Below are 56,702 nucleotides of genomic sequence, written 5' to 3'. Positions count from 1 at the left end.
GCCCCACGATCCGGTTCCAGTAAGCTTCGGAGCCGTGCGCGGTCCGCCATTCATGCAGGCGGCGCGTCAGCAGCTGCAGGTCGTATTCCTCGGTGACGCCGATGGCCCCGTGTACTGCATGGGAAATCGATGCAACCAGTACGGCAGCCTCGCTGGTGCGGGACTTTGCGATGGCGCTTGCAAGCGCCGCGGGCATGCGGGTGTCGCCTTGAAACGCCGCCTCGGCGGAGATCAAGGCTGCAGCGACGTGCTCGGCCATCACGCTGATCTGATGCTGTATCGCCTGGAACTTGCCGATCGACTTGCCGAACTGGGACCGGTCATTCGCATACTGCAGCGTCATGTCGAAGACGCGCCGCATGGCTCCCGCAAGCAGCGCGGCATGCAGTGCCGCACCCCATTCTTCGAGGCTGCCTGCAGCCGCGGTTGTTCGAGGGGTCTCCGGCGTCGCCTGCCATGCCATGGTCGCTACCAGGCTGCCGTGCACGCCGGTCGATGTGCGCAGTGCGTCTTTTGCCGGCAGCACCAGGATCTGGTCCCCATCCTGGGCGACCACGTGATCGGCGATGACGCCGAAAGGCACGAACGGACATGTCAGGCGGCCGTCTTCGGTGCGGCGCAATGCCGGTGCGAGCGTAAGCATCCCCGCCGGGATATCGGCACGTCCGGCAAGGAGCGCACGCGCCGCAATGCTTTGCGCCAGCGGCACGGGCATTGCGTAAGCGCCCAGCGTGGTCAGGACGGGAAACAGTTCATCCAGCGGCAGCATCGCGCCGCCCTGGTCTTCGGGCGTGAGCAACTCGAGAAAGCCCGCATCCGCCACGGCATTCCACAACGCGGCAGGAGAGCCGCCGGCCTCGATGGCGCGTACGGCTGCGGGCGTGCATTTGTCCTTCAGGATTTCTTCTATGGCTTCTGCAAACATCACGGTTTCCTTTAACGCAGGCCGAGTCCGCGGGCGATCATGCCGCGCAGGATTTCGCGGGTGCCGCCCCGCAGGGAATAGGTTGGCGCCACCTGGCTGACATAGGCCAGCGTCCGGTACAGATCGGGATCAGCAAGCTCATTCGGGTCGGCCGAAATCGCGGCTTCGATCACGGCAGGAATGGCCTGTTCGAATTCCGTGCCGATATCCTTGACCAGCGCGGCTTCGACTATCGGGCTCGCCCCCTTCACCAGCTGACTGGTAACAGTCACCGACATGTTGCGCAGCGTCGCCAGGTGAGTGGCGAAACGGCCGATGGCGGCGGCATGTTCCGTTGCCTTGCCGCTTTTCCGCAGGCAGGCGATCCAGTGATCGAGCAGCACGATGCTCGAGTACAGGCGTTCAGGACCGCTGCGCTCGAAGGCGAGTTCGGCGGTGACCTGCTCCCATCCGCTGCCTTCCTGGCCGATCAGTGCGTCGCCGGCCAGCTCGACGTCATCGAAGAACACCTCGGAAAAATGCGCATCGCCTGCCAGATCGCGTATTGGGCGCACTGTCACGCCGGGCAGCGAAAGGTCGACGATGAACTGCGACAGTCCGCGCTGGCGATCTTCAGGATTACCCGAGGTTCTTACCAGCGCAATCATGTACTGGCAGTGCGGCGCGTTGGTCGTCCAGATCTTGCGGCCGCTGAGCCGCCAGCCTCGTTCCGTCCGGGTTGCGCGCGTGCCGACACTGGCAAGGTCGGAACCGGAGTTCGGTTCGCTCATCCCGATGCAGAAGAAGGCTTCGGCCGCGCAGATCTTCGGCAGGTAGAAGCGGCGTTGCGCTTCGGTGCCGTATTTCAGGATCAGCGGCCCGCTCTGCCTGTCCGCAATCCAGTGTGCTGAAACCGGAGCGCCGGCGATCAGCAATTCCTCCACCAGCACGAAGCGCGAGAATGCATCCAGGTTGGCGCCGCCGTATTCCCCCGGCAATGTCATGCCGACCCAGCCGCGCTTGGCCAGCTTGCGGCTGAACTCGGCGGAGAATCCCATCCAGGAACGCGCCCTGATATCCGGCGGCGACGCCGGCATGCTGGATTGCAGGAATTCCTTGACCTCGGCGCGGAAGGCTTCCGCCTCGGCGGGAAGGCGGGCAAGACGGAAATGGTTGAGCAGCGCGGTCATTGACGCACGTCCTTGTGTTGGGCGGCAAATTGCATGGAATCTCCTTGTTCGCGGCGGCGTGTCATACGATGCCTCGTGCTTTCAGTGCAGCGATCTGATCCGCCGGCATGCCGAGGCGTCCGCTCAGCACTTCATCCGTGTGTTCCCCCAGCGTCGGGGCGGCGTGCCGGTAGCGGATCGGCGTATCGGAAAACCGGATCGGATTGGCCAGGCTCGGAATGTCTCCGCCGACGGAATGCGGCAGCGACAGTTTCATTTGGCGGTGCCGCACCTGCGGGTCTTCGAATACCTGCTGCATGTTGTTGATCGGCCCGCATGGAACATTGGCTGCTTCCATCCTTTGAACCCATTCCTTCATGGTGCAGGTCAGCATGGTCTCGGCGATCTGCGGAATCAGGGCGTCGCGGTTGACATTGCGCAGCCCGACTGTCAGGAAGCGCGGATCGCCGGCGAGATCGCGGCGTCCGATCACTTCGCAGAACGAGGCATATTGCGAATCGTTGCCGACGGCGACGATGACTTCGCCTTCCTTGCAGCGGAAGACCTGGTACGGGACCATGTTGGGATGCATGTTGCCCATCCGCTGCGGGATCTTGCCGGACATGAAGTGATTCATGGCCTGATAGCCATTGATCGCCACAATGCAGTCGAGCAGGGCCATGTCGATGTACTGCCCTTCTCCGCTCACGTGGCGATGCTCGAGGGCGGCGAGTATCGCCGTCGTCGCGTACATGCCGGTCAGCAGATCGGAGATGGCGACACCGCTCTTGATCGGTCCGCCGCCGGGTTCGCCGTCCGCATTCCCGGTAATGCTCATCAGGCCGCCCATTCCCTGAAACACGAAATCGTAGCCGGGCAGCGATGCATAAGGCCCATCCTGTCCGAATCCGGTGATGGAGCAGTAGACCAGCCGCGGGTTCAAGGAACGCAAATCTTCATAGGCAAGGCCATAGCGCGCGAGCGTTCCGACCTTGTAATTCTCGACGAGCACATCCGCATCGCGCGCCAGCTCGCGAACGATCTGCTGGCCTTCTTCCGAAGCCAGATCGATGGTGATCGATTTCTTTCCCCGGTTCGTGCTCAGGTAATAGGCGGCGTCGGTGGTGTCGCGGCCTTCCGCATCCTTAAGGAATGGCGGTCCCCACCCCCTGGTGTCGTCGCCGGCCCCCGGCCGCTCGACCTTGATCACATCCGCGCCCATGTCGGCAAGGTTCTGTGTTGCCCATGGACCGGCAAGAACGCGTGTCAGGTCGAGAACTTTCAAATGCCCCAAAGCCGTCTTCATTCATCTTTCCCGTGTAGTTGCAGTGCCGCTTGCTGTTTCGGCATGGGTCAAAGCATAGTTCGCAGCCGAATCAGACGTCCAATATTAATTTTTGCGTTTTCGATACTCATCGAGTATCAGCCCTTACCTTATATTGCGGTGCAATATAAGGTAAGCGCGGAATAACGATGTTTTCTCCATACGAAATTCGTATCGCATCATTGGTTTTCGATATTGGACATCACTTGCGGGAATGAATAGGCTTGATGCTTATTCACGCAAGGCGACACGACTGGAGGAGCACATGGCGGACTTTCTGCTTTATGAACAAGAGGGACATATCGTCACATTGACCATGAATGAACCGGAGCGGCGCAATCCCCTGACGGGAAACAGCGCGGTTCCCGAATTCATTGCGGCAATACAGCGCATCGAAAATGACCGCAGCGTGCGCGCCGTCATCCTGACCGGCGCTGGCAATGCCTTTTCCTCGGGCGGCAATATCAAGGACATGGAGCGTCAGGCAGGCGGCGATGTAACGGGCATGCAGATCCGGCAGGAATACCGCCAAGGCATCCAGAAGCTCCCGCTAGCCCTGTTCAATCTGGAAGTGCCGGTCATCGCCGCGGTTAACGGCGCAGCCATCGGCGCCGGCCTGGATCTGACTTGCATGTGCGACATACGGATTGCCTCGAGGCACGCGAAGTTCGCCGAGAGCTTCGTCAAGCTGGGTATCATCCCGGGCGACGGCGGCGCATGGCTGCTGCCCCGGATCATCGGTCTCTCGCGTGCAGCGGAAATGACCTTCACGGGCCAGATGCTCGACGCCGAGCAGGCGCTTGCCTGGAATCTGGTCTCGCGAGTGGTCGCGCCGGAAGAGCTGATGCCGACCGCGCGCGCATTGGCGGAACAGATCGCCGCCAATCCCCCGCATGCGGTACGCCTGGCCAAGCGCCTCCTGCGCGAGGGCATGCATTCGCGTCTGGATACGCTGCTCGAGATGTCGGCTGCCTACCAGGCGCTTTCGCATCAGACCGCCGACCACAGCGAAGCCGTATCGGCCTTTCTTGAAAAACGCGATCCGGCATTCAAGGGCTGATTGCAACATGCCCGGGGCAGCGATGCGGGGCAAAGCAGGTATACTGCGGGCCTACGAAAATGTTCCCACCATGGATCTGCGCCGCATCCGTCACTTTGTCGTCCTTGCCGAGACGCTGAACTTTCGCCGTGCGGCGGAACGTCTGCATATGGCGCAGCCGCCGCTGTCGGTATCGATCCAGAAGCTCGAAGCGGAACTGGGCACGAAGCTCTTCGTCCGCTTGCCCAATGGCGTGAGCCTGACCCCGAGCGGAGAAGCCGCACTGGCCGAAGCGAAGCGTCTGCTGTTCCATGGCGGCCAGTTCGCACAAATCGCCCAAAGCGCCTCCGACGGAACCGGCGGTACGCTGCAGGTAGGGTTTGTCGGCTCGACGACCTTCGGCATGCTGCAGAAACTCGTTCCCCTGTTCCGCGCCGAATATCCCGGCGTTGAATTGATCCTGCGCGAGGCAACGTCAGCACGAATCGTTCAGATGGTCGAGGAGGATTCACTGGACGTGGGGCTCGTACGCACTCCTTTGCTCAGGAGCTCAACGGCGGCGCTGGTGCCGCTGGAGCGCGACCAGTTCATCGCTGCCCTGCCTCGCGGCAACCGTCTTGTAACGAAGGGACTGCTGTCGCTCGCCGACCTGGCCGATGAATCGTTCATCATGTATGCCCGCAATGAAGCCGCAGGCTTGCACAGTGCGGCGATGCTCGCATGCCAGCATGCCGGTTTCCTCCCGCGCATCACGCAGGAAGCGGTACAGGTGCAGACCGTTCTCGCACTTGTGGAAAGCGGATTGGGGGTTGCGCTCGTACCCTCGGTGATGCAGCGGTTTGTCAATGACAAGATCGTCTACCGCGAGCTGACGGATTTCCCGGCCTCGGCGGAGATCGGCTTTGCCCTGGTTTATTCGCCTCTGCGCGAGAGCGCCGCCGCACGGAACTTCCGCACCCTTGCGAGCAGCGTGTTTCCAATGCCTGTGTAAACCTGCCGGCACAGTCGTCTCGCACTTGATTCATTCTTTTCACGTTCCGCAGGAGCGCCCCCTCCGTCACGACGAATCCTGGCTTCAAGACTGCTTGGTTCGTTTTTTCCTGATGCACTGCTCTGCAAATCGCAGTTTTCAATCCAGCTGGAATCCCTATACTTTTGCCTATCGTGAATTTACAAGCAGTACGGCCTGCAGGCTGAACTGGAGATCAACGAATGGCCCGCTTATCAATTTGCTTTGCGTCATGACAGGCTAATGGTGAATGGCCGGTACTCAGGACATCCTGTTCTCGAATCCAGCGCCGGATTCACAGTTTGAGCCGGCACAGTTTGCGCTTCAACTACCTTAAAGGACACTTATGAATGACTTTGCAGTCATCATCAGCATCATCGCCTTATGTTTTTTCTGGTGTGCATTCAGGGAGCGCTCAGAAGGAAATCGAACCGACAGCCTTGCCTTGGCGGGGCTGGGAACCCTTAGCGGCGTCAGCGGCCTCGGTCTGTTCATTGCCACTGCCTGACATGGTTTGGAGACGCACTGCGCTGTACGGGGCCGGTGCTGCGGCGCACCGCGTAACCCACACTGGCGTGCAGTCAAACCGGATGCAATCCGATCGCCCGGTTTTCAGGCGTGCTTCCGGACGTCTCGCCATGACACGCTGACGGCACATCGCCATACATGACTTCGAGCATGGATCTCAAACACTGAGCGAATAGCACTCGCAACATGTTTGGCATTCTGGCAAACCAGAACCGGCGCGTTCAGGTGCCGCGCTCGCCCTCTCTCACCATCACTAATCCAAAGTCAGCGGCTGTCATGCACTGCCGCCGATCTGTCGTATTCCTCCATACACTCGGCGGCGATCCAACCGGGCATTGTCAGCGCCAATCCGCCATTCTGGCGGCGGCGAGACTCGCCATCCTGAAAGCCGATGAGCCGCATCTGAAAATTCACCGACGAATCAAAGGCTTACAGCATCTCCGCAGCGCCTTTCAGGCGCTGGCACACCCCCTGCTATATCTCCTTCAAGCGCGATGCAGCGCCCATCACCCAACCAAGCCATCACCCTTCTAGGAGAATCACCATGAAAGCACTGACCATCAAAGACCTGTCCGTTTCCAAAGACCTCGGCGCCAAAGACATGAGCTCTGTGCGCGGCGGCCACGGTTTCCACCGGATGCCTGCCCTGTTCGCCAGCCCGCTGTTCAGCGTGGCCAAGAGCGAGATCAATTTCGATGCTGCCCAGTCGCTCGGACAAAGCCAGAACACCCAGGTCAACAACGGCAACAACGTCGCGTTCGCATCGGGCATCACGTCGAATGTCAACCCGACACAGACCGGCAAGAACACGATCAACTTCATGTCGTAAGCGTTGCCGGCTGCGATGATCAACGCCATTTACCCAATCACGTTTTTTGCCAGTCTATATGTAAGGTTCCTCATCATGAAAGCACTCATCGTCAAAGACCTGTCCGCCTCCAAAGACCTCGACGCCAAGGACATGGCAAGCGTATCCGGCGGCACCGGCATGTTCAGAATGCCTGCCTTGTTTGGCGGCCCGGTGGCCAGCTTCTCCAAGCGCGAGATCAACTTCGGCGCCGAGCAGGCACTGGGCCAGGAGCAGAACACGCTGGTCAACAACGGCAACAACGTCGCCTTTGCCTCGGGCATCAAGTCCGATGTCAATCCGACTCAGACCGGAAAAAACACGATCAATTTCATGTCTTGAGCCCGGTGTGGCGGAGGTCATTCCTCCGCCATTCCACTTGCGCCGAGAGTTAGCGCGGCTGCCTTGATGAGAATTGCCGAGCTCAGGAATCCTGCCGCAATGAAGGAGAATGGAAATGTGTACTTCAAAGATGAAAGACCTGGTCATACAGTTATTCATTGCTGCTGCCCTGCTATTCAGTTCCTATTGCGCGCTGGCGCAAAATTCCCTGAGCATCGTCACCAACAATTCCAGTCTCACCTACCACAGGACAGACAACGGGCTTCCCCTCGTGCTTCAATGGAATGTCGATGGACAGGACATATGGGTCTTCCCGGCCAGCAGGGATCTCACCTTCAAGTTCAGAAATACCCACTTCCATACCGGAGCCCATGTCCTGCCCTATCAGATGCATATACAAGGCATCCTCGCCGCTCCCACCCTTCCCGTGGATTCAACAAAAGGACAGGTATATGCAGGTGTCATCTATTCGGTCATCGGGTCCGGCACCGGCAGCGGCCAGTCGGTGATTTCGGAAAAGATAGACGTCTTCAACGGGACTTCCAGCGCCGTCACTCTCGATCTCATCGGCATGGGGTTCAAGGCTACCGAGGATGAGTATGCAGGCCCTGCGCTCACCGATCTGGCAGCATCAGGAAAACTCTCGGGCTCGACGGTGACCTTCGTCGACAATGGTTATGTTGCGGTACCACCTTTCGGCCCATTGACGCTGTACCAGTTTGCCTCCTTCAAGGGATTCAATCCCGAATCTTCGGTCCAGCGCGTTACCGTCGCTCCCGGCGAGCACGTCACCATGATCACCGAATTGAAGTACGGTTACTGAAGCCTTTGCTGATCGGAGGTTCGTCATGAGCATCAACCATATCCGGCAATCGATGGAAGGCGTCATCAAGTTCTACCGTGAGCATCCTGAGAAAGCGGTATCCACTGACAAGGCTGCAGTCGCCGTGATGCAGGAAGGATTGCTCTGCAGGGCGGAGGGCGCAAATGGTGCGGTACTGGTGAGCGACATGCCGGCCGGAGTAGGCGGCGGCGGGACGGCGCCGACGCCGGGATGGTTCATGCGTGCCGCTCTTGCCAACTGCGATGCGACCCTGATTGCCATGCGTGCGGCACAGCTCGGAATCATTCTGGAAGCCTTGGAGGTTACCGTGGACAGCGAGTCGGATGACCGCGGGCTGCTTGGCGTCGTGGACGACGTTCCTGCTGGTCCGCTTGCCATGCGCATCCGTGTTCGGATCAGCGCCCGTGGCGTCGCGCCGGAACGGCTCCATGAAATTGTTCAGTGGGCGGAAGCCCACTCGCCCGTTGGCGACGCCTTGCGCAGAGCGATACCTTGCAATACCGAGATTGAATTGGGCTAAGGCCGGTACGCTCATGCCCCACGACGCGGGCACATTTCAGCTTTCCGTCGTTACGGCAACGCGCTTGCGTGCGACTGCTTTCTGTATGTCCTCCAGCCGCTGCCCGCGGGTGTCAATGCCGCTTTTTAACAGCAGGACTGCCGATATCAGCATGGGGACGGCAATCAGCAATGCCGCCAGGCTCAAGTTGCCGAAGACGCCCAGTACGCCGAAGGCCGCACCCAGGATACCGCCCAGCTTGGAACTGGCGGCAATGATGCCGGAGCCTGTCGCACGCAGATGCACGGGATAGATCTCGGCGGCGTAAGGGATCAGCATTGCAATCACGCCGCTGGCACTGACCAGCAGCAGAGCCGTGGCGGCCACCATGGCGGGCACGGACTGCATGTGGAAGTGCCCCAGGATAAAGAACAGCAGCAGCGACGAGGCGGTCAGGGCGATGAACAGCACCAGCGCCTTGATACTGCTCCAGCGATGGTACAGCCATATCACGACGAGAGTGCCCGGCAAGGCGACAAAGGCCGACTTGGCCAGCAGGGCATTGGCCGCTCCCGCATCCATGCCCATGCCGCGCAAGTTGGTCGGCAACCACAACAGGAAGCCGAAGTTTGCCATTCCCCATGCGATACCGGAGACCACCAGGCCGATCGTCAATGGTGCATAGCCGCCGCGCATCATTTGCCTGACGCTTGCATCACTGCTTGTCTCTGCCGCTCCCGCTGACGAGGCCGATGCAGCGACGGCGGCCTGCTGGTCGACGATGCCGGCAAATTTTGCCAGCACGAACCTCGCTTCATTCCCGAGTCCGACGTTGGCAAGAAAGCGCGGCGACTCCGGAAGCATGCGGCTCAGGAAGATGATGATGGCTCCGGTCGGCAGGCCCAGCAGCCACAATGCACGCCAGCTGAATAACGGCTCCAGCACGCTGGCGGCGCCTGCCGCAACCAGATAGCCGGCCGAGGTACCCACGCCGCCCAGCGCAACCAGCAGCCAGCCGCGGTGCGCCGCGGGCACCATCTCAGCCATCAGCGTGAAGGTGATAGGCAAGAGTCCGCCGGCCGACGCGCCCATCAGGAAACACATCACCAGGTTCCATTCGAACTCCGGCATGGCACCGCAGATTGCGGTACCGATGAACATCAGAGCCGAAAGCAGGATCGCCGCGCGACGCCCGAATATATCCGCCATGCGTCCCCAGATGACGGAGCCGACCGTCGTTCCTGTCAGGGCGACCAATGCCAGCAGACCAGCCGTCTCCTTGTTGATCTGGTATTCCTTTGTGATCCCCGGCATGACGAAGCCAAGGGATGCCGGCTTCATGACGTCGATGGTCAGCGCGATCACCAGGACCAGCACCAGCTTCCAATGCTCGCGGTTCAGCGGAATACCGTCTGCGACGTGGAATTGAAGACCGGCCCCGCTCGCGCCACGCTGGCGGATCTGCTCTATGCGAGGCATCAGTCCGTAAGTCGCCAGAAGCAGACCCGCAGGAATCAGCGCCATTCCGATCAGCATCGACGTATCCATCGGCATGCCTACCATCTCGTAGCCCATGTGGGATGCGCAGGCAAACATCGGCATATGCGCAAGCACTCCCGCAATGATGGCAGTGCAACCCAACCAGAAGGCGATTGGATGATGAAATGTCAGGCCGGTAGATTTCATGGAAGGTTAAGTTCGAGATGGAATCCGAGGCGATGGAAATTTGCACTTCCATACTGACGCCATCCAGGATTCGCACTAAAGAAGTAATGCATTAAGGTTTTTCAAATTCTCAGAGCCTGTTTGATAACTGTCGTGAGCGGCTTGCGCCCGGTACGAGATACGCACGCCTACGAAAGGTACGTAGAGCACCGCAGTGCCGGGATCACGCCGCGCAGCAAGTTTTCAAGCAGGCTCTCAGCACAGTTTCGATCACGCCGGAGTATAAAGCACCCTAAACGCGTTTGATACCTTCGTTTCGCAGACATGCAGCGCGACACCGCACGACGGAATCGATGAGTCTCATGACGCTGCGCGCACGCACCAATTCGAACATCGGTGAATGATGATAATGTCAGCAAGCTTGCAGGATAGCTTGCTAAAGCGATATCACTATTGGAGGCATGTTCCCGGGAGCGCTTTTCCGGCCAGGAATTCTTCCCATATTTGTAGCCAGGGCAGCCATTCGTGCCCACCTTCCGTCATCACGACTCGACTTGCCGGCAATATGTCGGCAAATAAGCGATTGCTGACTGCAAATCTGTCGCTTACGCCAACGCCAAGATATACGCGAGGGGCGGCGTCAGGCTGTGTGGCGATTCTGGCGCCGTAATCCTTGATCCACGCCCATAAGCTGCGCTCGTAGTCTTCAGGCTGAATTTGGCCTGCCCGCCAAGCACGCACGCCATTGGCGTTTGCAATCTCACGGTGTATTTCTTCACTTCCCAGGAATGGAGCAATCAACATCATGTCGTCGACCATGCCGGGTTTATCCCGGTTGTACAAAAGCGCACCCAAGCCTCCCAGGGAAATCCCCGCAAGCCAAGTCTGTGCATATCGTTCCTGTTTTGCGGGCATGACGATATCTTCATGCAGCCTGTCGACGACCGTCCGCGCCAGGTAATAACCGAAATTCAAGTCGGGAATCACGATATCGGCATTGATGCCTTGTCTCTTTACGGCATCAACAAATCCGTGCTTTTCCAGGTCTTTGGGGGAATCAAGGCGGCCGGGCAATATCACAATCAAAATCTTTGACGTCTCGTTGCACGATCCGGCGAACTTGGAAACATCAAGCTTCGATTTCGGCAGAGGGAGGATGCTGCAGGATACCAACGCCGTCACTGCCAAGATGCTTGCTGCAAGGGCTATGCGTTTTCCTGTTCTCATTATTGACGTTTCCAATTCAGACACGGCTCGATCAAAAGCGAAAGTCTTAAGTTTTCCGTCATGGCGTCTCGCTGCATCAGTGAACGCCAACGGTCCAAGCATGTAAAACAGAAGCTGAAGCAATCACGCTTCAGTACAGGGCCGAATACGAACTTTAAATCTCAACAGAACCCCATTACCAGCGGTAGCGCCGGAATCTTTGCGAAAGCCGCAAACGGCACTCGCGAAAGTTGATATATTATAAATGGCAAGTTGATTAAAAACGGCAGCGGAACTCGCTGAGGCCGCTGGCAGCAAGGCCATTCGAAATCAAAAAATAGTGACCGCTTGAGGATGCTTGACGAAGCTGGCATGGCAGGACAGGTTATCACCGGTTCGTCGCCGAGAAGCAATTCCAGGACATGAAGCACGCCGCGGCTGTCAACAGGACCAGAGCCGCGAGTTCTGTTGTCTCCCATCCTGCGAATCACAATCGGCTTTCATCTTCTCGTTGATGTAATTGAAGGCAGGTAGTGGCCTTTTGAGGAAAATTAATGAAAAATTCATGCAATGCGTTTTTCGGAACCGGGCAGGTCGATGCCGGAACACCGGCATCGGTGCAGGTTCCCGGCTTCAGCCTTGGAGCATCCTTCGTGCTGCTCGCCGGACTGGCCTTCAGTGCGGCATGCGTAGCCCAGCCATTGCCATTGTGGGAGGCCGGTATCGGCGTCGCCGGAATCACCTTGCCCGATTATCGCGGATCCGATCAAAGGACCGATTACATACTTCCCGCCCCCTATTTCGTGTATCGCGGCGAGTTCCTGAAAGCCGACCGGAATGGCTTGCGCGCCGAACTGTTCGACAACGACAAGGTCGAGGTCAATTTCAGTGCGAACGCGACCCTGCCGGTGCGCAGCAAGGACAACGAAGCCCGCCGCGGCATGCCGGATCTGAAACCGACGGTCGAAGTCGGGGGCAATATCGGCATCGGTTTATGGAATTCGTCGAACGGGAAAATGAAACTGGATTTCCGTGCTCCGCTGCGAACCGCGATCACGATTGAATCCTCGCCAAAAAGCATAGGCTGGCTGTTTTCCCCGAACCTTAATCTCGATATCCGGGATCCGGCGGGATTCTCGGGATGGAATCTCGGGATGCTGGCGGGACCGCTGTTTCAGAGCCAAAAATACAATGCCTACTTCTATTCCGTGAACGATACGCAGGTGCTTCCCGACCGCAGGCGTTACGATGCCTCGGGCGGTTACTCCGGCGCCCAGTTCACGATGGCGCTGTCCAAGCGCTTTCCCCGTTACTGGGTCGGCAGCTTCCTGCGCTACGATTCGCTGGCGGGCGCCACCTTCGAGGACAGCCCTCTCGTACGCAAACGCAGTGCACTCTCGGCCGGCATTGCGATCAGCTGGGTGTTCGGCGAGTCGTCACGGATGGTTGACCGGCCTGACTGAACAAACCGGCCGAACTGGCCAAATGGTCCGAGGGCACTTGCAACACCTGTCGTGAACTTCTCTACTGGAGTCTTTCAGGATGTCTACAAAGCGAATAAATGATGCTAAAGTGTTGCAATTCATAAATACTACGCTCTATTCTGATGATTGTTCACGCAGACCCCTCGAGCCCCACACAGCAATGTGACGTTCTTGTCATCGGCGGCGGCCCGGCGGGTTCCACTGCCGCCGCTTTGCTCGCCGAGAAAGGTCATCGTGTCACGCTGATCGAAAAAGCGAGGCATCCGCGCTTTCATATCGGTGAATCCCTGCTGCCGGCAAACCTGCCCCTCCTTGAAAAACTCGGCGTGGCCGATGAAGTTCGCGCCATCGGCATGGAGAAATGGGCTGCCGAATTCGTCTCGCCCTGGCATGATCACAAGCAGGTCTTCAACTTCGGCGATGCCATCGACAAATCCATGCCCTATGCCTATCAGGTGGAGCGGGCAGGCTTCGATCACATCCTGATCCGCAATGCGCAGCGCAAGGGTGCGCATGTCATCGAAGGCTGCAAGGTCAATGACGTCGAATTCCTGCCCGATGATCAGGGTTGCATCGTGCATACGCGCGCAGACGACGGCAAGCTCCAGACATGGCACGCTCGCTTCCTGCTCGATGCGTCCGGCCGGGATACCTTTCTCGGCAACCGGTTCAAGGCAAAGGAACGCAACGAGAAGCACAACAGTACCGCGCTCTACGCCCATTTCGAGAACGTTCAGCGCAATGACGGCAAGGCCGAGGGAAACATCACGATCTACTGGTTCGAGCATGGCTGGTTCTGGTTCATCCCGCTGATGAACGGCCGGACCAGCATCGGCGCTGTAACCTGGCCTTACTATCTGAAAACGCGGAAAAAGCCCCTCGAAGACTTCCTGCTCGATACCATCGCGCTATGCCCGAAACTGGCGGAACGCCTGAAAGGTGCGCGTATCATCGCCAACGTGGAGGCAACCGGCAACTACTCCTACATCTGCAACCACACGCACGGATCGAATTACCTGCTGCTCGGCGATGCCTACACGTTCATCGATCCGGTGTTCTCTTCAGGCGTTATGCTGGCGATGAACAGCGCGTTCATTGGTTCCGAGACCGTCGATACCTGCCTGCGCCGGCCGGAGCAGGCAGCCGCGGCGCTCAAGCATTTTGACCGCACCATGCGGATCGGGCCGAAGCGGTTTTCGTGGTTCATCTACCGCGTCACCAACCCGACGATGCGCAACCTGTTCATGGGCCCGCGCAATCTGTTCCGGATGCAGGAAGCCTTGCTTTCGGTACTGGCCGGCGACGTATTCGGCAAGACGCCGATCGGCATGCCGCTGCTGGCATTCAAGAGCCTGTATTACGGCATTTCGCTATTGAATCTCAAACGCACGCTGACGGCCTGGCGCAATCGCAAGAACAATATCCGCCCTGTGGAAGCTGCCGAAGGGAGCGCCAATTGATTGCCGTCGCATCCGACTTCAGGTCCGCCTATCTGTCGCTGGAGGCATTCGGCAAGCAGTCGGCGCAATGGCGCGGCAGCATGCTTGGCACGGTCTGCTTTACCCCGCTCACGCACGATGCCCTGCCCGACGCGCTCGACGCACCGTTCGCGCCCGTGTCCATGCCAGCTCTTGATATCGACGGGACCGCTGAAACATCCTGCGAAGCATGGTTCACGGCAGGCCCCGTCGTCTATGGACGCAGGGACAGCTTGTACTTCGGTCATGACGCCGATTTGCTGTTCGGTTCCATCCAGCTCGATGAAGCCACGTTTGCGAGCCCTGAAGCTGCGGCAGATGGCAAGACGCCGCTGCAGCGGGCTGCGGAGAGCGCCTACACCGCCATTTTCGCGCTGATGGACGAACTGCGGTTTCCGCACGTATTGCGCTTCTGGAACTACATCTCGGATATCAACGCCGAATGCCACGGCCTGGAGCGTTACAGGCAGTTCAACATGGGACGCCAGGATGGTTTCATCCGGCGCGGACGCCAGACCGCAGGCAGCGTGGTACCTGCGGCTTCAGCGGTTGGCTGCGATGCAGGTCCGCTGACGGTCTACTTCCTTGCCGGTCGCGGCGCCAAACCGATTGCCATCGAAAATCCTCGCCAGGTCAGTGCTTATCACTATCCTGCGCAATATGGCCCGCGCGCCCCGACATTTTCGCGCGCCAGCGTGGCACGCATCGGCGACGCAGATATGCTGCTGATTTCCGGCACGGCCAGCATTGTCGGCCACCAGTCCGTTCATGTCGGAGACGTCCCCGGTCAGGTGCGCGAGACGGTGGAAAACCTGAAGGCTATCGTACACCAGGCCAATCTGGCCGCTCCGCAGGCGCAGTTCGTACTGGAAGACCTATGCTTCAAGGCATATGTGCGCAATGCAAGCGACGTGACTGTCATTGACCGCGAACTGCGTCAGCGGCTTGGCGCCTCGGCACGGATCCTGTACCTGCGCGCCGATATCTGCCGGCAGGACCTGCTGGTGGAAATCGAGGCCACGGGCGGCCATCCGCTGGATCTCCTGTAATCCGACGGCGTCCATACGCAAAGATAAATGGCGTCACATTTTGATACCGACTTAAAACTTCAACAGCGCCAAACGCAAGCAGATCATTTATGATGGTTTCGGTGTTTGCGTGGAACCGTCAGGCACAAACGGGCGGCAAGCGTCTTTGCTGCCTGGCCCTTGTCGCTTGCAGTTGTTCGGACTGAAAGCGCAATGAGATGCGGCCGGACGGACTGTTCGTTGAAGGGAACTTCAAGCCCCAAGTTGCCGGTAGACCTTTGCTGTGCATGTCGGCCCGATGACGGAGCTGCGAGACGGCGATGATGAAAACCATGAGAATCACGTGAAAAAACCATGAAATTCCTTCTGCGTGCCTTCATGGCAATTTACGATCGCATCGTATTCTATATGGGCGTATCGGGCTTCGGACTGGTCTGCCTGGTTTGGACGGCGTTCGCGGTCGTGCTGTATCCGGTGATACCCAGGGAGCCCGGACGCCGGATGGGCCGCTTTGTCATCATGGCAGTGTTTCGCGGTCTTCTCGGATTTCTGCAGCTTTCCGGCCGCTACAAATTCGACCTTGAGTCGCTGGACGCGCTGCGGCAGCAGGATGGCATCATCATTGCGCCCAACCATCCATCGCTCTGGGATGCCGTACTGGTGGTCTCCCGGCTGCCGAACGTGGCGTGCATCATGAAAACCGCCATCATCAACAACATTTTTCTCGGCGCCGGTGCGCGCCTAGCCCGTTATATTCGTAACGAATCATTGCGTAAAATGATCTCACGTGCGGTGGCGGAGCTCAAGCAAGGCAACAGCATCCTTCTCTTCCCCGAGGGCACCCGAACCGTGACCTATCCGCTCAACCCGCTCAAGGGCAGTATCGGAGTCATTGCCGGCCGCGCCAAGGCACCTGTACAAACAGTCTTCATCGAAACCGACTCGCCATTCCTGACCAAGGGCTGGCCGGTGTACAAGATGCCCCAATTGCCTATCGCCTATCGGATCCGCCTCGGGCGCCGGTTCGAGGCGCCGGCCGATACAGGGGCTTTCGTTGAAGAACTGGAACAATATTTTGCCGACGAGATCGTTGCAGGCAGAGGGCATGCGCTTCCCCCCGCAGTTCGCCCCGTCGATCCCGCCAACCATCCCGTTGACGTGTTACCTACTCCCCGACAGAATTAATGAACGCCTCTTCCACCCATCTTGTCCTGATCCCCAGCTACAATCCCGGCCCGAAAGTGTACGAAACCGTGCGGGCTGCACGGCGCCACTGGAATCCCGTATGGGTCGTCGTCGACGGCAGTACCGACGGCACCGCCGAGGGCTTGCAGCAGATGGCCGAGGACGACCAGGGTTTGCGAGTCGTCATACTGCCGCACAATGTCGGCAAGGGAGCCGCCGTGCTGCACGGCCTCGACGAGGCGGCCAGGCAGGGATTCACTCATGCGTTGACCATGGACTCCGATGGCCAGCATCCGGCCGACCTGATCCCCGTATTCATGGCGCAGTCCCAGTCCCATCCTGGCGCGATGGTGCTTGGCAAGCCGGTGTTCGACGCGAGTGCTCCTGCACTGCGCGTCAAGGGTAGGGAAGTTTCAAACTGGTGGGCGAACCTGGAAACCCTGTGGGCCGGCATAGGAGATTCGCTGTTTGGATTCCGCGTATACCCGATTGAACCCTTGCGGTCGGTGATGCGGGGCCAGCGCTGGATGCGCCGCTTCGACTTCGATCCGGAAGCGGTGGTACGACTGTGCTGGCGCGGTGTCAGGCCACTTAACGTTCCGGCGCCGGTACGCTATTTCACTCCTGACGAAGGCGGTGTTTCGCATTTCCGATATCTTCGCGACAATACGTTGCTGACATGGATGCATACGCGCCTGTTTATCGGCTTTGCGCTGCGTTTGCCCCTTCTCGCGCTTCGCAGGCTGCGTCCAGGGACGCGCCAGGAAAGCGTCGGGAAGCTGTCTGGCGACGGCCCCTTCTCGCCAAATACCTAGAACCAAGGCGATCAGATCAGGCCGCCGTTGATGGAGATTACCTGACCTGTGATGTACGCCGCGCGCGGCGACGCGAGAAAGCCCACCAGGTCAGCCACTTCCTCGGGTGTGCCCGCCCTTTTCATCGGTACCATGCGTTCGATCGCGCTCTTGTCGAAGCTGCCCTGAATCATTTCGCTGTCGATGATGCCGGGCGCAACGGCATTGACGGTGATTCCGCGGCTGGCCACTTCCAGCGCCAGCGATTTCGTGGCCGCGTTCAGCGCACCCTTTGCCGCCGAGTAGTTGACCTGTCCGCGGTTCCCGGTCAGCGAGGCAACGGATGACATATTGACGATGCGTCCCCACCGGCTGCGGATCATCGGCATCATCAGCGTATGCGTCACATGGAAAAAGCCGTTGAGCGAGACGTCGATGACCTGGTGCCACTGCTTTTCCTGCATGCCGGGAAAAACCGCATCGTCATGAATTCCCGCATTATTGACGAGAACCTGGATCGGCTGACTGTCAACCAGCGGTTGAAGCGCGGACTCCACCGCCTGCGCATTGGTCACATCGAACACCAGCACGCCGGCACTGCCGCCGGCCGAGCGGATGCTCTCGGCCACCGCTTCCGCGCCTTCGGGCCGGCTATTGGCATGGACGAAGACATGGTAGCCTTCCGTCGCGAGGGTGCGGCAGATAGCGGCGCCGAGCACCCCGCTGCCGCCAGTAACGAGCGCATGTTTCATCTTCAGTTTGTCCTGTTTGGTTTCTTCGCCGGCCGGTTCCTGTTGACTGCTAAAGGCGGCCCAGTCCACCTGCGTCGAGCACGACAGCCGCGCGCCCTTCAACTAGGGGACGGCCATTGGCGTGCACAAGGAATTCGTAAAGTACCGTATTGTCATCGCCGCTGAAACGCCTGACTTCGATTGCCAGGTCGCTGTCGACATCATCGAGCCGATCGACGTGCAGCGTGGTGGACCGTATGCTGGCAAGGTATCCGCCGCCTGAGCGCGCGCCCTGCCTTGCCGTCAATGCGCCATGGATGGCCATTGCCTGCGCAGCATATTCGATGCCGCACGCTGCTCCCAAGCGACCATGCGCACGCAGCGGATTATCGCCGCTGAGATGGCTGGTCGCGACACAGCACAGGCTGTCGCCATTCCAGCTGACAACGCCGTCGAGAAGGCACATGCTGCCCTGATGCGGGATACGGGCAGCTATCCAGTCGCGATCTAGGCGCACGGCGACAATTCCACGGCCAGGAGACTGCTATCCAGATAATCCAGCACAAGGCGCGCTTTCTCGCGGGCGGCCATTGCCTGCAGCATCGGAAGGCTGCGCGCCGCGGGAATTGCTTTGCGCAGTTGTTCGAGCGCGGCATCGGTCATCGGCGTGGCCGTTCCTGCGGCGAGCGATACATCGATTCTTGCCTGAGACCGTTCGGTTTGCTGCGGGGCCAGTACCAATGCCACACCAAATTCATTCGGAATCGGTCGAGTGGTGCGCAGCGGCTCAGGGTAAGGCGTATCGCAGGCGATCAGCAGCGTTGGGATGGAGTCTGCGGCTACGCACGCCAATGCCTCCAGGAGACCTGCGCCGAAACTGCCGTCATAGGCGCAGAGAACCGACGATGGCGCCATTGCACCGGTCGCGATGCCCCAATAGCCAGCAGCGGCATTATGGACGGAGTTGTGGAACCGGGTCGGCGAGATCTGCCTGTCATCCGATGCAAGCATCTGGCAGATTTCATGGCAATTGACGCCATCCCCGCCGGAAGCCGCAAAGACGGTGGATAGCGCGGCCACGTCGGCGCCGGCATGCGCCGCGGCCTGATAACCGACCGCCAGCGACAGTTTGACGATCGCGCCGCAGCGCCGGCGCTCTGCCGCCGGCAGAGCGGTCGGTGCCGGGATGACCGTGGCCTGATTCTCGTAGCCGAGTTCGCCGGTCAGCACGCGTATCGCATGCGGCCAGTCCGTCAGGCCGGGACCGATCAGGCCGATGCCTTCTATATATCCGGTTAGCTTGCTCATGTTAATTTGCCCGCGTGAAAACGAGGCTGCAGTTGGTGCCGCCGAAACCGAAGGAATTGCTGAGTACGGCATCCAGATGCCCGTCGCGGTTTTCGAGCAGATAATTGATTGCAAGCTCAGGGTCGCGCTGCAGCGTATTCACGCCGCCGGGCATGAACCCATGCCTGAGCGCCAACGCACAGATGATGGCTTCAATGCCGCCGGCGGCACCGAGGGTATGGCCGGTGGCGCCTTTGGTCGAACTGCACGGGGTAGTCGCACCGAATACGGACGCAACCGCCCTGCCCTCGGCCGCATCATTGGTCTGCGTGGCCGTGCCGTGGAGATTGATATACGAAATCTGTTCCGGCCGCAGCCCTGCGCTGTCCAGCGCCTGCTGCATTGCCAGTTTCGCCCCCAGGCCTTCCGGGTGCGGAGACGACATGTGGTACGCATCGCTCGACTCGCCTATGCCGGCAAGAAGCACTTCGTTCGCATCGAGATTTTCCGGAACACGCTCCAGCAGTGCCAGAGCAGCGCCCTCGCCGATCGAGATGCCGTTGCGGTCGGCTGCAAACGGCCTGCAAGGCAGGTTCGAGGTGAGTCCGAGCGAATTGAAGCCGTAAAGGGTGGTCAGGCACAGCGAATCCACGCCGCCGACCACAGCTGCATCGATCAAGCCGGCGTCGATCATCCTGCGCGCCGACGCGAACACCTTGGCACTCGAGGAGCACGCAGAGGAGACGACGGCTGCGGGTCCCGCCAAGCCGAAAAAGCGGCGCGCAAAGTCGGCCGCGGAATAGGTGCTATGCGAGTTGCGATACTGGAATGATGCAGGCAGCGCGCCGGTTGCCGGATCGCGCTGGCGGTATGCCAGTTCCGTCTCCAGTATGCCGGAGGTGCTGGTGCCAAGAAAAAGGCCGATACGGTCTGGTCCATACTTGCCGGCTGCGGCCGCCACGGCGGCCGCAAAGTCGTCCTGCGCCGCAGCGAACTGCAGCAGGCGGTTGTTCCGGCAGGCGTACTCGCTCAGGTCTGCGCGCATGACTACTTCGTCGACACCCGGCACGACACCGATATGGGTATCAAGATCGACCGTATCGAAATCGCAATGCGCCAGGCCGCTCCTGCGGCTTCGTAACGCTTCCAGTGTCTGCGCCAGCCCCAGGCCGATGCAGCTGGTCGCCGTGTAATGCGAAAGATGAAGCGGTTTCAATTCGGCATACTCGCAACAAAAATTAAGCGCACGATTCTAGCAAATTAACTCCTTGAATTCGTTGGCGGTTCGCCAAGCTCCGCCACCAGCAGTATATTGGCGAACGGTGTGCCTTTATTCATCGGCAAGGTCTTCACCGCAAATCCAAGCGATTCAAGCGTTTCTTTCCATTGTGACAAGGGGCGGCAATACATGCGGCTGTTGCGATGTCCGCGGATAAACGTCACGATATGGTCGACCCATACGCTACAGAGAAACGGCAGTCCTGCGCTTGCATCGCCGACCCGCAGGATCAGCTTGCCGCGCGGCGCCAGCGCGTCGCGTACACGGCGCAATACGTCGTTTTGGGCCTCGATGCTCACGTAATGGAGCACGTCAAGGATCACGACCGTATCCGCCTTGCCGAATTCGGTACGGCACATGTCTCCCACCGTGAATCGAGCAGCACTGCCCAGCGCCCGCTGAGCCCGCTCCACGTCCTTCGGCATCAGTTCGATGCCGTGAATCGACGCCGGATTCGGCGCTTCAGGCCAATGTGACGGCCAGGTCCCCTTGGCATGTGCCTGCTTTGCGCTTGCCAGCCATGCGGCGAGCAAGCCTTGGCCGCAGCCGATATCGAGCACGTGCTGTTGCCCTGCCAGCAGCCCGTGCTCCAGCAGACCGACGAACACCGGATCGCCGCCGAGCTTGCCGCGTGCAAAATGCCAGGCGAATTTGCCGGCGGAACGGTATGGCGCCGAGGCGCTGTCGATCAGGCTGTTGACGAAATGAGTGCTCATCCTTTGAAGGCTTCAGATAAGGTAACGAAACGAAGACCGGCCTTCTCGGCGCCGTCGAAAAGTATCGGCAACACATCGAGAATGACCGGCACGCCGGCGCTGGTCAGTGCACAATTCCCGTCATGCACCAATAAAATCGATCCCGGCCGCAGGCCCTTCAGCAGGCGCGCGGCAACGGTGCCAGCATCTCCCGTGCGGGTATCAAATCCGCGGCGCGTCCAGGCCGCAAGCCGCAGGCCGCATTTTGCCAGCACCGGATCGAGGAAGGGATTGCGCAATCCCGCCGGCGCACGAAAAAAACGCGGCAGGCTGCCGGTAATCGAAGCCAGCGTTGTTTGTCCCGCTTCAATCTCGCGCTTCAGCCCACGAGCGCCCATTAGTGAAAAATAGTGACGATGATGCTGGCTGTGGTTTTCGACCGCATGGCCGCGCCGGACGATTTCACGGCACAATGCCGGATATCGCGCCGCATGTTCGCCGATGCAAAAGAAGGTCGCCTTCACGCCATGGCGGTCCAGCAGATCCAGCACTTTCGGCGTCACGTCCGGATTGGGACCGTCATCAATGGTCAAGGCAATTTCGTTGCGCCGTGCCGCTTCGGCCGGCAAGACAGTCCAGTTAGGTCCGAGCCAGGTGCTTCGCGGCCACAAACCGCTGAGCGTCAGCACCAGGTGATTGGCGATGATTGCCGCAAGCGCAATGCCCCAAAAGCGAGGAGCAAGCACAACACCGATCAGTGCCGCAACGTGCAGCATGATGCTCAGACGGATAAGGTTCGGCATGCGCCACGGGAGCGGTTGGTGTTGATTCATGCGCGCTCCGTATTCGGGTCCAGGGCCGGTGCCCACCGGTTGAGAAACGTTTCCCACAGCCGCTGCCATGCAGGCAGATCATGGCCGCCGGGGATGGTTGCCAGGCAGTTTGCGTCGACGGCTTCCGCCATCAGAGCAAGACCCGGAGTGAAACGATCCTGCAAACCATAGCCGAGATACAGGCGAGGACCGGTGTTGCGGTAATGTTTCAGCCAGCGCCACAGTCGAAAAGCACTATCGTCCATATCGGCGGATTGTTCCGGCGACCAATGAGCAAGCCCGCCTGCCTCCCGAATGGCCTTGATAATCATGCGACTGCCAGGATACGGCGCAAGCAGGCAAAGGCCGCGGATACGGCTTGAGGCTTCGGCAGCATAGGTGTCGGCATAGGCGGCTGCAATGGCGCCACCTATGGAAATTCCGGCTATCCAGATGTGTTGATAGGCGTGCAGTGCAATTTGTTGCTGGAGCATTTCATGCAGCTGGCGGACTATGGTTCCATTACCCGTTTCGCCAATGAATTGCGGTCCCAAATCGACCAGGGCCAGATCAATCGGCAAGCCGCGCGCGCGCACCGCCGCCGCAAAACCGGCCGAAAGCAGATCTTCCGGTTGTTGCATCGCGCCTGGCAGAAGCACCAGGAGGGCGGGCGCTGCCGATCTGTCCGAGTAGCGGTCATGAATAACGCGCATGGCTCACCCTTTCGGCTTCGCCGCTCGTGCTGCAAACGCCGCCGAAAACACCAGCGCCAGCACCGCCCCGGGACCAACCGTACTTCCGATGGCTTGCAGCACCGGCACGTCCGAAAAACCGAGCATGCCGAACCCGGCCACCGTGGTCATGTTGGCAAAAAACAGGGATGTCAGCGTCTGCGGTGAAAGACTCTCCTCTTTTGCATTCACGCTGGTGGTGAAGAAAAGCACATAATTGGAACCGACCGCGACGATCAGCAGCATTCCGACCAGATGCAGCAAAATCAGTTTCTGTCCAGTCAATACGAGCAGCGCCACCACCACGAGCACGACCATCGCCAGGGGCAATACGACTTGCGCAACTTTGACGACCGAACGCAGTGTCCACAGCAGCAGCAGCAATACCGCCGCCACGCCGCCCAGCGACAGCATGATTGCCTGGTGCAGGTAGCCGCCATAGAGGCGATCGGATTCCAGCTTCAGGTCGACGTATAGCGCATTCGGCACCTTCGCCTCGGCAATTGCCGCACGCACCGCGTCCGCATCGATCGCACCGACATCCGAGGGCGCGGTCAGCGGCAATATCGCAAGCCAGCGGTCGCCGCGCTGGAAAAGCAGAGAATCGACCGCCAGCGCAAACGAAGTGCCGTCGAGGTCGGCCCGCTCAAGTGGCGCGTGCGATTTTGCCTGCGCAAGATCTTCCAGAAAAGGCTGCAGAACCTCCAGCCTCACCGGCAATCCATCGATTGCAGCACGCAAGAGTGTCGCAGCCTGGGAGCCCGGCAGGCTTTCCTGGCGGGCACGCTGGGTCGCCACGCTGGGCAGATAGCGGCTTGGACTCTCGTATGCGGCAATGGTCTTCTTGTCGATCAGCGTATCCAGCCTTGAAGAGACGGCTTCGGATGCCTGCAGGGCGGCCTCCCGGTTCGCTGCCGTGACAACGACCATGCTGCGCACATCGGGCGCGCCCATATCGGCGCGCAGCTTGGCGTCGACTTCCTGATCAGCCTTGGATACCGGACTCAATGCCGACAGTTCGGAATTCCACATCGTATTGCGATGCTGGAATACGATGACGCAGGCAGCGATGACCAGCGCGATGATTGGCAGCCGCAACGCAGGAGCATGGCTTACCACCACGCCGAGCCGGCGTCCGATCGCAGAGACGTCCCTGACACGAAAACCCGCGGGAAGCAGATATGGCAGGACGAAGCGCGTCACCCCTGCGGCAGTGACAAGTCCGGCAATGGAATACAGCCCAAGCTGTGCAAGTCCCGGAAAGTCGGATAGCAGCAGCGACGCAAATCCCGCTATCGAGGTCAGCACGCCGAGACGGATCGTCGGCCAGAATTTCTTGACCCAATCTTCCTGGCCGGCAGTGCCCGGCTGCCGCGACTGCACGAACAGGTAGATGGAATAGTCGACCGCTTCACCGATGAGCGTGGTACCGAAACCAAGGGTGATGCCATGTACCACGCCGAATCCCAGACTGACGGCCACCACGCCGACCAATGCTCCCGACAAGACCGGCAGCAAGCCCAGCGCCAGTGCCGTCAGTGACCGGTACACCAGCAGAAGCAGGGTGACGATGATGACTGTGCTGAGTATTGAAAACCGGGTGACCTCGCTTTCGATGGTCTGGCGCGAAACTACAGAGAACACGCCGGGTCCGGTCATGGCAAGCTTGACCTCGGATGCCCGGGAGCCTTCCTGCCTGACGGCATCGTCGAAAGCCGCACGGAGCAGTCGCATTGCTTCTGCCTGACCGTCGGTGTCGGAACCGCTCGCACGAGTCTGCGCCAGCAGCAGTGCACGCATGCCGTCGCGTGAGGCCCAGGCTCCATCCTGGAGTACGGGCCGGCTGCTGCCGTTCATCTGTTCAAACAGCTGCACGATTTCCCCGGTAGGATCGCGCGGTACCATCTGCTTTATCATCATCCCCGCCGGGGAAGACAGCAAATCGATCGTGTCCCCGATGGCAGCCTGCATGCCCGCTACCGTGAAACGTTCCGGGGTGACCGCCGAACTGAGAAGATAGCGATTCCCGAACAGATAAGCCTGGTCCTTCTGCGCATGCACCGGCTCGCCGTTGTTGACCGTGACAAACGCGGGTTCGTTGCGCAGGCGCTGCGCCATTCGCTTCGACAATGCAGCACGAGTAGCGGCATCGCCTCCCTCGAGGCCGACGAGAATCAGGCGGGATACGATGCCGTCGGTGAGCTGGTCGAGCAGCACCTGCTGCTCTTTTGTCGGCGACTTGGGAAGGAACGCCGAAAGGTCGGCCGTGAAACTGGTGCGGAGCACGACCAGGCAGCACAGCAGGATGCCGACCAGCCAACCGCCGAGCGCGATGTTCCGGTTGCGGGATGCGGATGACTTCATCGCGTCGCAATGCGCTCGATTGTCATTTGCGACCGATCGCCGTCGGTCTGGATGATTTCGATGCTGCGCACATCGTCCTGACCGCCTTCGATTCGGATCATGTGCACATTCCGGCCGATCGATGCATCCGCTGGCGTCAGCTGCAGCTTCCAGCGCTCCTTGCTGCCTTCAAGCTTGAGCTTGAAGGTGCGCTCCAGGGCGCTGCGATTGCCGGCCAGGGTACCGCGAATGCTGTCGATGAAGGCTGCCAGTTCGGGGTATTCCTGCATCTGGATCACATGCTGCTGCTTGCCGCGTTCAATGGTAAGCGTATTACCCTCCACCATCATGCTTTCGGCTTTCGGCTTGAGCGTACGCTTTTCGAGACGGTCAGGCGCGGTATAACGCAGCTCGCCGGACGATTCCACCGGTCGGTCGAGCATGGACAGATATTTTTTTTCGACGAACCTGGCGCGCTCAGGCTTGGCGCCTGCGAGCAGCTGCATCAATTGATCGATGTTCCAGTCGGCAGCCATTGCCCCTGCGGGAATGAGTACCGCACAGGCCATGGCGACCATTGCTGCAAGCCGGCCGATCGCTTTTGCCGAAAACACGCGCGCTATTTTATTCATTGTTGATCTTCCCGCGTTTTAAGCGTATCAGGCGTAGCCGATGAATCGGAAGCCGGCTCCGGCCAGAAATTGAAGAAGTTGAACCAGTTGTAAGGCGCCAGCCTGCAATGCCGCTCCAGCAGTTCGGCATACCGTGCTACCGCCCTTCTCACTTCCTGCTGGCGCTGCCCGGAGGCGAGCTGGGAAAAATCGGCCAGCTTCTCGAAATGGATTTCGTACCGATTGCCGCCCATATACAAGCCGACCATGAACAGGACAGGCCTGCGCATGATAGCCGCCATCCTGAATGGGCCTGTCGGCAGTCTCGCTTCGGCGCCGAGCAGCTTGACCGGCACCGTGCTGTCGTCGGCAAGCGTACGGTCGGCAAGCATGCCTACCATTGCCCCGTCCTGCAAGGCTTCATTGATCTTCAACATCGAATCGACGTGGCCGAGGCTGATCACATCCTGCGTTGCCTGAGGATTGATTGCGCTGAGCATGTCGGAAATCTTGCGCGCGTTCTCCTCATACATGACCATCGCAACCTTCATGTTCGTCCGGCTGCGCCCGAGGGCACGGGCGACCTCGAAGCTGCCCATGTGGGCACCGACGAGAAACACGCCTTCGCCCCTGGCGATTACGCGATCGATCTCTTCCTTGCCATGCACGGTGATGTCGAACAGATCGAATCTCTGGTTCAACAGGTACACGCGGTCATGGATGGTGGAGGCAAACCAGAAGAAGTGCCGATAAATGTCGGTCCAGCGCACTGGCCGCCCGAGAACGCGGTGCAGGTACTGGCGGGAGCCCGCGCGGCTGGCAGGCGCCAGCAGCAGAAAATAGATGGCAATGAGATGCAGCACGACACGCCCGGCCGGCCGCCCGAGGCGAAGCGATATCCATGTCATCAAGCGCAACATGAACATGTTGCTGCGTTCAGGACGTTTTGCCCATTCGGCAGTGACGTTCTTGGATGCGTCCATATGATTACTGTACCGTTGCGCCTGCAGTCACCGTGCCGGTGGCGACTTTTTGATCGCCGCTCAGGATATCGAAACGAATGCTGCCGCTATCCGTTCGCTCAAGGCAGACTTCGAGCGGCTGAGCCGGCCTGACTGGAACGAGAAATTTCACGGAGCCGATGCGCCAGCCTCCAGGAACGTGTCCGAAGGTATTGCCGGCTGCATGCAGCGCCTCGTCGAGCAGCACCACGCCGGGCAGCACAGGCATGCCCGGGAAGTGGCCTTCGTATGCCGGATGGTTTGCGGGCACGGGCAGTTCGACGCGCGCCTTGTTCATGCAGCGCTCTCGGTATCTTGCTTTGCCCTTTCCTGCAGCAGCGCCTTGAGCGCCTCCCGCGGCAGCTTGCCGGTCGCGTTGCGTGGCAATGCATCGACGAAATGCAAGGGACGCGGCAGGAAGACCGGATCGATCCGCTCCCGCAACGCTCTAATGATGGATGCCGGCTCCACGCCGGGCGAGACCACAAATGCAGTCAGCCGCGTGACGCCGTCGGCTTCGGTTTCGTCAGGCATGAAGAAGGCGCCGTCAGCCACCCCCGGAATCGCCGTCAGTTGCAGATTCAGATAAGCCAGCGAATTCCGCTTGCCTGCAATGTTGACCAGATCGGCGGTGCGTCCGTGCAGCCGGAAACGGTCGTCGGAGACCATTTCGATGACGTCATTCATCGGCATCGCCTTTTCGACATGACCGCCCGATGCCCAGGTAACGCCGCCTTCCTGATGAAACCGTACGTCGGGGAAGAGACTCCACTGATCGGTCCTGGTCGACCTGCGCACGGCAATTTGCCCGGTCTCCGTGCTGCCGTAAATTTCCAGCAGCGGGGCGCCGAATGCAGCCTCGACATCTTCGGCGAGCGCAATCGACAACGGAGCCGTTGCGGAAACGACGAGATCGACTGAAGGGATGTCCAGCGCAGCGCCGAGGACGGAGCGCAGATGCACGGGCGTCGACACCAGCGTGCGCGGACGCGGCGCCTGAGCGACGGCATTGCAGATATCCGCCGGGTAGAACGAATTGCCCGCCACCATCGCATTGGCGCTTTGCATGACGATCAGCACGGTCGATTCGAAGCCATACATATGCTGCGACGGAACGGTGCCTATCACCGCATGAGACCGCTCGTCGTTCATGTCCCAGAGACGGGCTTCGGCTTGCACGTTGCGAACGAGCGCCCCCCATGTTTTTGCATGCGGGACCGGAGTGCCGGTCGAGCCGGACGTGAAGACATAGGCGACCAGCTGCGCCGCATCGATCTGCGGCACGACATACGGCAGGCCATCGGAACACGCCCGCCCGGCGGCATCGCTATCCGGAAAGCCAATTTGCGGCAGGTCGATCTCGCAGTCCCGGGCATCGGTCAAGCAAAATACATCGGGTGCGAAGCGGACCATCTGCCGGATCATTTCCGGCGTCTGCGTCGATGGCAGCAGGCTGACCTTGTTGCTTGAGAGTGCTGCAGCAAGGCCCACCATGAAGCGGTAACGGTCGGCACAGGCATTGAGCATGTGACGGCCCTGCGGCAGCCTGGTGCGCAAGTGCGCCACATCGGACAGAAAACGCGCCGAGGTGATTGACTGTCCATCGCGCCAGGCGATGACGCTGTCTGCGTGCGGATGGGTAATGAGCGGGAATGTCGGCATGATCGATGTGTTCTGCTTGTTCTGCTATTGGCTGCGGCCGGATGATGCCTTCACGGGGGCATTCCAGTAAGCCTTGATGCCGTCAGCAATGTTTGCGTGATTCATCTGCGGGTGAAGGCGGCGACGCACAACATACTCGGCGATGAACATCAGTCCGATCAGCGGCGCGGTAAGGAAGTTCGCAAATGCAGACCATACTTCAAGGGAAGCGGCATGAAACAGTACAGTGGAAACACCGGCCATGGCGCAGAAGAAGCACACCCATGCCTTCGTTACCTGCCTCGTATAGTCCTGCAGCGCAGGGGTCAGCGAACCGTGCACCAGGCGTGCAAAGTACGTCACCATCGGCTCACGGTCGGCACGCAGGGTACGGGCAAACGCCAGGCACAATACCAGTTCGGTACCTGCATGTTCAAGCCAGTAAATGATGCTGTAGAACTGTTGAATTTTCCCCCACGCCAGGCCGAGGCCCAGGCAACCGAGCGCGAACAATGCCAGCATCGTTTTGCGATACGTTGCCTGCCATGCCATTGTTACAAACATCAGTATCAATGGCGCAAGCGCAATCAGGGTTCCCAGTCCTGCGAGGCGGGCGGTATTGGTGTGATGGGCGAGCAGCGCATAAGCCAGCGGAAACGCAATGATAAGCGTCCAGCGCCCTACCCGCCCCAAGGCCGACCTCAAGATGCCTTGTGCGCGCTGATATAGTCGGTCAAGCTACGCAATGAACTGAAGATGCGGTGATTTTCGTCATTATCCGCACGCAGCTGCAAGCCGTAACGCTTGGACACGACAAGAGCGATTTCGAGCACGTCGATGGAATCGAGCCCGAGACCGTCACCGTACAGGGGATCATCAGGATTGATCTGTTCCGGCGCGACTTCCAAACCAAGTGCTTGCACAATCAGTTCGGCAACTTCACGCTGGAGTGATGGGGCGATGGTGGAGGCACTTTCAGTAGTCATGATATTTCTTTGCTTGCAAATACGCGGAATTTGGTCGATTCCGCATTGTTTTTTTTGCAAAACCGGCCAATATGTTCGGAATACCTAATGGTAACAGCGACGAATGCCTGTACTCAAGGAATTTGGCTATGCCATGTTGGATTCGGAATGCAGTTCCATTCCGAATACGCCGCTTCTTGCCAAGCCCGAAAGATCGTGCCGGCCGTCGCCAATGCAGCTCGCTCCAATTTGCATTTATTGTGTTTTTGTCGCCCGATACTCCGAGAAGATGCCCAGTTCGACGTAGCGGTCCACCTGCCCGAAGCCGGCATTTTCCAAGGTGGCAATGACGTTAGCCGGCTTGGCGCACGCCTCGATCGTATCCCAGTAATAACGCCAGAGCAGAGAGGTGTCCGTGCTTTTGGATGCCAGCTTCGCCAGGCCCGGAACAACGCCTTTGAGATAAGCCTTCAGCAGGAGCTTGGGCAAGGTCCTTTCCGGACAGGTAATCTCGAGAATGCAAAGACGCCCGCCCGGTTTCAGCACGCGATGAAATTCCGCGAAGGCGACTGACAAGTCGCTGATGTGCCGCAGCGCATAGCCCATGCTCAGGAAATCGAAGCTCTGATCGGGGAAAGGAATATGCTCGGCACTGCCGGTCACCAGTTGCACGCCGTCCGGCACCTGTGCGTTTTGCAGCATGCCGGAACTCGGGTCGACGCCGGTCACGTCAGCGGGATTGCCGACCAGGAGCGCAGCCTGTCGTGCCACCAGCCCGGTACCGACGCCGACATCGACCACTTTCATTCCCGGAACCAGCCCCGCACGGCTCAATGCCTGCCTGCGATACCACGATCCCGAGCCAAGGCCGAGGATGGACTCGATACGATCGTAGTCGACCGCCGTGCGGTTGAAGATATTCCCGACCCAGCTGCGTCGCTCTTCTTCGTTGCGGTAATAGTCGGTGAGAGGCGAATGCGGTGCTCGTACTGACGGATATTGTGTGGAATCGGGTCTCGGCATGATGTTTTCTGAAAGGTGCAGCACCTGAACATGTGGATTGTGCCCTTCGAATTTGCCGCCGGCGGCCTCCTTTGAGAACACAATCCACGCTTTCCGCAGAACTACGCGAATGTTGCCACAGTAACCCAAGCAAGGACTCTCATCAATATTCCTCTTGCAGGAAAACCATGTCCGCCCGATCAACTTCGCGATTGATCGCTACCCTCGTGCAGGCGGAAACGGCCTGCGCGAGGGTAGCGCGTAAAGCTCTTTTTGATGCGGCGACATCAGTCCTGCATTATCAGGTTCCTGGTCTGCGGATCGGCCGTCACTTCCTTGACCGTTCCGTTCGGATTGAAAACGACCTGGAATTCGGAAAAGCTTGAGAGCCAGTAGCGCCATACCTTGGCGTCCAGCTGCGGGTTCTCGCTGGTGACCGGGTAACCGACTGCCATGAGCACCTGCTCGCGGGTCATTCCCGGGATCAGGCGCGCGTTCGTGATGGCTGACCGCATCTTGGCGGGGTAGCTGGCCAGTTTGGCTTTCGGATCCTCGCTTACGATGTAGCGCTGAGCGAAGCTCTCCATGTTCATATCCCGGCTGTAGTCATTGCCGATCGCCTGCCTGGCGCCGTTGATGTCGACATGTACACGATAGCGTCCATACCCTGTCGCCTTTACCGGCGTACCCGCGGGGATGATGCGCTTGCCGTTCTCCGCATAATTGATGTCGCTGATCCAGCTGCCGTCGGTGCGCATGTTGCAGCACAAGTAACCTTCAGGCAGCGATTGCGCATTGACCAATACAGGAGCGAGCGCAAGGATTGCACAGCCGAACGTGCGGCGAATAGACATGAAGACCCCCCAAGTAGATTTTTTACTTTTGGTTACTGACAAAATCGCAATTATATTGATGGAGGCACCTTCGGTAAACCGCCGGCATTCGGCGTTGCATGAGCATCAAGGGCCCCACGTCGCCGACAAACGCTGACATGCAGGCTTGCCCGGTTTATTGTTGTGAGTCGCCGTGAGAAGGAGCGTCGCACCTGATTTTGCAACTGGCGTCGGATATGGCGCTATGATCGACCCTGAATTCCATTTTCGACATGTTCGATCCTAACGCTTCATCAGTAGCGTCCTCCGCAATGCAAAGCAGCACATGACCCAGTTTGACCAGTATATAAAAGCCGCCACGCGCGACAACACGAGAAAGGCTTATCAGGGGGCGATCCGCCACTTCGAAGTCGAATGGGGCGGCTTCCTGCCCGCCACCAGCGAAAGCATCGCCCGTTACCTGGTGGATCATGCCGAATCCCTGTCGGTCAACACGCTGCGCCAGAGACTGGCCGCCCTCGCCCAATGGCACATCGAGCAGGGCTTTCCCGATCCGACCAAGGCGCCGATCGTCAAAAAGGTATTCAAGGGCATTCAGGTGCTGCACCCGGCCCGGGAGAAACGGGCCAAACCGCTGCTGATCGAACAGTTGTCTCAGGTCGATCGCTGGATCGCATCTTCCATAGCGGCAGCGCGGGCCGACAATAACCGGGGTGCGGAGCTGCGGCACCTGCGAAACCGGTCCCTGCTGCTGCTCGGTTTCTGGCGCGGCTTTCGCGGCGACGAATTGACCCGGCTGCGCGCCGAACATGTCGAGGTGATGCCTGGCCAGGGCATGACCTGCTATTTCACCCTGACCAAGACCGACCGGCGGCTCCGCGGCACGACATTCAAGGCGCCGGCTCTGGCCCGGCTCTGTCCGGTGGAGGCCTATCTGGCGTGGGTGGATGCGGCAAAGATCGGCGAGGGCGCGGTTTTCCGCGCAATCGATCGCTGGGGTCATGTCGGCGGCGAAGGCCTCCACATCGACAGCCTGGTGCCGCTGCTGCGTTCGATTCTGAAGGAAGCCGGGGTCGAATCCCCGGAACTGTACAGCGGCCATTCATTGCGGCGGGGTTTTGCCACCTGGGCCAGCGCCAATGGCTGGGATGTCAAGACGTTAATGGAATACGTCGGTTGGAAGGACGTCCATTCCGCCATGCGATATGTCGACAGTGCCGATCCGTTTGCGCGACAGCGCATCAATCAAATGCTGGACCGGGAGGATCTGCCGCCGCGCATTGGCTGAGCCGGTGCCTCCGCTGCATCATGCATTGATAGATTTTCAATTTTGAATCTGCCGGCCAGGGATTTTCGGCTGATGTCTGTTGTGACGGCGTCGCGAAGCGGGCTTGAGGTTCTTTCTAGCTCGCCGGGAAACCAGTATGATGTTTCCCGGCAAAAATAGATAGAGACAAGGTCTACGAACCGTGCGCAGAGACAATAACGGACAGACGAATACAGCGTCAGGCCAATACCATGGCTCAGCAAGAGATCTGGCAGAGCATGCGACCACCGTGGTCTGGACTTCCGACTTGCAGGGTGTCTGTACCTGCATTCATTCGGACGTACCCGACAAATTTCCGGAGCAAGGCCAATTTGCGCAATCCGAATGGCTGGAAGTAATCTGCCCGGAAGACCGCATTCGTCTCAAGCCGGCCTTCCAGGAGGCCAGGGACAAGCGGACAGGCTATCAGTTTGAATACCGGGTCATCAAGAGCGATGGTTCCACTCGCTGGCTGCGAAGTTCGGCCGTTCCGCGCTTCAAGGAAAACGGCGAGTTTCTCGGATATGCCGGTGCAATTACCGAATCCACCGAATTGCGCGAGGCAGTACTTGAGTTGGCGAAAAGCGAACTCGCGCTTCGCCTGGTCATGGAACACAGTACCGACCTGATCAGCCACCACGCGCCCGACACCGGCGACTACCTCTATGTCTCCCCATCCTCCGAAGTCCTGCTGGGATTCCTGCCCGAGGAATTGCGCGGCGTCAGCGCGTATTCCCGCATCCACCGGGACGATGCGCCTCTTGTCCGGGCCGAGGTGGCAAGACAGGCAGCCGGCGAAACCGGCAGCAAGCTGGTTGAATTCCGCATCAGGCACAAGAACGGCCACTACGTTTGGCTGGGCGCGAAGATTCGGGTGCTGCGCGACCCGATTACTGAGGAAAAGCTCGGTGCAGTCGTCGTGGCGAGGGATATCGGAAGTGAACGTCGCGAACGCGAGTCCTTGATGCGCAGTGAAGAGCGGTTCCGCAGTCTGGCCAATCTGTCCTCCGACTGGTACTGGGAGACCGATGCCGAAGGCCGCTTCACCCATGTCTCCGACGGGCTGTACAGACTATTCGGAGCATCTCCCGATGAAGTCATCGGCCGCACGCGTGTCGAGCGTGCTGCAGACACCGATCAACCCGGATTGCGCGAGTATCTGAACGTATTCGCGCAGCGCAAGGTGTTCAGGGACATCCGGTATTGCGTCTATGTTCAAAGCAAAGGCACGGTACGGCATTCCGCGATTTCCGGAGAACCGATTTTCGAGGATGGGCAATTCAAGGGATACCGCGGCGTCGGCAGGGACATCACCGAACAGATCCTCGCTGAAAAAAGGCTGGAACGGCTCGCCACGCATGATTCGCTTACCGGCTTGGCGAACCGGTCTCATATGCAGGAACGTCTGGAGCAGCTGCTGGAAGACTCGAAGGCAAAGGCTCAGGTTGCCGTGCTGTTCATCGACCTCGACCGGTTCAAGGAAGTCAACGATACCCTCGGCCATGCGCCGGGCGATGTCCTGTTGACGGAAGTGGCCCGCCGGCTCCGCAAGAACCTTCGGCCGGACGACCTGGTCGCCCGCCTCGGCGGGGACGAGTTTGTTGTCGCGGCACCTTGCGTGCGCGGCGTCGAGTCGGCACAGAAACTGGTTGAAAAGCTCAGTTCGGCGCTCTCGGAACCGATGCTCATTGCAGGACATGAAGTTTTCGTCCGCGCCTCCGTCGGCATCAGCATGTACCCCGACGATGCCACGACCAAGGAGGCGCTGCTGCAGGCGGCGGACATTGCGATGTACCGCGCGAAGGAAGCCGGGCGCAACAGTTACCGCTTCTTCAACCAGGAAATGAGCGAACAGATGAAGGGGCGGATGACCATAGAGAACTCCTTGCACCGCGCCCTGGAGCGGAAGGAATTCGAACTTCACTATCAACCCAGGGTCAGCCTGGCGACGATGCAAGTCACCGGTTTCGAAGCGCTGATTCGCTGGAATCATCCGCAGCTTGGACGTATCCCTCCCCTGGATTTCATTCCGATCGCGGAGGAGCGGGGTTTCATTGAAGAGATCGGGCGATGGGTCCTGGAAGAAGCCTGCACCGAAGCGCAGCGAATCAATGAAGCCACCAGCAAACCCATTCGCATCTCGGTCAACCTGTCTGCGCGGCAACTGGCTCATGACCGGCTGATTGCCGACGTTCGCAGTGCCCTGGCAAAATCGGGACTGCAAGCCGATCAGCTGGAACTGGAGCTCACGGAGACGTCGCTCGTCAACGACATAGAGGCATCGGCAGAAATCTTCCAGGCACTCAAGGGGCTTGGCGTTTCCCTTGCCGTGGACGACTTCGGGACAGGCTATTCGGGCCTGGCTTACCTGGGCCAATTCCCGATCGATGTTCTGAAACTCGACCGTTCGTTTGTGAACCAGAAGAATCGCGACAAGAGCGGAAACAGGCGAGTCATTGAGGCGTTTATCGATATGGCGCACCGGCTGGGCCTCCCGGTCGTCGCCGAAGGCGTCGAAACGGCCGACACCTTGGCCTTCCTCAGGACGTGCGGATGCGACGAAGCGCAAGGATATTATTTCGCTGCGCCACTTCCGGCAGATGAAGTCGCTCCATTCCTGACACGCGTCTCCTGCAGCACCGGTACATTCACATAATCTTTTTGCGTATGAAGTCCTGCACTCCTTTTCGGGATAAGCGTGCTTTCAATCCTCGAGTTTTAACTGCAGAAAACATTCCGTTGAGCGACGAAACTGTGAACAAAAGACTGAAAGTTTCTAGCCGTAGTTTCAACCAGGCTACTTTGTCAAGAAATCTTGATGAACTCTGGGCACAATAGGTATCAAACTCATGGACAGCGGTAACATTGATGCGAAGCCCCACTCGCCTTAACTTCCTCAACCAAGTCGAGCTTGATCCGGAACATGAAGAGAAATCTGTTTTTTGCGTTCCTGCTTGCCATCTTCCTTCTCCAGGGAACCGTGGCCGCGCTCGGCATTGACGCGTCTCTCTTTCCACAGCAAAGCAACGGAGTAGTCCAGGTGTCAGCTGCTCAGGACGATAGCGAAAACGCCGTTGACGTTGAGATTGCCGACGGTGCGACGGTGTCATCAACAATCGAAGAGCTTTCCGACTATGCCATCCCCGGGCAGCCGAATCCAACCACGCTGACACGTTCGACACGCTCCGCAAACTCACCTCTATTCTTCCTGTCGATTGTTCCTCTGACAGCGAAGCCGCCACCACGGGCATGATCTTCCCGTCTGCATCCTGACGAGTACGACGAACGTCGTCTGCTCGTCGTGTTCCCATTGCGCATGTTGACATGACAGGTTCGAAGCGAGCCTGAATCGTACGTTCATGTCGGAAGAAATTGAGGATAAGTCATGTTTCATTCAATCTTGATACCAGTCGACGGGTCGCCAATGTCTCTGCGGCCGATCCAACCCGCAATCGATCTCGCGAAAATGTCACGCGCCGGGATGGTCGTGCTCTCCGTGGCGGAACCTCGCCTGTACCGGGCATCGGACTACGATGCGATTCAGAGCGGCCGGGATGTCGAGCACATGCATCTTGAAGCAGCCAGGCAGACTGTCGAAAAGGTGCGCGTCCTGGCTGAAGAAGCCGGGGTCAGATGCAAGAGCGTGGTCTCGATGTCGGCATTGCCCTGCGATGAAATCCTCAGCACCGTCGAAAAGGAAAACTGCGATCTCATTGTCATGGCCACCCGAGGAAACATGGGCATCATCGACACGATCTTCAGCGAAAGCACGACGCAGGAAGTGCTGCAGAAAGCATCGGTGCCGGTATTGGTTTTTCCCTGATTGTCGATCCTGCCGAGTCATCAACCAAGGGGGCTGGAGCCGGATCGTGCAGTATGGTTTGGCTGGACCCTCATGCTGCGCGCGTTGCGTACCTCATGCATGCAAGCTCTGCAGCCCGCCGGCCGTCCAGTCTTCCCCTTGTATAAACCTGGCCTCGTTCAGGTTCGGCGAATGCCATTGCTTTAGCTGAGCCTCGGTCATGCTTTTTCTGATTGAACTTAAGCCTGGCCTAAGACTGCCGTGAGAGCATGTGCTGGAGTTCTCAACGCCTTGCGTATTCATTGCGATTCCTTACTTCTTGCGAATTGGAGAAATGCCTCATGCTGCCCGTACCTGAATTCCATGCTTGCCTGGACCGCAAAATTAACGAAGAGAATGCTTCGAAGTCCGATGCAAGTACGCTTGGTGTCAAGCGAATGCAAATGACCAGGCAAGACCGAAGCGAACAGGAGCGCAATGACCGTTATGGCCGGTTCGGAAACCGGCAGGCACGGCTCGTCGCCATGCAGATGGACTTTGGTGAAGAGGGTTGAATACCCCTTCAAACTTGCACACGCTCCACGTCTGTTACAACAAGCCCCAGCCCCAATTGCCTGCTGCAGAGCCAGGCATGAAGGGCGCGTTCAGAACGCAGACATCACCGCAGCCCGGCCAGCGTTCATGCGCTTCGCCTATCGCATGTAGCCCCAGCCAAGCCATGATCGGGGATACATGCGGGGCGATCATCTGAATCCCGGCAACGCTGACGCGCACTTGATTGTTCGGCCCCCTGCTCGTCTTCTCTTTACGCGTGCCGTACGGTGATTCCCTGTCGCTGGAAGAACCTCTTCGTTCGTTGCTCGAAGACCAGAAGCTGGCCGGACTGATCATGTGGATTCCCGGCGGTCGTTGCTGCCTTTTCGCAGCCATCACCTGCGCAGCAGCTTGGTTTCATCTCGTGGAGATGCGAGCCCTCAGATCAACCCTGACGGTAGCCAACGAACGCGTACGAGGCGCTTGCATTGTCCTTGCGCTGCTAGCGAAAGCGATGGCCAAGCACCAGATAATGAAGATAGCGCCAGACTTCATTCCACAGGAACCTTGCCTGCTTGGGCAGCGACTGGAATCGGCTGGAAGCCGTGGGCCCGGGCAGCGCATCCAGGTCGAGATCTTTGGCCATCGCCACGGCGCGCCGCAGATGCAAGGGGTCGCTGATCACCAGCACCCGGTTTGCGCCAAGGGTCTCCAGAAGTGTCTTCGCATTGACTAGGTTCTGCCACGTCGTGCGCGATGTCGTTTCCATCAGGATGGCCTCGGGCGGAACGCCGTGCCTGATGGCGAATGCACGCCCGACTTCGCCTTCGGAGAGGTAGTTCGCCTTGGGAGTGCCGCCGGTGAAAACAAGATACTTGACCTGCTTGTTTCGATATCGGTTGATCGCTTCCCGAATTCTCTCCCGGTAAACGGGCGAAGGCTTATCGCCCCACACGGCCGCACCTAGCACCACCGCAGCATCCACGGGTGCGTCGAACGAACGGCCGCCATAGCTTGCGATGTGCCATGCCAGAACGAGCAATCCGAGAAACGCTGCAAGCATGAGGTTAACCGGCAGGATGAATGGCGCATATCGCATGGTCGTGGTTCAGTCTTGGCTCGCGATGTCGAACCGGATCAAAAACCTCAGGGAGCGGCTTGAATCTGGCAAGAGGAACGCGTGCGAACGTGAGGTTCGCCCAGTACCGCAGTGCCGGCGTCTCACCGCACATCAAGTCTTTAAGGAGGCTCTTGACGAAATGGAGTCTTGGGCTGCCTTCTATGCCGCCATCTTCGACGGTGAAAACATGCCTCCGGCATACGTGGTGAGAATGGCCTCCACTGCGGGATGCCTGATCTTCCTTTCGTTGAGGATCGCGTAAAACTGCTCCTTCACCGGCCCGAGAGAACCGACCGGAACTGCGCCGCACTCCGCTTGCACTTCATGCTCGAGAACCGACAGCGCAGGAAACAAGCCGAGACCATTTCGACCGAATGTATTGAGCAAGGCGTTGTCGTCGAACTCGCCCACGACCTCCGCATGCAGATCATGCGACTCCAGCCAGTAATCGATGCGGCTTCGGATCATGTTGTTGCGGGTAGGCAGCAGCAGCGGCGCGCTATTCAGACTCTTGGGGAAGCCCGGCTTGTAACGGGCGGCAAGCGTCGGCGCGCCGTACAGGGTGACTTCGCTCTCTCCCAGCAAGTGACTAAATAGTCTCACGCTGGAATTCGCGGATGCCGGACGATCTGAGAGTACGATGTCGAGCTTGTTCAATGCCAGATCGGCAAGAAGAATATCCAGGCCATACTCATAGCAGATCGGCTTCACACGCTGCGGCATCAATATCGCCGCTTCCAGAAAACGCGAGGAAATCGACTTCGGCACGGAATCGGCGATCCCTACCGTCAGGCGCATCATGCCTTCGGTTTCCGATTCGGCAAACGCACCCATCATCTGTTCGCTGAGCGGGAAAATCTGGTCGGCATATTTCAGGGCCATCCGTCCCGCCTCGGTGATGGCCAGCCGCCGGCCCTGCGGAACGAAGAGTGCCTTGCCGAGAGACTGCTCGAGCAGGCTCAGCTGGGCACTGATGGTTTGCGCAGCGACATCCAGGCGTTCGGCAGCGCGCGTGATGCTGCCTTCCTTCGCTACGACCCAGAAGTAGTAGAAATGCCGAAAGTTCAGTGCGAGTCCGGTTGCTTTCATGATCTATATGAGGGATGAGGCATGCACCTTCCTTCGCAAAGGCAAATTCATGATTTCGTGCCCGGATCGGCATGCGCTCGTTCTGGGCGATTTGAAGAACAGAGAAGAACGCGCCACCGCCGAAGGCCTCATATCAATGGTGTTCAGTGCAGGGGCCGTACGCCGACTGCAATCCGCCTGAACCAGGAAGATCGTGCGGCGCTGTGGGCTACGCATTGTTTCTCTCAATGCCATTGATCGCATCATAAAGGAAGGAGCTTACGTTAAGCTTAAGTCAAACTTGCATCTGTCTGAATCCGCCGCACCGTCGCATTGCATGCACGACGACAAATCGCCTCGCAGACTCCAGACTGCCTTGAACACCGACCCAGGCTTGCACCGAACTTTCATCTACCTTGCATCTTTCTGAATGCAGACTGACAGAAGGCTTGCAGGCAAGCTTTATAGCGCACAAGCCGGTACATTTCGCATACCATTGCGGCATCTGGCGTAGAGTCCTGCCGGGGCTGCCGATGGCAACACAGCCCGGGGAATTACATGCACGTAATGAGAGTACGGGACGGACAGTCAACATGCAGGTATTACTAGTCGAAGACGATCGGGTACTGGCCGATGCCATTTCCCGCATCCTTACCAACAACGGCATGACCGTGACGGTAGCGACCAACGGCAACGACGGCGACGCGCTGCTGCGTCACCATGATGTGACAGTCGCGGTGCTTGACATCGGCCTGCCGGGAGCGGACGGCTTTGAAATCGTCAGGCGCATGCGCGCGCGCAACAGCGAAGTGCCGGTGCTGTTCCTGACTGCGCGCGACGGAATCGAAGACCGGGTACGCGGACTGGAACTCGGCGGCGATGATTATCTCGTCAAGCCGTTTGCCATACCGGAACTGGTCGCCCGCATTCGCGCCCTCGCGCGAAGGGTGACAAGCAAGGGCAGCGAGCTCAGCTTCAAGGGCGTGTCGCTCGATCTTGCCACCATGCGCGCTCGCGTCAACGGCGAGATCATCGAATTGTCCGCTCGGGAATGGTCGATCCTGCAGTACCTGATACAGCAGTCGGGCCGCATCGCTTCCAAGGAGCAGATACTCAACGCCATCCTTCCGCGCGGCGGCGAACTTTCGTCGAATGCGATCGAAGTCTATGTATCGCGCATCCGGCTCAAGATCGAAGGCTCCGGCGTTGCGATCCGCACCATACGCGGCTTCGGCTACATCCTGGAAGAAGCGCCGTGAACAGAAGCATCCGCGCTGGCCTGCTGATGTGGCTCATCGGACCGCTGATGGTCATCAACTTCGTCGGTGCCGTCGCCATGTACAAGCTTGCCTGGGGACCGGCCGAGGATACGCTGGACCACAATCTCGCGGAAATTGCCTACGATCTGCGCGCCATGCTGAGAGACTCGTCGGAAGGCGTGGATGTCGACCTGCCGCTGGCGGTCGAACGCGTGCTGCGCACCCGGCAGGAAGAGAACATCTTCTTCGTTGTCCGAGACGGCACGCATGTCATCGCCGGAGACAGCGACTTTCCTTCGCTCTTGCTGCCCGGCTCGGAACGGCATCCCCACGCCTACAGCGGACGGTTGCGGCGCGAAGATGTGCGCATCGTCGCAATGGAGGTTCCCCTGGAGTCGCGCACCATCCAGATTGGCGTGGCCGAAACCAAGCATGAACGCCATGCGCTGCAATCCCGCCTCCTCTCGACCCAGCTTGCACTCGCCTGCGCCGTGCTGATTGCATCGGCACTGGCCATCTGGTTCGCGGTCAGGAAGGAACTGTTGCCCTTGCGGACGATGCAGGCCGAACTCGATGCCCGCAGGCCGCGCGAACTCGACCTCGTCAGCGAAAAGGTGCCGCGCGAGCTGGCTTCTCTGGCCAGGGCGATCAATGGACTGCTGCTGCGCGTCGAGGAGGATGGAAAGGCGCGCCACAGCTTCCTTGCCAACGTGGCGCATCAGCTGCGCACGCCGCTCGCCGGCCTGAAAGCCCAGCTATCGCTGCTGAGAGACAAGCAGGAGGGCAACAATGACACCGTACCCATCGTCGACCTGGTCCTGAACACGACCGAACGAATGATCAGGCAGACCAATCAGCTGCTCGCGCTGGCCCGGGCCGAACCGACGCTCAGGGCCGCGAAGCAGATGCACCCGCTTCAGCTGGATGCGCTGATCAGCGAAGCGGTGCGCGATTTCGTATGGGCGGCGGACCAGAAGCACATCGACATCGGCTTCGAACTCGAGCCATGCCGGGTAATGGGAGATGCTTTCCTGCTGCGGGACATGATCGACAATATCGTCGACAATGCAGTGCGCTACACGCCATCGGGCGGAAGCGTGACGGTCCGCTGCGGGATGAGCGGCGACCGCGCGCAGCTGACCGTCGAAGACAGCGGCCCGGGGATACCAGTGACCGAGCGCGACAATATCTTCAGCCGCTTCTACCGGCTGGACACGGCCACGCCGGGCAGCGGGCTCGGGCTTGCGATCGTGCGTGATATTGCGACCACGCATAACGCGATGGTCCGCGTGACCGATGCACGCCACAGCACCGGAGCGCTGTTCCTGATTCAGTTTCCTCCAGTCGATATGTGGAACCCGATGCAGTCCCAGCTGCCGCTGACACCATCTGCGGGATAGCGACCTTCCCGACCTCCCGGTGGATCAGGCTACTTGATGCGTCCTCACGCACGACGCGCCGGCCGTACACGTGTTTGCCATCGGGTGCGAACAATTCAAGAACACGGGAAGGCTCAAACCATGCCATGCCAAACGAGATTGTGTCTTTTTCCGCCTGCCGGCATTGCGCTCGTCATCCATCGCCCCGCTATGGACTCCTGAGTTGCGAGCTCGGCCTTGCCGGTCGAAAAAACCATCGAGCTCATTCGGCATGTCATGACTTGGGATTGGTAATGGCTCCGTGTGCTGCCGAACAGCTTGCACGGGCGTTTCCGTACAAGAGCCAAAGCACGAGAACGTTACAAAAAACCGGCATCCCGGTAATGTTTTTCACAAATGAGAATTATTCTCATTTATAATGCAGCTCATCGATCTTGAGCCTGCGATCAGCCGCAACAGCCGTCGCGCCATTGTTCACCATGGAGCCCGTCTATGTGCAATTCCTCGACCACGCCTTTATCTCACCTCGCTGCCGCTATCACCCCTGAAAAATCGGTCGGTTCCGCCCGGCGCCGGCTGTGGGATTTGAGTTCGCATTGTCATTGCCCCGTGATTGGCGTGTGCTTGTCGCCGGGAGCGCTGCGCAAGGTGCTGACCAAGTTTCTCGACAGCCGCAGCACACTAAACGATTATGAAGCGCATACCGGAGCGGTCTCGGCCTGCATATCCCGCAACCCGGTCTCGAATGCCCTGCAGCGCGAACTCGATCAGCGCCATGCCTTGATCATCCGGCAATTCCGTAATCTGAAATCCGCGGAGGAACTGGAACATCATTGGAACGAATCGCTGCACTCAGGCGATATCGCCGGGGCATTCTGGGCTGGGCTGACCCACGGCCATTGCAACCCTGCACTGGAAGAACAGATGTGCCGCGACATCCACATGCTGCAGCACCAGGCCGGCGCCGAGATGCGTGACACGCGCAATCGCTTTGCCTTGCTGAGGAAGGAAAACGCTGCGCTGAGCGAAGAACTGCAGCGCGCCCAGGACAAGGCCAGACGCATGCAGACCGAAAAGGCCGAGAAGCTGGAATGGCTGGAAACGGCGCTGATGCGCACGCGGGCCGACTGCATCGCCAAGGACACGGTCATTGCCAGCCTGCAGGCCGAACTGGAGGAACTGCGGCAATCCGTACCCGACCTGCCGAGTCGCCTGCAGCTGCGCGAGCAAAATGCCCGCCTGCAGGACCGGATAGCATTGCTGGAACGCCAGAACGGGCTCTTCAGGGCCGCCGGCGCAAGCATTCCGGCCGCAACCGCGCCATTGAGGCCGCTTTCTCAATCAGAGGGTAGAGCTTCAGCGCCAACGGGCGCCATGCCCGTGCCGCACCCCGTTCCTGCCGATACCGCGCGGGTGTCCTTCGAGCACAAGATGGTGCTGTGCGTCGGAGGCCGGGACGGCAACATTGCCGCCTACCGCCGGCTGATCGAGCATGTAGGCGGCCAATTCGCGCATCACGACGGCGGACGGCAAGACAATCTCAAGCAGCTCGACAACAGCCTTGCGGCGGCCGACCTTGTCATCTGCCAGACAGGCTGCATCAGCCACAATGCCTACTGGCGGGTGAAGGAGCACTGCAAGCGCACGGGCACCCGCTGCATGTTTGTCGAAAATCCCAGCCTCTCCAGCCTGTCGAAGGGTATTGAAGCCTTGTCCGCACTGCCGGAACCCGGCATGCAGGAAAATTAGTCAGTCCTCTGTTGAGCTAGCCCTTTAGTTTTGCATAGCAAAACAGCGTTCCAAAATCATTGACGCAGTCACCTTGTTCCGCTAGCGTTTAGCATCGGCTGTCCTTGCGATGCAAACACCAACAACAAGACGAACAAGGAGACAACATCATGCGCTGGAAGAACCGTCCGCCGGGTTCCAACTGGGGCGATTTCGGCCCTGACGATCAGCTCGGCCGCGTCAATTTCATCGGCCGCGAGCAGGTGCTCAAAGGCGCAGCCGAGGTCCGCGAGGGCCGCAGCTTCTGCCTGTCATTGCCGCTCGATCTGCCGGGCGGAAATGCGCTCAATCCGCGCCGCCATCCGCCGCGCCTGGAGCCGACCTATCGCGATGACGGCAAGCCGGTGCTCAACTTTCCGATGGTGCGCGTCGACCAGGACAGCGTCGACGTCATTTCCGACGACCAGGTCCGCATTACCTTGCAGTACTCGACGCAGTGGGATTCGCTGGCTCATGTCGGCGCCTGTTTCGACGCCGACGGCGACGGCAGCGAAGAGATCGTCTACTACAACGGCTTTCGCGCCGGGCAGGACATCAAGGGGCCGCTGGAGTACGGCCCGCAAGGCGAGGAAAGTCTCTGCGGCTGCGACGGCCCGCATGTGTCGCATGCGGAAGCGCTCGGCATCGAAAACATGGCGGCGCACGGCATGCAGGGGCGCGGCGTGCTGGTCGATCTTGCGCGGCACTTCGGCGACGAGCGCAAGCTGATCGGCTACGACGAATTGCAGGCCGTCATGCAGGCCGATGACGTCAGGGTCGAGGCCGGCGACATGCTGGTGCTGCGCACCGGCTTTGCCGAAGCGGTGGTGCGCATGGGCGGCAACCCCGATCCCAAGGTTCTGCACCATAGCTGCAGCGTGCTCAACGGGCGCGATACCCGGCTCCTGGAATGGATCAGCGAGTCGGGCATCGCCGCGCTGTGCGCCGACAATTATGCGGTGGAAGCCTATCCTGCGCCCGACCTGCAAGGTCGAAAATCCATCCTGCCCCTGCATCATCACTGCCTGTTCAAGCTGGGTATTCCCCTCGGCGAACTCTGGTATCTGCGCGACCTCGCGGACTTCCTGCATGCGCACAAGCGCAGCCGCTTCATGCTGACCGCTCCGCCCCTGCGGCTGCCGGGCGCGGTCGGATCGCCGGTGACACCGATCGCCACCGTTTGAGCAACCAGCACCGAAGCATCAATTCTTCAGCCTTCCATTTCATTGCAGTACAACAACAAGAACAGACAAGGAGACACGTATGCATAAGACAATGATCGCCTCAATTGCCGCCCTGCTGTTCCCGATGGCGGCACATGCTCAGCAGAACGCCATTTCCGACGACGCCGTGCGTATCGGCTTGCTGCTCGACATGACCAGCCTGTATGCCGACATCACCGGCACCGGGAGCGTGGCTGCGGCGCAGATGGCCATCGACGATTTCGGCGGCAAGGTGCTCGGCAAGCCGGTGCAGCTGGTCTATGCGGACCATCAGAACAAGGCCGACATCGCGGCCAACAAGGCGCGCGAATGGTTCGACCGCGACAAGGTGGACGCCATCCTCGACGTCGCAGCCTCGGGCCCTGCACTGGCGGTGGCGCCGATCGCGAAGGAGAAGAACCGCATCGCCGTCTTCAGCGGCCCAGGCTCGGTGCGCCTGACCAATGACGCCTGCACGCCGGTCACGGTGCATTACGCCTATGACACTTATGCGCTGGCCAACTCCACCGCCCGGGCCGTGGTCGCCAACGGCGGCGATTCCTGGTTCTTCCTGACCGCCGATTACACCTTCGGCTCCACGCTGGAAAAGGATGCGACCGATGTCATCAATGCCAGCGGCGGCAAGGTGCTGGGCGCGGTACGGCATCCGCTCAATGCTTCCGATTTCTCGTCCTTCCTGCTGCGCGCGCAATCATCCGGCGCCAAGGTGGTCGGATTGGCCAATGCCGGCGGCGATACCATCAATGCCGTCAAGGGCGCGCATGAATTCCAGCTGACCGCCGGCGGCAAGCAGAAGCTGGCCGGGTTGCTGGTCTACATCAATGACGTGCACACGCTCGGGCTGGACGCCGCGCAGGGCATGCTGCTGACCACCGCGTTCTACTGGGACCGCGACGATGAAACCCGCAAATGGGCGCGCCGCTTCTTCGAGAAAACCAAGAAGATGCCCAACATGAGCCAGGCCGGACTGTATTCCTCGGTCATGCATTACCTCAAGGCAGTCCAGGCGGCGCGCACCGATGAAACCGGTGCCGTCATGGCGCGCATGAAAGAGACGCCGATCAACGATTTCTTCGCGAAGAACGGCCGCATCCGCGAAGACGGCCGCATGGTGCATGACATGTATCTGTTCGAGGTGAAGAAAAAATCCGAATCGAAATATCCCTGGGATTACTACAAGCAAGTGGCGGTGGTTCCCGCGGACAAGGCTTTCCAGCCGCTGTCCGCATCGACCTGCCCGCTTGTGAAGAAATGAGCATCAAAACGGCGAGGCAAAGAATCCCCTGCCATAAGCCTTGTCTAAATCATCATTACCATTTCAAACTCCGAAACGAAAGCTGAAGCAAGCATGAACATCGAAATCAAACGCCGCCGACTTTGCCGCCTCATGGGCTCCGCCCTTGCCGCCGCCAGTGTGGCTGGCGCGCTGTCCTTCGCCGGCGTGTCCGCCGCGTATGCCCAGAACTATCCGACCAAGCCGATCACCATCGTCGTTCCGTTTGCGCCCGGCGGCGCTACCGATATCCTGGCGCGCGCCGTCGGCGCAGAGCTGACCAAGTCGCTCGGCCAGCAGGTCATCATCGACAACCGTCCGGGCGCGGGCGGCAATGTCGGCACGCAGATCGTGTCGCGCGCCGCGCCCGACGGCTATACGCTGCTCATGGGCACCGTGGGCACGCACGGCATCAACCAGTCGCTGTATCCGAAGCTGCCCTACGATCCGATCAAGGATTTCGCGCCGGTCACGCTGGTGGCGTCGGTGCCTAACGTACTGGTGGTGAATACCGCATTTGCCGAAAAGAACAAGATCACCGACGTGAAGAGTTTCGTCGATCATGCCAAGGCCAATCCCGGCAGGCTGAACATGGCATCGGCCGGCAACGGCACCTCCATCCATCTCGCGGGAGAACTGTTCAAGACCATGACCAAGACCTTCATGGTGCATATCCCGTACCGCGGCTCGTCGCCGGCCATGACCGACCTGATCGGCGGCCAGGCAGACCTGATGTTCGACAATCTGCCTTCGGCAATGGGTCATATCAAATCGGGCAAGTTGATTCCCCTCGGCGTGACCAGCAGCAAGCCGTCCACCGCGCTTCCGCAGGTGCCGACGATCGCCTCGACCGGCGGTGCTCTGACCGGATACGAAGCCAGTTCCTGGTTCGGCATCCTCGCCCCGGCGGGCACGCCGAAGGAAATCGTGACGCGTCTGCAGCAGGAGATCAGCAAGTCGCTGGCATCGCCGGCGGTCAAGGAAAAGCTGATTGCGCAGGGCGCGGAGCCGGTAGGCAATACGCCGGAGCAGTTCCTGGCGCACATTCAGGCCGAAACCAAGAAGTGGGCGAAAGTTGTCAAGGACTCCGGAGCGAAGGTCGACTGATTCGCGTCCATGACGCGCAAAGCCCGGCGGCCTGCATGGGGCCGCCGGGCTTTTTTGTTTTTAAAAAGCGCGCATGTCAGGGTACTGTCAGGCAATCCTCAGTGCCCGGTCAGGATCGGGGCGCATTCTCAAGTCTCCACACAACATGATACGGAGACCAGCATGTCCGCCACACCCTCAACCGTCGCTTCCGGCAACAAGAAATGGGCCGATATGGCCATGAACGACCGGATCATCTTTGTCGCCAAGATTTGCATCATGGTTTGCAGCGGCGGCTTCATCTTCGCCAACATTCTTGCAGACGACATTCCGGCACAGGAAAGCGCCGGCAAGTCCGAGTAACTGCCGAAAACGAACACCCGCTGCGCTTCAATCCATGCGCAGCGGGCGCCCTCTTCCCGTCATTCAGCGGTGATGTTCGCCGCCTTCACGAACTTGCCCCAGCTCTGCAGTTCCCTGGCAGTGAATTCGCCAAGCTGCTGCGGATTCATGTAGACCGCATACGCACCCTGCTCTTCAGCCTTGCGCTTGAATTCCTCGGTCTTCATGATCTTTGCAATCTCGCCAGTGAGTTTGTCGATTACCGGCTTCGGCGTGCCGGCCGGCGCATAGACGGCGAACCAGGACGATGCATCGAGCTTCTCGAAGCCTTTGATCTTCGACGTGGTCGGAACATCGGGCAGGCTGGGCAGCGACACATTGCCCGTTACCGCGAGTGCGCGCATCTTGCCTGCCTTGATGTGGGCCAGGAGCGGCGGCGCGGTGGTGAAGGTCATGTCGACATTGCCGCCGAGCAGATCGGTGACAGCCGGACCGGTGCCCTTGTACGGCACGTGGGTCATTTCCACGCCTCCAAGCTGGCGAATCATTTCTCCCGTCACATGCTGCAGCGAACCGTTGCCGGAAGAAGCGTAATTGAGCTTGCCGGAATGGGCCTTCGCGTAGCTGACGAGATCGGCGAACGACTTGACCGGCAGATCGGGCCGCACCACGATCACCTGCGGCGCAACGATCAGGTTGGCCACCGGGGCAAAGTCCTTGATCGGGTCGAACTGCGACTTGATCAGATGCGGTGTGATGACCTGGAAGCCGGAATACTGCACCAGCAGCGTGTAGCCATCCGGCGCGGCACGCTTGACGGCCGAAGCTGCGATGGCGCCTGAACCGCCTGGTCGGTTCTCTACCACCACCGGCTTGCCCAGCGCCTTGGCGAGCGGCTCGGCGATCATGCGCGCAGCGAGGTCGGTGGTGCCGCCGGGCGCGGCGGAGGCGATCAGGGTGACGGTTTGCGATGGATAGGCCCCTTGCGCGTAGGCGCCGCTCGCAGCTGCGCACAGCAGCGCGGCGAGGAAGGTGCGGGACATCAAAGTGGCAGTAGGTTTCATGGTATCTCCTTGGTTATTCTAAGACTGATATTAATTGCACTCTTGAGTATGCAAAGTCGAAGGATTCCCTCCCCTTCAAGGGGAGGGAGTGTCCGTGTGTGTCATCAACATGAGGCGGATGACATTGCATTGCCGATCTATCTAATAAAAACGACTCAGGTCTCCGTGAGCGGCTTGGCATGCAAATCACCAACCTTGCCCGCACGAATGATCTGCCCCGGCACCTCATGCCCGACCACCGCAGGCAAATCCCGGGCAATGCCCAGCAACAGGTCAAGATCAATGCCGGTATCAACTCCGCAGCATTCCAGCATATGCACCATGTCCTCGGTGCAGATGTTCCCGGTGGCGCCGGGAGCGAACGGACAGCCGCCGATGCCGCCGAGCGAGGCATCGAAGCTGTCTGCCCCTGCTTCCAGACCGGCGATGACATTGGCCAGCCCCATGCCGCGCGTGTTATGGAAGTGCAGCGTCAGGGGCACTTGCGGATAGCGCCGGAAGAATTCCCGGCACAGTTCTCCAACCTGCCGCGGCGATGCCATGCCGGTGGTATCGGCCAGCGTAATGCTGTGCATTCCCATTTCCAGGTAGCGCGCCACCACGTCCATCACCTTCTGCACCGGCTGATCGCCTTCGAACGGGCAGCCGAAAGCCGTGGCCGCGCAGCCGTTGACATGCGTTGCCGTGCCTTCCGCCAGCGCCATCACGCGCCGGAACTGCGCAAGCGACATGTCCTGCGTCATGCGCATGTTGGCGACGTTGTGGGTTTCGCCGACCGACATCACGAGGTTGATTTCATCGACCCGGCACTCGAGCGCGCGCTCGGCGCCGCGTTCATTCGGCACCAGCGCCGCATAGACCACGCCGGGATCGCGCCGGATGCCCTGCATGACTTCCTGCGCATCGCGCAGGTTGGGGATCGCCTTCGGCGATACGAAGGACGTGACTTCGATCTTCGCCAGTCCGGTCTGCGACAGGCGGTCGATGAGGCGTATCTTTGCCTCGGTGGGAATGAACTCCGGTTCGCTCTGGAAACCGTCGCGAACGGAAACCTCATTGATCATCACGCGGCGAGGCGCGTCAGAAAACAGCATGGTCGTTCCTTGTATGGTTTATCTTCTGAAGACCGGAATCAGGTCGCAACTAAACGATGCCTCGCGCGCGCAGGTCCTGAATCCTTTCGCCGGTAAAACCAAGACCGGCCAGCAGCGCATCGGTATGTTCACCGAGCGCAGGCCCCAGCCATTTCGTCTCGCCGGGCGTTTCGCTCAGCTTGGGCACGATGCCCGGCATCTCGATCGGCTTGCCGTCCGGCAGCGTGCAGGACTCGATCATGCCGCGCTCCCGGTAATGCGGGTCGGCATGAATGTCGGCGGCGGTATAGATCCGCCCGCTCGGGACAGCAGCGGCTTCAAGCACTTCGAGCACTTCCTCGAGGCCGTGCTTGAGCGTCCAGTCGGTGATCGCATGGTCGATCAGCGTGTTGTGTTCGACCCGCCCGTCATTGCGCGCAAGGCGCGGGTCCTCGGCCAGGTCCTTGCGTCCTATTGCCTGCATCAGGCGCCTGAAGATGCTGTCGCTGTTGCCGGCGATGATCACGTAGCGGCCGTCCTTGCACGGATAGGTATTGGAAGGCGATATGCCGGGCAGGCTGGCCCCCGAGCGCTCGCGGATGTAGCCCATGCCGGAAAACTCCGGAATCAGGCTTTCCATCACGCCGAACACCGCTTCATACAGCGCGATATCGACGAACTGCCCCTTGCCGCCGTTCACCTTCAGGTGATGCATGGCCAGCAGCGCGCCGATCACGCCGTACAGCGAGGCAAGCGTATCGCCGATGCTGACCCCGACTCGCACCGGAGGCCGGTCCGGATAGCCGGCGAGATAGCGCAGGCCGCCCATGGATTCGGCGATCGCGGCAAAACCGGGGCGGTCGCGGTACGGGCCCGTCTGTCCGTAGCCCGACACCCGCACCATGATCAAGGCGGGATTGACTTCCTTCAGCTGCTCCCAGCCCAGCCCCCAGGATTCGAGCGTGCCGGGCCGGAAATTCTCGATCACGATATCGGCATCCTTCACCAGGTCGCGAACGATCTGCTGGCCTTCAGGCGACTTCAGATTGACGGTGATGGATTTCTTGTTGCGGCTCTGGGAGTACCACCAGAGCGAGGTACCGTTGTGCAGCTTGCGCCAGCTGCGCAGCGGATCGCCGTCGCCCGGCGTCTCCACCTTGATCACTTCCGCGCCGAACTGCGCGAGCAGTCCGCCGGCATAGGGGCCCGCGATCAGCGTGCCCAGCTCGATCACCCGGATGCCTTGCAGCGGGGGTGATTTGTCATTCGTCGTCATGGATGCATGTCTCCAGCTTGCGTGCCTGTCGATTTGCCGCAGCGCCGGACACTTCGGTTCCGGCATCGGCGCGCAGGAGGGATGATGCATCGCGGGAGGATCGCCGTAAATTACCGTTTCGCGAACCTGCCATCGCAAAATGCGATGGCAAAACCACTACTGCTGTTCCGGGCGTTTCAAGTGATTGACCAGCAGTTTGGCAGCTACCGGCAGCGCATCGAAGGAACGCACGCCGATCTTGAGCTGGCGCCTTGCCCAGGGTTCGTCCAGAGACACGACGCGGATGCCGACGCCCTTCGAGAAGCGCCTGGCCACCTCGCGCGGCAGGATCCCGATGCCGAGCCCCGCTTCCACCATGACGCACAAGGCGTCGAAACTCGTGACCTGCATGGCCATGCGAATGCTTTTCTCCTGCTCGGCCGCCATGCGGATCAGCTGGAAATTGATGGCGCTGCCGGTATGCAGGCCGACATAAGGAAAGTCGAGGGTCTCCCGAAAGCTGACCGAACGGCGCTTGGCCAGTGCATGCTTCTCCGGCGTAATGACGACGAGTTCGTCGACATGATAGGGAAAGGTTTCCAGCTCCTGCCCATGGGGCACGACGGTATAAATGCCAATGTCGGCCGCATTCTCCGCCACCGCCTTGATGATGTTGGTGCTGATGTTTTCCTGCAGGTGAACCTGGACCTGCTCATGCTCGGACAGGAAGCTGCGGATCTCGAACGGCAGAAACTGGATAATGGCGGAGATGTTGGCCATGACGCGCACATGCCCGCGCACGCCGCTGGCATACTCGCGCATCTGCACGTAAATCTCGTCGATTTCATGCAGGACGCCGCGCGCAAGGTTGGCCAGCGCGATGCCGGCAGCGGTCGCTTCCACGCCCTTGTTGGTGCGCGCCAGCAGCTGCGTCTTGAGGGCGTCCTCGAGGTCGCTGATGCGGCGGCTCACGGCAGACGCGGCGATATGCTCGCGGGAGGCGGCAGCGGCAATCGAGCCTTGCTCGACGATATGCACAAAGAGCCGCAGGGAGATGGGATCGAGTTTGGACATGGCAGAAGTATCCGGAAGGAAGTAACATGCATTGCGCGCAGGCATTGTAGCCTGCGGTCTGTTCCGGTGTATGCCCCGGCTTTGCTCAAGCTTGCATGCATTGGACGCAACCAGTACGAATTTTTTCTGTCTGCAACAGTAAACAAAGCACAAGTGCAGAATGCGGAGAGTCTGCGTAGAGTTTAAGAAGGAGCGACATGAACGAAAGGATGGCAAGGAATGTGGTGTTGATGTCGGCGATCGAGAACGCGGATCAGGAGCGCCGCATTCTTTCCGACGAAGACCGGATGTATGCCAGCCGCAGCGCCAACGAGCTTGCCCAATGGGAGCTGGCCGACAAGGCGCCCGAGCGCCGCGGCGCCGATGCGCACGCCGAGCTGTTCCTGGCCAAGCGGGCCGAGCAGGTGCTGAAAAAGGTCGCCGACCGCCATCCGGCTTTCGCCCGATTCAACGCCCTTCCCGGCGGCTGGAGGCTGCTCGGCATCGGACTTCCGCTGGCTGCGCTGGTCATCGGCTTCGCTGCCGATCGCATCGCCGACCCGCATCGCGTCGATCTTCTTTCGCCGCCGCTGCTGTTTATCCTGGGATGGAACCTGCTGGTCTATCTCGGCCTTCTGCTCTGGCCGCTGGCGGGCAGGCGGCAGACGGCTTCGCGCGGATGGCTCTCCCGTTACTCCACCGGACGGCTGGCCGCGCCGCGCAAGCTGCCGCAGCCGCTCGCCACGGCGCTCGGCCGCTTCGGAGACGAATGGATCAGGCTGAGCATGCCGCTGAATGCGGCCCGATTCAAGCGCATCATGCACCTGGCTGCAGCCTGCCTTGCCGCGGGAGCGATCCTGTCGCTGTATGCGCGCGGCCTGACCTCCGAATACCGGGCAGGATGGGAAAGCACCTTCCTCGACGCATCGCAGGTGCATGCGATCCTGAGTTATCTCTTTGCCCCGGCGACGATGCTGCTCGGCATCCAGGGATTCACGCTGGCCGATGTCAGCGCCCTGCAGACGCCGCAGTATGCATCCGCGGCCGGCGGCGCGCGCTGGGTTCATCTATACGCGGCGACGCTGCTGCTGTTCGTCGTCCTGCCTCGGCTCCTGCTTGCGCTCATTGCCGGATGGAAGGCCGGCAGCCTGGCGAAGCGTTTTCCCATCGATCTCGGCCAACCCTATTTCCGCAGGCTGACCGCACATCTCGGCCGCAGCGAAGCATCGATTCTTCGCATCTTCCCCTACAGCTTCACCGTCGATGAAACCCGTGACCGCAACCTTGCCGCCATTGCGCAGATGCTCATCGGCGAACAGAGCCGCGTGATGCTCAGACCGTCCACCCCCTACGGCGAACTGCCGCAGGATATCGCCGCCGACAAGGACATTGCGCTGACCGCAGCGCTGTTCAACATGAACGCCACCCCCGAAAAGGAAAACCACGGCGCGTTCCTCGCGGAACTTGCACGTTCGAGGCCGCATGCCTCCGCGCCCTTCTTCGCGCTCATCGACGAATCGGCCTACATGGAAAGAATCGGCGGCCAGGCAGGCGGCGAACAGCGCCTCAGGGAGCGCGCCGCGCTGTGGATGCAGTTCTGCGAAATGCACAAGGTGCAAGCCATTGTCGTCAATCTCCTCAACCCTCAGTCGCGCGCGGACGATATCGAGCGCGGCCTCGCCACCCTCGCACGCGCACAATGAACGACGCTTCTCCTCGCATTCAGCTCGCACTCATCTCCCACACCAATGCGGGCAAGACAACGCTGGCCAGAACGCTGGTCGGTCTCGATATCGGCGAGGTGCGCGATGCGCCGCATGTCACCGCGATCTCCGAGGCGCACACGCTGCTCGCCGCACCGACTGGAGAAGAACTCCGTCTGTGGGATACGCCGGGCTTCGGCGATTCGGTGCGGCTGCTCAAGCGGCTGAGCATGGCCGACAATCCGATCGGCTGGTTCCTGCGCGAGATCATCGACCGTTACCGCGACCGCCCTTTCTGGCTGAGCCAGCAGGCGATGCGCACCGCCCGCGACGAAGCCGATATCGTGCTCTACCTCGTGAACTCTTCCGAGAATCCGCGCGATACCGGTTATCTCGTGCCGGAAATGAAGATTTTGCAATGGCTGGGCAAGCCGGTGATCGTCCTGTTGAACCAGATGGGCCGTCCGCGCCCGTTCTCCGAGGAGGAAAGCGAGCAGAAGCGCTGGAAGGACTATCTCGCAGAGTATCCCGTGGTGCGCAAGGTGCTGGCCCTGGATGCCTTCGCACGCTGCTGGGTGCACGAGCGGGTGTTTTATGAAGGGCTCGGCGAGTTGCTTCCCGCCGAACGCAAGGATGCCTATGAACATCTGCTTCAGGCATGGGAACAGGAAAACGAAAACCGCCTGCATGCGGCGATGAAGGTGCTCGCCGATCAACTGGCCTCGGCTGCGCGTGACAGCGAAGCGGTCGAGATGTCGGGCAATGCCACCTTCGGGTCCCTGCTCAAGATGATAGGCATGGGCAAGCAGCGGGAGAACCTGCGCGTGAACAAGGCGATGAATGCGCTGATGAAACGCCTGAACGACAGCACCCATGACGCCACCATCGAACTGCTGAAGCTGCACCGTCTCGATGCAGGCGCGGCATCGACCATCAATGAGCGGGTCAGCAAGAACGTGGTCGTGCGCGCGCCGGTGGATACGCGGCAGGCGGGACTGCTCGGCGCATTGATCTCGGGCGCCACCACGGGCGTGTCGGCAGACCTGATGGCCGGCGGCCTGACCTTCGGCGCGGGCGCGCTGGTCGGCGCACTGGTGGGTGCCCTGACTTTCACCGGCGCGGCATGGACCTTCAACGCCACGACCGACCGCAACGAACCCAAGGTGCAGTTCTCCGATGAATTCATGCGCACGCTGGTGTCCGGTGCGCTGCTGCGCTATCTGGCGGTGTCGCATTTCGGCCGGGGCCGCGGCAATTTCACCGAAGACGAGGCGCCCGCATTCTGGGCCAGCGAGGTGGAAGCGGCCGTTACGGAAAACGAGAATGCACTTGCCAATACGTGGCGCGCGGCCCGCTCTCAGGATACGGCGGCGCAGGCCGGCGGCACGCTCGTCTCCCTGCTGGAGGCGATGATGCTGCGTATTCTCGACAAGCTGTATCCTCACCAGATCGCGCCGCGCCTCATGCAAAACCGCACCGCGCACGCCTGAACGCGGCAAGGCATAATTTCCCCGGGAGCCAGTTTGAAAACTGTAGCAATCAGCTTGAGTCGGGTACGAGGAGCGCACGCGTACGTGAGGTACGCCGAGCACCGCAGTACCGGAATCACGCCGCGCAGCAAGTTTTCAGGTGGACTCTAACAACAACCAGGACAAGGAGACGACATGCTGCATCCGCAAGCCAAGGCATTGCTTGATTTGATCGAACAGCGCGGCGTACCGCCGACGCATAAGCTCAGCGTCGCAGACGCCCGCAGGTTTTATCTCGAACGGCGGTTCTTCACCCAGCCCGAGCCGGCGGAGGTCGGTGAAGTGCGCGACCTTCACGCTGAAGGACCGAACGGCGCCATACCGCTGCGCATGTACAAGCCTCTGAAAGCCGGCACTGCCCCCTTGCCGGTCCTGGTGTATTTCCATGGCGGCGGCTGGGTCATCGGCGACCGCGATACGCATGATTCGCTCTGCCGTCAACTGGCCAATGCATCGCGCTGCGCGGTAGTCTCGGTGGACTACCGGCTCGGCCCCGAGCATCGCTTTCCGGGTGCGGTCGATGACTGTATCGCCGCGACCTACTGGGTCCGCCGGCAGGCGCAGGCGCTCGGGCTCGACGCCTCGCGGCTTGCCGTCGGCGGCGACAGTGCGGGCGGCAATCTCGCGGCCGTGGTGGCCATCGCCGCGCGCGACGGCCACCACGGCGAACTGCCTATCGCCTTCCAGCTGCTCATTTACCCGGCGACCGACATGCGCCGCACGGCGCCGTCGCATACCACGAACGGGCAAGGCTATCTGCTGACGCGGGACACCATCAATTACTTTCACGACCACTACATCGACGATGCCGCCCATGATCTCGACTGGCGTGCCTCGCCGCTGCTGCATCCGGACCTGAGCAGGCTGCCGCCAGCCTTCGTGCTGACTGCGGGCTACGATCCGCTGCGCGATGAAGGCTTGATGTATTCCCAGCGGCTCAGCGAAGCCGGCAGCCGTGCGACGCACATCTGCTTCGAGCGGCAGATCCACGGCTTCATCACGATGGGGCGGGTGATCGACGAAGCCAATGCCGCCGTGGAGTTATGCGCGTCGCAGCTGGGCCTGCATCTCAAGGCCGAATAGAACGCCTTGGCGGCGGCCCGCCGGACGATTTACTCGCCCGGGCTGTTCGATTTATTGGTAGTGGTGCCGGTATGTCCACCGGTGGCTGCCGGCCCGCCCGTTTCGCCGCCGGAGCTGCCGCTTCCCGAAGTGGCGGGCTTTGCCTTGTCCATGCTGGTCTTCGCATGTGAATCATGGCCCTTTGATTGCTGCGAGGATTTTTTTTGCATGGACTCTGACTGCTTGTTCTTCGAGTCCGTTGAGGAAGATGATGCCGAAGCATTGTCGGCTGCGATGGCGCTGCCTGCTGCCGTGGCAGCAAAGACAAGCACGCTTGCAATAAGAGTCGAGAAGGATTTCATGATGAGATTTGCCGTAATTGAACATTGAATACAGCTTAGTACTACAGCTGTAAGTAAGCCGAATGTTTGTTGACGTTTGCAGTCCAACTGCCAAGGTAAGGTTGGAGGGCGGATCATGGACGAAGTTGCGAAGCAGTATGTTGAATTGAGCGAAAGCTGGCTCGAA

Annotated in this window: 57 protein-coding genes (1 of these 57 running past the window's edge); 28 read left to right on the top strand and 29 right to left on the bottom strand. The window is 59.9% G+C overall.

Annotated elements, in window-relative coordinates:
* The 3 genes from IGW03_RS24495 to IGW03_RS24485 form a co-directional block, all read right to left on the bottom strand.
* Positions 1-925: the 5' portion of an acyl-CoA dehydrogenase family protein gene (locus IGW03_RS24495; RefSeq protein WP_194725151.1), read on the bottom strand. 62 nt of this gene lie to the left of the window's left edge; the window shows 925 of its 987 coding nt (coding positions 1-925); its start codon is at positions 923-925; its stop codon lies beyond the left edge, outside the window.
* Between the two features lie 11 nt (positions 926-936).
* Positions 937-2,094 carry an acyl-CoA dehydrogenase family protein gene (locus IGW03_RS24490; protein ID WP_194725150.1) on the bottom strand — a complete coding sequence of 386 codons (1,158 nt, stop codon included), beginning with the start codon at positions 2,092-2,094 and terminating at the stop codon, positions 937-939.
* Between the two features lie 61 nt (positions 2,095-2,155).
* Positions 2,156-3,379 carry a CaiB/BaiF CoA transferase family protein gene (locus IGW03_RS24485; RefSeq protein WP_194725149.1) on the bottom strand — a complete coding sequence of 408 codons (1,224 nt, stop codon included), beginning with the start codon at positions 3,377-3,379 and terminating at the stop codon, positions 2,156-2,158.
* 283 nt (positions 3,380-3,662) lie between these two features.
* On the opposite strand from IGW03_RS24485, the gene IGW03_RS24480 reads away from it, so the two are divergent.
* The 8 genes from IGW03_RS24480 (at position 3,663) to IGW03_RS24445 (ending at position 8,526) form a co-directional block, all read left to right on the top strand.
* Positions 3,663-4,457, top strand: a complete 795-nt coding sequence (locus IGW03_RS24480) for a crotonase/enoyl-CoA hydratase family protein (protein WP_194725148.1) — start codon at positions 3,663-3,665, stop codon at positions 4,455-4,457.
* Positions 4,458-4,527: 70 nt separating this feature from the next.
* Positions 4,528-5,427: a LysR family transcriptional regulator gene (locus IGW03_RS24475; RefSeq protein ID WP_194725147.1), complete on the top strand. Its 900-nt coding sequence runs from the start codon at positions 4,528-4,530 to the stop codon at positions 5,425-5,427.
* Positions 5,428-5,791: 364 nt separating this feature from the next.
* The gene (locus tag IGW03_RS24470) at positions 5,792-5,953 is read left to right on the top strand and encodes a hypothetical protein (RefSeq protein ID WP_194725146.1); all 162 of its coding nucleotides are present in this window, start codon (positions 5,792-5,794) and stop codon (positions 5,951-5,953) included.
* A 206-nt stretch (positions 5,954-6,159) separates the two neighbouring features.
* Entirely contained in the window at positions 6,160-6,507 is a 348-nt protein-coding gene (locus IGW03_RS24465) for a hypothetical protein (RefSeq protein WP_194725145.1), read from the top strand.
* 10 nt (positions 6,508-6,517) lie between these two features.
* Complete coding sequence (locus IGW03_RS24460; RefSeq protein WP_194725144.1) at positions 6,518-6,802, top strand: hypothetical protein; 285 nt, start codon at positions 6,518-6,520, stop codon at positions 6,800-6,802.
* 75 nt (positions 6,803-6,877) lie between these two features.
* On the top strand, positions 6,878-7,162 hold the full coding sequence (locus tag IGW03_RS24455; RefSeq protein ID WP_194725143.1) for a hypothetical protein: 285 nt from the start codon (positions 6,878-6,880) through the stop codon (positions 7,160-7,162).
* Positions 7,163-7,277: 115 nt separating this feature from the next.
* On the top strand, positions 7,278-7,985 hold the full coding sequence (locus tag IGW03_RS24450; RefSeq protein WP_194725142.1) for a hypothetical protein: 708 nt from the start codon (positions 7,278-7,280) through the stop codon (positions 7,983-7,985).
* A 25-nt stretch (positions 7,986-8,010) separates the two neighbouring features.
* Positions 8,011-8,526, top strand: a complete 516-nt coding sequence (locus IGW03_RS24445; RefSeq protein ID WP_194725141.1) for an OsmC family protein — start codon at positions 8,011-8,013, stop codon at positions 8,524-8,526.
* 36 nt (positions 8,527-8,562) lie between these two features.
* Here IGW03_RS24445 and IGW03_RS24440 read toward each other — a convergent pair whose 3' ends face one another.
* Positions 8,563-10,101, bottom strand: coding sequence for an MFS transporter (locus IGW03_RS24440; protein WP_228536039.1), 1,539 nt, complete (start codon positions 10,099-10,101; stop codon positions 8,563-8,565).
* A 519-nt stretch (positions 10,102-10,620) separates the two neighbouring features.
* Positions 10,621-11,397 carry an alpha/beta hydrolase-fold protein gene (locus tag IGW03_RS24435; RefSeq protein ID WP_194725139.1) on the bottom strand — a complete coding sequence of 259 codons (777 nt, stop codon included), beginning with the start codon at positions 11,395-11,397 and terminating at the stop codon, positions 10,621-10,623.
* 533 nt (positions 11,398-11,930) lie between these two features.
* Between IGW03_RS24435 and IGW03_RS24430 the strand changes: the two genes are divergently transcribed.
* From IGW03_RS24430 to IGW03_RS24410, 5 genes are all read left to right on the top strand, one after another.
* Complete coding sequence (locus tag IGW03_RS24430; protein WP_194725138.1) at positions 11,931-12,839, top strand: MipA/OmpV family protein; 909 nt, start codon at positions 11,931-11,933, stop codon at positions 12,837-12,839.
* Between the two features lie 143 nt (positions 12,840-12,982).
* Positions 12,983-14,320: an NAD(P)/FAD-dependent oxidoreductase gene (locus tag IGW03_RS24425; RefSeq protein WP_194725137.1), complete on the top strand. Its 1,338-nt coding sequence runs from the start codon at positions 12,983-12,985 to the stop codon at positions 14,318-14,320.
* Positions 14,317-15,387 carry a chorismate transformation FkbO/Hyg5 family protein gene (locus IGW03_RS24420; protein WP_228536037.1) on the top strand — a complete coding sequence of 357 codons (1,071 nt, stop codon included), beginning with the start codon at positions 14,317-14,319 and terminating at the stop codon, positions 15,385-15,387. The genes IGW03_RS24425 and IGW03_RS24420 overlap by 4 nt, the downstream gene beginning before the upstream one ends.
* Positions 15,388-15,720: 333 nt before the next feature.
* The gene (locus IGW03_RS24415; protein ID WP_228536035.1) at positions 15,721-16,551 is read left to right on the top strand and encodes a lysophospholipid acyltransferase family protein; all 831 of its coding nucleotides are present in this window, start codon (positions 15,721-15,723) and stop codon (positions 16,549-16,551) included.
* Positions 16,551-17,366 (top strand): glycosyltransferase family 2 protein, encoded by an 816-nt coding sequence (locus IGW03_RS24410; RefSeq protein WP_194725136.1) that lies wholly within the window; start codon positions 16,551-16,553, stop codon positions 17,364-17,366. Before IGW03_RS24415 ends, IGW03_RS24410 begins: the two co-directional genes overlap by 1 nt.
* A gap of 11 nt (positions 17,367-17,377) precedes the next feature.
* On the opposite strand, the gene fabG is transcribed toward IGW03_RS24410, so the two are convergent.
* The 16 genes from fabG to bamE form a co-directional block, all read right to left on the bottom strand.
* Entirely contained in the window at positions 17,378-18,097 is a 720-nt protein-coding gene (gene fabG / locus IGW03_RS24405) for a 3-oxoacyl-ACP reductase FabG (protein ID WP_194725135.1), read from the bottom strand.
* A gap of 49 nt (positions 18,098-18,146) precedes the next feature.
* Positions 18,147-18,602, bottom strand: coding sequence for an ApeP family dehydratase (locus IGW03_RS24400; RefSeq protein WP_194725159.1), 456 nt, complete (start codon positions 18,600-18,602; stop codon positions 18,147-18,149).
* Positions 18,584-19,384 carry a beta-ketoacyl synthase chain length factor gene (locus IGW03_RS24395; RefSeq protein WP_194725134.1) on the bottom strand — a complete coding sequence of 267 codons (801 nt, stop codon included), beginning with the start codon at positions 19,382-19,384 and terminating at the stop codon, positions 18,584-18,586. The genes IGW03_RS24400 and IGW03_RS24395 overlap by 19 nt, the downstream gene beginning before the upstream one ends.
* 1 nt (position 19,385) lies before the next feature.
* Entirely contained in the window at positions 19,386-20,579 is a 1,194-nt protein-coding gene (locus tag IGW03_RS24390; protein WP_194725133.1) for a beta-ketoacyl-[acyl-carrier-protein] synthase family protein, read from the bottom strand.
* A 44-nt stretch (positions 20,580-20,623) separates the two neighbouring features.
* Positions 20,624-21,358 (bottom strand): class I SAM-dependent methyltransferase, encoded by a 735-nt coding sequence (locus IGW03_RS24385; RefSeq protein WP_194725132.1) that lies wholly within the window; start codon positions 21,356-21,358, stop codon positions 20,624-20,626.
* A complete protein-coding gene (locus IGW03_RS24380) occupies positions 21,355-22,170 on the bottom strand; it encodes a polysaccharide deacetylase family protein (protein ID WP_194725131.1) in 816 nt (271 codons plus the stop codon). Before IGW03_RS24380 ends, IGW03_RS24385 begins: the two co-directional genes overlap by 4 nt.
* Positions 22,167-22,862, bottom strand: coding sequence for an alpha/beta hydrolase (locus tag IGW03_RS24375; protein WP_194725130.1), 696 nt, complete (start codon positions 22,860-22,862; stop codon positions 22,167-22,169). The genes IGW03_RS24380 and IGW03_RS24375 overlap by 4 nt, the downstream gene beginning before the upstream one ends.
* A 3-nt stretch (positions 22,863-22,865) precedes the next feature.
* The gene (locus IGW03_RS24370; protein WP_194725129.1) at positions 22,866-25,244 is read right to left on the bottom strand and encodes an MMPL family transporter; all 2,379 of its coding nucleotides are present in this window, start codon (positions 25,242-25,244) and stop codon (positions 22,866-22,868) included.
* Positions 25,241-25,855 (bottom strand): LolA-related protein, encoded by a 615-nt coding sequence (locus tag IGW03_RS24365; RefSeq protein ID WP_194725128.1) that lies wholly within the window; start codon positions 25,853-25,855, stop codon positions 25,241-25,243. The genes IGW03_RS24370 and IGW03_RS24365 overlap by 4 nt, the downstream gene beginning before the upstream one ends.
* A complete protein-coding gene (locus IGW03_RS24360; RefSeq protein ID WP_194725127.1) occupies positions 25,852-26,817 on the bottom strand; it encodes a lysophospholipid acyltransferase family protein in 966 nt (321 codons plus the stop codon). Before IGW03_RS24360 ends, IGW03_RS24365 begins: the two co-directional genes overlap by 4 nt.
* A gap of 4 nt (positions 26,818-26,821) precedes the next feature.
* Positions 26,822-27,133: a 3-hydroxyacyl-ACP dehydratase FabZ family protein gene (locus IGW03_RS24355; RefSeq protein ID WP_194725126.1), complete on the bottom strand. Its 312-nt coding sequence runs from the start codon at positions 27,131-27,133 to the stop codon at positions 26,822-26,824.
* A complete protein-coding gene (locus IGW03_RS24350) occupies positions 27,130-28,497 on the bottom strand; it encodes an AMP-binding protein (RefSeq protein ID WP_194725125.1) in 1,368 nt (455 codons plus the stop codon). The genes IGW03_RS24355 and IGW03_RS24350 overlap by 4 nt, the downstream gene beginning before the upstream one ends.
* A 24-nt stretch (positions 28,498-28,521) precedes the next feature.
* The gene (locus tag IGW03_RS24345; protein ID WP_228536033.1) at positions 28,522-29,181 is read right to left on the bottom strand and encodes a COG4648 family protein; all 660 of its coding nucleotides are present in this window, start codon (positions 29,179-29,181) and stop codon (positions 28,522-28,524) included.
* Positions 29,178-29,462, bottom strand: coding sequence for a phosphopantetheine-binding protein (locus tag IGW03_RS24340; protein ID WP_194725124.1), 285 nt, complete (start codon positions 29,460-29,462; stop codon positions 29,178-29,180). The genes IGW03_RS24345 and IGW03_RS24340 overlap by 4 nt, the downstream gene beginning before the upstream one ends.
* A gap of 234 nt (positions 29,463-29,696) precedes the next feature.
* A complete protein-coding gene (locus IGW03_RS24335) occupies positions 29,697-30,593 on the bottom strand; it encodes a class I SAM-dependent methyltransferase (protein WP_323745024.1) in 897 nt (298 codons plus the stop codon).
* Positions 30,594-30,730: 137 nt separating this feature from the next.
* Positions 30,731-31,297 carry an outer membrane protein assembly factor BamE domain-containing protein gene (bamE, locus tag IGW03_RS24330; RefSeq protein WP_194725123.1) on the bottom strand — a complete coding sequence of 189 codons (567 nt, stop codon included), beginning with the start codon at positions 31,295-31,297 and terminating at the stop codon, positions 30,731-30,733.
* Positions 31,298-31,601: 304 nt separating this feature from the next.
* On the opposite strand from bamE, the gene IGW03_RS24325 reads away from it, so the two are divergent.
* From IGW03_RS24325 to IGW03_RS24305, 5 genes are all read left to right on the top strand, one after another.
* Positions 31,602-32,564: a site-specific integrase gene (locus IGW03_RS24325; protein ID WP_194725122.1), complete on the top strand. Its 963-nt coding sequence runs from the start codon at positions 31,602-31,604 to the stop codon at positions 32,562-32,564.
* Between the two features lie 268 nt (positions 32,565-32,832).
* Positions 32,833-35,238 (top strand): bifunctional diguanylate cyclase/phosphodiesterase, encoded by a 2,406-nt coding sequence (locus IGW03_RS24320; protein ID WP_194725121.1) that lies wholly within the window; start codon positions 32,833-32,835, stop codon positions 35,236-35,238.
* 267 nt (positions 35,239-35,505) lie between these two features.
* Entirely contained in the window at positions 35,506-35,835 is a 330-nt protein-coding gene (locus tag IGW03_RS24315; protein ID WP_194725120.1) for a hypothetical protein, read from the top strand.
* A 132-nt stretch (positions 35,836-35,967) separates the two neighbouring features.
* On the top strand, positions 35,968-36,405 hold the full coding sequence (locus tag IGW03_RS24310) for a universal stress protein (protein WP_194725119.1): 438 nt from the start codon (positions 35,968-35,970) through the stop codon (positions 36,403-36,405).
* A 320-nt stretch (positions 36,406-36,725) separates the two neighbouring features.
* The gene (locus IGW03_RS24305) at positions 36,726-36,938 is read left to right on the top strand and encodes a hypothetical protein (protein WP_194725118.1); all 213 of its coding nucleotides are present in this window, start codon (positions 36,726-36,728) and stop codon (positions 36,936-36,938) included.
* A gap of 34 nt (positions 36,939-36,972) precedes the next feature.
* Here IGW03_RS24305 and IGW03_RS38295 read toward each other — a convergent pair whose 3' ends face one another.
* From IGW03_RS38295 to nhaR, 3 genes are all read right to left on the bottom strand, one after another.
* Positions 36,973-37,275: a hypothetical protein gene (locus IGW03_RS38295; protein ID WP_228536031.1), complete on the bottom strand. Its 303-nt coding sequence runs from the start codon at positions 37,273-37,275 to the stop codon at positions 36,973-36,975.
* A gap of 145 nt (positions 37,276-37,420) precedes the next feature.
* Positions 37,421-37,981: a YdcF family protein gene (locus tag IGW03_RS24295; RefSeq protein ID WP_228536029.1), complete on the bottom strand. Its 561-nt coding sequence runs from the start codon at positions 37,979-37,981 to the stop codon at positions 37,421-37,423.
* Positions 37,982-38,197: 216 nt separating this feature from the next.
* Positions 38,198-39,127 (bottom strand): transcriptional activator NhaR, encoded by a 930-nt coding sequence (nhaR, locus tag IGW03_RS24290; RefSeq protein WP_194725116.1) that lies wholly within the window; start codon positions 39,125-39,127, stop codon positions 38,198-38,200.
* 572 nt (positions 39,128-39,699) lie between these two features.
* On the opposite strand from nhaR, the gene IGW03_RS24285 reads away from it, so the two are divergent.
* The 7 genes from IGW03_RS24285 (at position 39,700) to IGW03_RS24255 (ending at position 47,456) form a co-directional block, all read left to right on the top strand.
* Positions 39,700-40,365, top strand: a complete 666-nt coding sequence (locus IGW03_RS24285; protein WP_194725115.1) for a response regulator transcription factor — start codon at positions 39,700-39,702, stop codon at positions 40,363-40,365.
* Complete coding sequence (locus tag IGW03_RS24280; RefSeq protein ID WP_194725114.1) at positions 40,362-41,765, top strand: sensor histidine kinase; 1,404 nt, start codon at positions 40,362-40,364, stop codon at positions 41,763-41,765. The genes IGW03_RS24285 and IGW03_RS24280 overlap by 4 nt, the downstream gene beginning before the upstream one ends.
* A gap of 597 nt (positions 41,766-42,362) precedes the next feature.
* Positions 42,363-43,493: a DUF2325 domain-containing protein gene (locus IGW03_RS24275; RefSeq protein WP_438943676.1), complete on the top strand. Its 1,131-nt coding sequence runs from the start codon at positions 42,363-42,365 to the stop codon at positions 43,491-43,493.
* A 149-nt stretch (positions 43,494-43,642) separates the two neighbouring features.
* On the top strand, positions 43,643-44,695 hold the full coding sequence (locus IGW03_RS24270) for a cyclase family protein (protein WP_194725112.1): 1,053 nt from the start codon (positions 43,643-43,645) through the stop codon (positions 44,693-44,695).
* Positions 44,696-44,774: 79 nt separating this feature from the next.
* Positions 44,775-45,989, top strand: coding sequence for an ABC transporter substrate-binding protein (locus IGW03_RS24265; RefSeq protein WP_194725111.1), 1,215 nt, complete (start codon positions 44,775-44,777; stop codon positions 45,987-45,989).
* Positions 45,990-46,082: 93 nt separating this feature from the next.
* Entirely contained in the window at positions 46,083-47,114 is a 1,032-nt protein-coding gene (locus IGW03_RS24260; RefSeq protein WP_194725110.1) for a Bug family tripartite tricarboxylate transporter substrate binding protein, read from the top strand.
* A 162-nt stretch (positions 47,115-47,276) separates the two neighbouring features.
* The gene (locus IGW03_RS24255; protein WP_194725109.1) at positions 47,277-47,456 is read left to right on the top strand and encodes a hypothetical protein; all 180 of its coding nucleotides are present in this window, start codon (positions 47,277-47,279) and stop codon (positions 47,454-47,456) included.
* A 59-nt stretch (positions 47,457-47,515) separates the two neighbouring features.
* On the opposite strand, the gene IGW03_RS24250 is transcribed toward IGW03_RS24255, so the two are convergent.
* The 4 genes from IGW03_RS24250 to IGW03_RS24235 form a co-directional block, all read right to left on the bottom strand.
* The gene (locus tag IGW03_RS24250; protein WP_194725108.1) at positions 47,516-48,499 is read right to left on the bottom strand and encodes a Bug family tripartite tricarboxylate transporter substrate binding protein; all 984 of its coding nucleotides are present in this window, start codon (positions 48,497-48,499) and stop codon (positions 47,516-47,518) included.
* Between the two features lie 155 nt (positions 48,500-48,654).
* Positions 48,655-49,593 carry a hydroxymethylglutaryl-CoA lyase gene (locus IGW03_RS24245; protein WP_194725107.1) on the bottom strand — a complete coding sequence of 313 codons (939 nt, stop codon included), beginning with the start codon at positions 49,591-49,593 and terminating at the stop codon, positions 48,655-48,657.
* 49 nt (positions 49,594-49,642) lie between these two features.
* On the bottom strand, positions 49,643-50,848 hold the full coding sequence (locus IGW03_RS24240; RefSeq protein ID WP_194725106.1) for a CaiB/BaiF CoA transferase family protein: 1,206 nt from the start codon (positions 50,846-50,848) through the stop codon (positions 49,643-49,645).
* 156 nt (positions 50,849-51,004) lie between these two features.
* Positions 51,005-51,901, bottom strand: coding sequence for a LysR family transcriptional regulator (locus IGW03_RS24235; protein WP_194725105.1), 897 nt, complete (start codon positions 51,899-51,901; stop codon positions 51,005-51,007).
* A 197-nt stretch (positions 51,902-52,098) separates the two neighbouring features.
* Here IGW03_RS24235 and IGW03_RS24230 point away from each other — a divergent pair, with 197 nt between their 5' ends.
* From IGW03_RS24230 to lipP1, 3 genes are all read left to right on the top strand, one after another.
* A complete protein-coding gene (locus IGW03_RS24230; protein WP_194725104.1) occupies positions 52,099-53,583 on the top strand; it encodes a DUF2868 domain-containing protein in 1,485 nt (494 codons plus the stop codon).
* Entirely contained in the window at positions 53,580-55,073 is a 1,494-nt protein-coding gene (locus IGW03_RS24225; protein ID WP_194725103.1) for a DUF3482 domain-containing protein, read from the top strand. Before IGW03_RS24230 ends, IGW03_RS24225 begins: the two co-directional genes overlap by 4 nt.
* 174 nt (positions 55,074-55,247) lie before the next feature.
* Entirely contained in the window at positions 55,248-56,195 is a 948-nt protein-coding gene (gene lipP1, locus IGW03_RS24220; RefSeq protein WP_194725102.1) for a LipP1 family hormone-sensitive lipase, read from the top strand.
* Between the two features lie 29 nt (positions 56,196-56,224).
* On the opposite strand, the gene IGW03_RS38290 is transcribed toward lipP1, so the two are convergent.
* Positions 56,225-56,702, bottom strand: a 478-nt coding sequence (locus tag IGW03_RS38290) for a hypothetical protein (protein WP_228536027.1), incomplete at its 5' end; no start/stop codon positions are given.

The sequence above is a fragment of the Noviherbaspirillum malthae genome, from assembly GCF_015352985.1.
Taxonomy (GTDB): Bacteria; Pseudomonadota; Gammaproteobacteria; order Burkholderiales; family Burkholderiaceae_D; genus Noviherbaspirillum; species Noviherbaspirillum malthae.
This window is presented reverse-complemented; position numbering and strand designations above follow the sequence as displayed.

Coding starts and splice junctions, on each gene's coding strand:
- IGW03_RS24490 (WP_194725150.1), bottom strand. CDS start 2,094: ATGACCGCGCTGCTCAACCATTTCCGTCTTGCCCGCCTTCCCGCCGAG.
- IGW03_RS24460 (WP_194725144.1), top strand. CDS start 6,518: ATGAAAGCACTGACCATCAAAGACCTGTCCGTTTCCAAAGACCTCGGC.
- nhaR (WP_194725116.1), bottom strand. CDS start 39,127: ATGAAAGCAACCGGACTCGCACTGAACTTTCGGCATTTCTACTACTTC.
- IGW03_RS24265 (WP_194725111.1), top strand. CDS start 44,775: ATGCATAAGACAATGATCGCCTCAATTGCCGCCCTGCTGTTCCCGATG.
- IGW03_RS24240 (WP_194725106.1), bottom strand. CDS start 50,848: ATGACGACGAATGACAAATCACCCCCGCTGCAAGGCATCCGGGTGATC.
- IGW03_RS38295 (WP_228536031.1), bottom strand. CDS start 37,275: ATGATCAGTCCGGCCAGCTTCTGGTCTTCGAGCAACGAACGAAGAGGT.
- IGW03_RS24355 (WP_194725126.1), bottom strand. CDS start 27,133: ATGAACAAGGCGCGCGTCGAACTGCCCGTGCCCGCAAACCATCCGGCA.
- IGW03_RS24380 (WP_194725131.1), bottom strand. CDS start 22,170: ATGAATCAACACCAACCGCTCCCGTGGCGCATGCCGAACCTTATCCGT.
- IGW03_RS24250 (WP_194725108.1), bottom strand. CDS start 48,499: ATGAAACCTACTGCCACTTTGATGTCCCGCACCTTCCTCGCCGCGCTG.
- IGW03_RS24270 (WP_194725112.1), top strand. CDS start 43,643: ATGCGCTGGAAGAACCGTCCGCCGGGTTCCAACTGGGGCGATTTCGGC.
- IGW03_RS24485 (WP_194725149.1), bottom strand. CDS start 3,379: ATGAAGACGGCTTTGGGGCATTTGAAAGTTCTCGACCTGACACGCGTT.
- IGW03_RS24375 (WP_194725130.1), bottom strand. CDS start 22,862: ATGCGCGTTATTCATGACCGCTACTCGGACAGATCGGCAGCGCCCGCC.
- IGW03_RS24425 (WP_194725137.1), top strand. CDS start 12,983: ATGATTGTTCACGCAGACCCCTCGAGCCCCACACAGCAATGTGACGTT.
- IGW03_RS24260 (WP_194725110.1), top strand. CDS start 46,083: ATGAACATCGAAATCAAACGCCGCCGACTTTGCCGCCTCATGGGCTCC.
- IGW03_RS24245 (WP_194725107.1), bottom strand. CDS start 49,593: ATGCTGTTTTCTGACGCGCCTCGCCGCGTGATGATCAATGAGGTTTCC.
- IGW03_RS24415 (WP_228536035.1), top strand. CDS start 15,721: ATGAAATTCCTTCTGCGTGCCTTCATGGCAATTTACGATCGCATCGTA.
- IGW03_RS24465 (WP_194725145.1), top strand. CDS start 6,160: ATGTTTGGCATTCTGGCAAACCAGAACCGGCGCGTTCAGGTGCCGCGC.
- bamE (WP_194725123.1), bottom strand. CDS start 31,297: ATGTCTATTCGCCGCACGTTCGGCTGTGCAATCCTTGCGCTCGCTCCT.
- IGW03_RS24360 (WP_194725127.1), bottom strand. CDS start 26,817: ATGGACGCATCCAAGAACGTCACTGCCGAATGGGCAAAACGTCCTGAA.
- IGW03_RS24440 (WP_228536039.1), bottom strand. CDS start 10,101: ATGTTTGCCTGCGCATCCCACATGGGCTACGAGATGGTAGGCATGCCG.
- IGW03_RS24410 (WP_194725136.1), top strand. CDS start 16,551: ATGAACGCCTCTTCCACCCATCTTGTCCTGATCCCCAGCTACAATCCC.
- IGW03_RS24305 (WP_194725118.1), top strand. CDS start 36,726: ATGCTGCCCGTACCTGAATTCCATGCTTGCCTGGACCGCAAAATTAAC.
- IGW03_RS24325 (WP_194725122.1), top strand. CDS start 31,602: ATGACCCAGTTTGACCAGTATATAAAAGCCGCCACGCGCGACAACACG.
- IGW03_RS24445 (WP_194725141.1), top strand. CDS start 8,011: ATGAGCATCAACCATATCCGGCAATCGATGGAAGGCGTCATCAAGTTC.
- IGW03_RS24310 (WP_194725119.1), top strand. CDS start 35,968: ATGTTTCATTCAATCTTGATACCAGTCGACGGGTCGCCAATGTCTCTG.
- IGW03_RS24340 (WP_194725124.1), bottom strand. CDS start 29,462: ATGACTACTGAAAGTGCCTCCACCATCGCCCCATCACTCCAGCGTGAA.
- IGW03_RS24315 (WP_194725120.1), top strand. CDS start 35,506: ATGAAGAGAAATCTGTTTTTTGCGTTCCTGCTTGCCATCTTCCTTCTC.
- lipP1 (WP_194725102.1), top strand. CDS start 55,248: ATGCTGCATCCGCAAGCCAAGGCATTGCTTGATTTGATCGAACAGCGC.
- IGW03_RS24430 (WP_194725138.1), top strand. CDS start 11,931: ATGAAAAATTCATGCAATGCGTTTTTCGGAACCGGGCAGGTCGATGCC.
- IGW03_RS24450 (WP_194725142.1), top strand. CDS start 7,278: ATGTGTACTTCAAAGATGAAAGACCTGGTCATACAGTTATTCATTGCT.
- IGW03_RS24295 (WP_228536029.1), bottom strand. CDS start 37,981: ATGCTTGCAGCGTTTCTCGGATTGCTCGTTCTGGCATGGCACATCGCA.
- IGW03_RS24350 (WP_194725125.1), bottom strand. CDS start 28,497: ATGCCGACATTCCCGCTCATTACCCATCCGCACGCAGACAGCGTCATC.
- IGW03_RS24480 (WP_194725148.1), top strand. CDS start 3,663: ATGGCGGACTTTCTGCTTTATGAACAAGAGGGACATATCGTCACATTG.
- IGW03_RS24435 (WP_194725139.1), bottom strand. CDS start 11,397: ATGAGAACAGGAAAACGCATAGCCCTTGCAGCAAGCATCTTGGCAGTG.
- IGW03_RS24285 (WP_194725115.1), top strand. CDS start 39,700: ATGCAGGTATTACTAGTCGAAGACGATCGGGTACTGGCCGATGCCATT.
- IGW03_RS24230 (WP_194725104.1), top strand. CDS start 52,099: ATGAACGAAAGGATGGCAAGGAATGTGGTGTTGATGTCGGCGATCGAG.
- IGW03_RS24470 (WP_194725146.1), top strand. CDS start 5,792: ATGAATGACTTTGCAGTCATCATCAGCATCATCGCCTTATGTTTTTTC.
- IGW03_RS24475 (WP_194725147.1), top strand. CDS start 4,528: ATGGATCTGCGCCGCATCCGTCACTTTGTCGTCCTTGCCGAGACGCTG.
- IGW03_RS24235 (WP_194725105.1), bottom strand. CDS start 51,901: ATGTCCAAACTCGATCCCATCTCCCTGCGGCTCTTTGTGCATATCGTC.
- IGW03_RS24370 (WP_194725129.1), bottom strand. CDS start 25,244: ATGAAGTCATCCGCATCCCGCAACCGGAACATCGCGCTCGGCGGTTGG.
- IGW03_RS24455 (WP_194725143.1), top strand. CDS start 6,878: ATGAAAGCACTCATCGTCAAAGACCTGTCCGCCTCCAAAGACCTCGAC.
- fabG (WP_194725135.1), bottom strand. CDS start 18,097: ATGAAACATGCGCTCGTTACTGGCGGCAGCGGGGTGCTCGGCGCCGCT.
- IGW03_RS24395 (WP_194725134.1), bottom strand. CDS start 19,384: ATGAGCAAGCTAACCGGATATATAGAAGGCATCGGCCTGATCGGTCCC.
- IGW03_RS24225 (WP_194725103.1), top strand. CDS start 53,580: ATGAACGACGCTTCTCCTCGCATTCAGCTCGCACTCATCTCCCACACC.
- IGW03_RS24255 (WP_194725109.1), top strand. CDS start 47,277: ATGTCCGCCACACCCTCAACCGTCGCTTCCGGCAACAAGAAATGGGCC.
- IGW03_RS24385 (WP_194725132.1), bottom strand. CDS start 21,358: ATGAGCACTCATTTCGTCAACAGCCTGATCGACAGCGCCTCGGCGCCA.
- IGW03_RS24365 (WP_194725128.1), bottom strand. CDS start 25,855: ATGAATAAAATAGCGCGCGTGTTTTCGGCAAAAGCGATCGGCCGGCTT.